At 73.6% G+C, this 56,457-nt stretch carries 49 protein-coding genes, 2 tRNA genes and 1 pseudogene (1 of these 52 cut by a window edge); 23 read left to right on the top strand and 29 right to left on the bottom strand.

Going from position 1 to position 56,457, the window contains the following annotated elements:
- The 7 genes from AB0D10_RS24965 to pyrE form a co-directional block, all read left to right on the top strand.
- On the top strand, window positions 1-777 hold the 3' portion of the coding sequence (locus AB0D10_RS24965; protein ID WP_360260146.1) for an alpha/beta hydrolase. Its footprint begins 984 nt before the window's first position; the window shows 777 of its 1,761 coding nt (coding positions 985-1,761); its start codon lies beyond the left edge, outside the window; the stop codon is at window positions 775-777.
- A 17-nt stretch (window positions 778-794) separates the two neighbouring features.
- Window positions 795-1,340 carry a hypothetical protein gene (locus AB0D10_RS24960; protein ID WP_280673771.1) on the top strand — a complete coding sequence of 182 codons (546 nt, stop codon included), beginning with the start codon at window positions 795-797 and terminating at the stop codon, window positions 1,338-1,340.
- A gap of 683 nt (window positions 1,341-2,023) precedes the next feature.
- Window positions 2,024-3,184 (top strand): pyridoxal phosphate-dependent aminotransferase, encoded by a 1,161-nt coding sequence (locus tag AB0D10_RS24955; protein WP_360260143.1) that lies wholly within the window; start codon window positions 2,024-2,026, stop codon window positions 3,182-3,184.
- Window positions 3,185-3,685: 501 nt separating this feature from the next.
- A complete protein-coding gene (locus AB0D10_RS24950) occupies window positions 3,686-4,216 on the top strand; it encodes a DUF2617 family protein (protein ID WP_360260141.1) in 531 nt (176 codons plus the stop codon).
- A 307-nt stretch (window positions 4,217-4,523) separates the two neighbouring features.
- Window positions 4,524-6,056 (top strand): polyamine aminopropyltransferase, encoded by a 1,533-nt coding sequence (locus AB0D10_RS24945; protein WP_360260200.1) that lies wholly within the window; start codon window positions 4,524-4,526, stop codon window positions 6,054-6,056.
- 99 nt (window positions 6,057-6,155) lie between these two features.
- Window positions 6,156-7,265 carry a hypothetical protein gene (locus tag AB0D10_RS24940; RefSeq protein ID WP_360260139.1) on the top strand — a complete coding sequence of 370 codons (1,110 nt, stop codon included), beginning with the start codon at window positions 6,156-6,158 and terminating at the stop codon, window positions 7,263-7,265.
- A gap of 43 nt (window positions 7,266-7,308) precedes the next feature.
- A complete protein-coding gene (gene pyrE, locus AB0D10_RS24935; protein WP_360260136.1) occupies window positions 7,309-7,845 on the top strand; it encodes an orotate phosphoribosyltransferase in 537 nt (178 codons plus the stop codon).
- A gap of 172 nt (window positions 7,846-8,017) precedes the next feature.
- Here the strand turns inward: pyrE and AB0D10_RS24930 are convergent, their stop codons facing one another.
- Window positions 8,018-8,749, bottom strand: coding sequence for a VTT domain-containing protein (locus AB0D10_RS24930; protein ID WP_360260134.1), 732 nt, complete (start codon window positions 8,747-8,749; stop codon window positions 8,018-8,020).
- A gap of 363 nt (window positions 8,750-9,112) precedes the next feature.
- Between AB0D10_RS24930 and fbaA the strand changes: the two genes are divergently transcribed.
- Complete coding sequence (fbaA, locus tag AB0D10_RS24925) at window positions 9,113-10,135, top strand: class II fructose-bisphosphate aldolase (protein ID WP_360260132.1); 1,023 nt, start codon at window positions 9,113-9,115, stop codon at window positions 10,133-10,135.
- 91 nt (window positions 10,136-10,226) lie between these two features.
- Here the strand turns inward: fbaA and AB0D10_RS24920 are convergent, their stop codons facing one another.
- The gene (locus AB0D10_RS24920; protein WP_360260130.1) at window positions 10,227-10,646 is read right to left on the bottom strand and encodes a DUF3151 domain-containing protein; all 420 of its coding nucleotides are present in this window, start codon (window positions 10,644-10,646) and stop codon (window positions 10,227-10,229) included.
- Window positions 10,647-10,938: 292 nt separating this feature from the next.
- On the opposite strand from AB0D10_RS24920, the gene AB0D10_RS24915 reads away from it, so the two are divergent.
- Complete coding sequence (locus tag AB0D10_RS24915; protein WP_360260128.1) at window positions 10,939-11,739, top strand: DUF3152 domain-containing protein; 801 nt, start codon at window positions 10,939-10,941, stop codon at window positions 11,737-11,739.
- 263 nt (window positions 11,740-12,002) lie between these two features.
- Here AB0D10_RS24915 and AB0D10_RS24910 read toward each other — a convergent pair whose 3' ends face one another.
- The 4 genes from AB0D10_RS24910 to purS form a co-directional block, all read right to left on the bottom strand.
- Window positions 12,003-12,818: a sterol carrier family protein gene (locus AB0D10_RS24910; RefSeq protein WP_360260126.1), complete on the bottom strand. Its 816-nt coding sequence runs from the start codon at window positions 12,816-12,818 to the stop codon at window positions 12,003-12,005.
- A 66-nt stretch (window positions 12,819-12,884) separates the two neighbouring features.
- Window positions 12,885-15,140: a phosphoribosylformylglycinamidine synthase subunit PurL gene (gene purL, locus AB0D10_RS24905; RefSeq protein ID WP_360260124.1), complete on the bottom strand. Its 2,256-nt coding sequence runs from the start codon at window positions 15,138-15,140 to the stop codon at window positions 12,885-12,887.
- The gene (purQ, locus tag AB0D10_RS24900; RefSeq protein WP_360260121.1) at window positions 15,140-15,817 is read right to left on the bottom strand and encodes a phosphoribosylformylglycinamidine synthase subunit PurQ; all 678 of its coding nucleotides are present in this window, start codon (window positions 15,815-15,817) and stop codon (window positions 15,140-15,142) included. The genes purL and purQ overlap by 1 nt, the downstream gene beginning before the upstream one ends.
- Complete coding sequence (gene purS, locus AB0D10_RS24895; protein WP_049654013.1) at window positions 15,814-16,068, bottom strand: phosphoribosylformylglycinamidine synthase subunit PurS; 255 nt, start codon at window positions 16,066-16,068, stop codon at window positions 15,814-15,816. The genes purQ and purS overlap by 4 nt, the downstream gene beginning before the upstream one ends.
- A 467-nt stretch (window positions 16,069-16,535) precedes the next feature.
- On the opposite strand from purS, the gene AB0D10_RS24890 reads away from it, so the two are divergent.
- From AB0D10_RS24890 to AB0D10_RS24860, 7 genes are all read left to right on the top strand, one after another.
- Window positions 16,536-16,853, top strand: a complete 318-nt coding sequence (locus tag AB0D10_RS24890; protein ID WP_030056585.1) for an Lsr2 family protein — start codon at window positions 16,536-16,538, stop codon at window positions 16,851-16,853.
- Between the two features lie 153 nt (window positions 16,854-17,006).
- A tRNA-Gly gene (locus AB0D10_RS24885) sits at window positions 17,007-17,079 on the top strand.
- A 39-nt stretch (window positions 17,080-17,118) separates the two neighbouring features.
- A tRNA-Gly gene (locus tag AB0D10_RS24880) sits at window positions 17,119-17,191 on the top strand.
- Between the two features lie 154 nt (window positions 17,192-17,345).
- Window positions 17,346-18,356, top strand: a complete 1,011-nt coding sequence (locus tag AB0D10_RS24875) for an ABC transporter ATP-binding protein (protein ID WP_360260119.1) — start codon at window positions 17,346-17,348, stop codon at window positions 18,354-18,356.
- Window positions 18,353-19,180: an ABC transporter permease gene (locus AB0D10_RS24870; RefSeq protein WP_360260117.1), complete on the top strand. Its 828-nt coding sequence runs from the start codon at window positions 18,353-18,355 to the stop codon at window positions 19,178-19,180. Before AB0D10_RS24875 ends, AB0D10_RS24870 begins: the two co-directional genes overlap by 4 nt.
- A gap of 96 nt (window positions 19,181-19,276) precedes the next feature.
- Entirely contained in the window at window positions 19,277-20,494 is a 1,218-nt protein-coding gene (locus tag AB0D10_RS24865) for a histidine kinase (RefSeq protein ID WP_360260197.1), read from the top strand.
- 12 nt (window positions 20,495-20,506) lie between these two features.
- Window positions 20,507-21,130, top strand: a complete 624-nt coding sequence (locus AB0D10_RS24860; protein WP_360260115.1) for a response regulator transcription factor — start codon at window positions 20,507-20,509, stop codon at window positions 21,128-21,130.
- 73 nt (window positions 21,131-21,203) lie between these two features.
- Here AB0D10_RS24860 and AB0D10_RS24855 read toward each other — a convergent pair whose 3' ends face one another.
- The 4 genes from AB0D10_RS24855 to purD all read right to left on the bottom strand — a co-directional run bounded on the left by AB0D10_RS24855 (window position 21,204) and on the right by purD (window position 27,500).
- Window positions 21,204-22,103: a phosphoribosylaminoimidazolesuccinocarboxamide synthase gene (locus AB0D10_RS24855; RefSeq protein ID WP_360260113.1), complete on the bottom strand. Its 900-nt coding sequence runs from the start codon at window positions 22,101-22,103 to the stop codon at window positions 21,204-21,206.
- A 90-nt stretch (window positions 22,104-22,193) separates the two neighbouring features.
- Entirely contained in the window at window positions 22,194-23,732 is a 1,539-nt protein-coding gene (locus tag AB0D10_RS24850) for a N,N-dimethylformamidase beta subunit family domain-containing protein (protein WP_360260111.1), read from the bottom strand.
- A 367-nt stretch (window positions 23,733-24,099) separates the two neighbouring features.
- Complete coding sequence (locus AB0D10_RS24845; RefSeq protein WP_360260109.1) at window positions 24,100-25,683, bottom strand: hypothetical protein; 1,584 nt, start codon at window positions 25,681-25,683, stop codon at window positions 24,100-24,102.
- Window positions 25,684-26,252: 569 nt separating this feature from the next.
- Window positions 26,253-27,500: a phosphoribosylamine--glycine ligase gene (gene purD, locus AB0D10_RS24840; RefSeq protein WP_360260108.1), complete on the bottom strand. Its 1,248-nt coding sequence runs from the start codon at window positions 27,498-27,500 to the stop codon at window positions 26,253-26,255.
- Window positions 27,501-27,868: 368 nt separating this feature from the next.
- Here purD and AB0D10_RS24835 point away from each other — a divergent pair, with 368 nt between their 5' ends.
- A complete protein-coding gene (locus tag AB0D10_RS24835) occupies window positions 27,869-28,654 on the top strand; it encodes an SLATT domain-containing protein (protein ID WP_360260107.1) in 786 nt (261 codons plus the stop codon).
- A gap of 60 nt (window positions 28,655-28,714) precedes the next feature.
- Here AB0D10_RS24835 and AB0D10_RS24830 read toward each other — a convergent pair whose 3' ends face one another.
- The 3 genes from AB0D10_RS24830 to AB0D10_RS24820 form a co-directional block, all read right to left on the bottom strand.
- Window positions 28,715-29,362, bottom strand: coding sequence for a hypothetical protein (locus AB0D10_RS24830; protein WP_360260105.1), 648 nt, complete (start codon window positions 29,360-29,362; stop codon window positions 28,715-28,717).
- A gap of 113 nt (window positions 29,363-29,475) precedes the next feature.
- Window positions 29,476-30,498 (bottom strand): GntR family transcriptional regulator, encoded by a 1,023-nt coding sequence (locus tag AB0D10_RS24825; RefSeq protein WP_360260103.1) that lies wholly within the window; start codon window positions 30,496-30,498, stop codon window positions 29,476-29,478.
- A gap of 135 nt (window positions 30,499-30,633) precedes the next feature.
- Entirely contained in the window at window positions 30,634-31,431 is a 798-nt protein-coding gene (locus AB0D10_RS24820; RefSeq protein ID WP_360260101.1) for a carbon-nitrogen family hydrolase, read from the bottom strand.
- Window positions 31,432-31,604: 173 nt separating this feature from the next.
- On the opposite strand from AB0D10_RS24820, the gene AB0D10_RS24815 reads away from it, so the two are divergent.
- Together AB0D10_RS24815 and AB0D10_RS24810 are read left to right on the top strand one after the other, a co-directional pair.
- A complete protein-coding gene (locus tag AB0D10_RS24815; protein WP_360260098.1) occupies window positions 31,605-32,426 on the top strand; it encodes a maleylpyruvate isomerase family mycothiol-dependent enzyme in 822 nt (273 codons plus the stop codon).
- A gap of 177 nt (window positions 32,427-32,603) precedes the next feature.
- Entirely contained in the window at window positions 32,604-33,032 is a 429-nt protein-coding gene (locus AB0D10_RS24810; RefSeq protein ID WP_360260096.1) for a BRO family protein, read from the top strand.
- Window positions 33,033-33,092: 60 nt separating this feature from the next.
- Here AB0D10_RS24810 and AB0D10_RS24805 read toward each other — a convergent pair whose 3' ends face one another.
- The 3 genes from AB0D10_RS24805 to AB0D10_RS24795 all read right to left on the bottom strand — a co-directional run bounded on the left by AB0D10_RS24805 (window position 33,093) and on the right by AB0D10_RS24795 (window position 37,413).
- Window positions 33,093-34,478 (bottom strand): MFS transporter, encoded by a 1,386-nt coding sequence (locus tag AB0D10_RS24805; RefSeq protein WP_360260094.1) that lies wholly within the window; start codon window positions 34,476-34,478, stop codon window positions 33,093-33,095.
- 212 nt (window positions 34,479-34,690) lie between these two features.
- Entirely contained in the window at window positions 34,691-35,923 is a 1,233-nt protein-coding gene (locus tag AB0D10_RS24800; RefSeq protein ID WP_360260092.1) for a M64 family metallopeptidase, read from the bottom strand.
- Between the two features lie 266 nt (window positions 35,924-36,189).
- Window positions 36,190-37,413, bottom strand: a complete 1,224-nt coding sequence (locus tag AB0D10_RS24795) for a benzoate/H(+) symporter BenE family transporter (RefSeq protein WP_360260090.1) — start codon at window positions 37,411-37,413, stop codon at window positions 36,190-36,192.
- 207 nt (window positions 37,414-37,620) lie between these two features.
- Here AB0D10_RS24795 and AB0D10_RS24790 point away from each other — a divergent pair, with 207 nt between their 5' ends.
- Window positions 37,621-38,559, top strand: a complete 939-nt coding sequence (locus AB0D10_RS24790; RefSeq protein WP_360260088.1) for an LAETG motif-containing sortase-dependent surface protein — start codon at window positions 37,621-37,623, stop codon at window positions 38,557-38,559.
- 86 nt (window positions 38,560-38,645) lie between these two features.
- Here the strand turns inward: AB0D10_RS24790 and AB0D10_RS24785 are convergent, their stop codons facing one another.
- Genes AB0D10_RS24785 through pdhA form a run of 3 tightly spaced genes read right to left on the bottom strand, consistent with a single transcriptional unit; the run spans window position 38,646 to window position 42,232 of the window.
- The gene (locus AB0D10_RS24785) at window positions 38,646-40,082 is read right to left on the bottom strand and encodes a dihydrolipoamide acetyltransferase family protein (RefSeq protein ID WP_360260086.1); all 1,437 of its coding nucleotides are present in this window, start codon (window positions 40,080-40,082) and stop codon (window positions 38,646-38,648) included.
- A gap of 15 nt (window positions 40,083-40,097) precedes the next feature.
- Window positions 40,098-41,075 carry an alpha-ketoacid dehydrogenase subunit beta gene (locus AB0D10_RS24780; protein WP_360260194.1) on the bottom strand — a complete coding sequence of 326 codons (978 nt, stop codon included), beginning with the start codon at window positions 41,073-41,075 and terminating at the stop codon, window positions 40,098-40,100.
- Entirely contained in the window at window positions 41,072-42,232 is a 1,161-nt protein-coding gene (gene pdhA, locus AB0D10_RS24775) for a pyruvate dehydrogenase (acetyl-transferring) E1 component subunit alpha (protein ID WP_360260084.1), read from the bottom strand. Before pdhA ends, AB0D10_RS24780 begins: the two co-directional genes overlap by 4 nt.
- Before the next feature lie 420 nt (window positions 42,233-42,652).
- Between pdhA and AB0D10_RS24770 the strand changes: the two genes are divergently transcribed.
- Together AB0D10_RS24770 and AB0D10_RS24765 are read left to right on the top strand one after the other, a co-directional pair.
- Entirely contained in the window at window positions 42,653-43,312 is a 660-nt protein-coding gene (locus AB0D10_RS24770; RefSeq protein ID WP_360260082.1) for a response regulator transcription factor, read from the top strand.
- Window positions 43,313-43,376: 64 nt separating this feature from the next.
- Complete coding sequence (locus AB0D10_RS24765; protein WP_360260080.1) at window positions 43,377-44,477, top strand: phosphotransferase; 1,101 nt, start codon at window positions 43,377-43,379, stop codon at window positions 44,475-44,477.
- A gap of 5 nt (window positions 44,478-44,482) precedes the next feature.
- Here the strand turns inward: AB0D10_RS24765 and AB0D10_RS24760 are convergent, their stop codons facing one another.
- From AB0D10_RS24760 to AB0D10_RS24715, 10 genes and pseudogenes are all read right to left on the bottom strand, one after another.
- Entirely contained in the window at window positions 44,483-46,000 is a 1,518-nt protein-coding gene (locus tag AB0D10_RS24760) for a protein kinase (RefSeq protein WP_360260191.1), read from the bottom strand.
- Window positions 46,001-46,311: 311 nt separating this feature from the next.
- Window positions 46,312-47,760, bottom strand: a complete 1,449-nt coding sequence (locus AB0D10_RS24755; protein WP_360260078.1) for a protein kinase — start codon at window positions 47,758-47,760, stop codon at window positions 46,312-46,314.
- Window positions 47,761-48,039: 279 nt separating this feature from the next.
- Window positions 48,040-48,648 carry a bacterial proteasome activator family protein gene (locus tag AB0D10_RS24750; protein WP_360260077.1) on the bottom strand — a complete coding sequence of 203 codons (609 nt, stop codon included), beginning with the start codon at window positions 48,646-48,648 and terminating at the stop codon, window positions 48,040-48,042.
- Window positions 48,649-48,891: 243 nt separating this feature from the next.
- Window positions 48,892-49,734 (bottom strand): hypothetical protein, encoded by an 843-nt coding sequence (locus AB0D10_RS24745; RefSeq protein ID WP_360260075.1) that lies wholly within the window; start codon window positions 49,732-49,734, stop codon window positions 48,892-48,894.
- 191 nt (window positions 49,735-49,925) lie between these two features.
- Window positions 49,926-50,903: an NAD(P)H-quinone oxidoreductase gene (locus AB0D10_RS24740; protein WP_360260073.1), complete on the bottom strand. Its 978-nt coding sequence runs from the start codon at window positions 50,901-50,903 to the stop codon at window positions 49,926-49,928.
- 67 nt (window positions 50,904-50,970) lie between these two features.
- Window positions 50,971-52,017 (bottom strand): NAD-binding protein, encoded by a 1,047-nt coding sequence (locus AB0D10_RS24735; RefSeq protein WP_360260071.1) that lies wholly within the window; start codon window positions 52,015-52,017, stop codon window positions 50,971-50,973.
- A gap of 22 nt (window positions 52,018-52,039) precedes the next feature.
- On the bottom strand, window positions 52,040-53,152 hold the full coding sequence (locus AB0D10_RS24730) for a molybdopterin molybdotransferase MoeA (protein WP_360260188.1): 1,113 nt from the start codon (window positions 53,150-53,152) through the stop codon (window positions 52,040-52,042).
- A 110-nt stretch (window positions 53,153-53,262) separates the two neighbouring features.
- Window positions 53,263-54,205, bottom strand: a pseudogene (locus AB0D10_RS24725) (NTP transferase domain-containing protein).
- Window positions 54,206-54,236: 31 nt separating this feature from the next.
- On the bottom strand, window positions 54,237-55,151 hold the full coding sequence (locus AB0D10_RS24720; protein WP_360260068.1) for an MBL fold metallo-hydrolase: 915 nt from the start codon (window positions 55,149-55,151) through the stop codon (window positions 54,237-54,239).
- 109 nt (window positions 55,152-55,260) lie between these two features.
- Window positions 55,261-55,908, bottom strand: coding sequence for an NAD(P)H-dependent oxidoreductase (locus AB0D10_RS24715; RefSeq protein WP_360260066.1), 648 nt, complete (start codon window positions 55,906-55,908; stop codon window positions 55,261-55,263).
- A gap of 106 nt (window positions 55,909-56,014) precedes the next feature.
- On the opposite strand from AB0D10_RS24715, the gene AB0D10_RS24710 reads away from it, so the two are divergent.
- Complete coding sequence (locus tag AB0D10_RS24710) at window positions 56,015-56,428, top strand: helix-turn-helix domain-containing protein (RefSeq protein WP_360260064.1); 414 nt, start codon at window positions 56,015-56,017, stop codon at window positions 56,426-56,428.
- Window positions 56,429-56,457: the final 29 nt, after the last annotated feature.

The raw sequence follows: 56,457 nt of genomic DNA, 5'->3' as shown, positions 1-56,457 counted from the left end.
GGGCAGGGCCGCGCGATCCTGTCCTGGGGCGACCCGGACAAGGCCAAGAACGTCTCGTCGTTGGTGCCCGGGCTGAACAGCACTCTGGCAGGCGTCGGAGCGGGCGACGCCTCCACGGCGAAGCGCGTCTACCAGTCAGCCACGACCGCTGCGACGGCCAACGGTGACGTGCCCCCGAGCGTCGCGTCCGTGTTCTGGCTGGGGTACGACGCCCCGCAGCTGGAGGGCTCCGGCTCCTCGGTGCTCATGCAGGACCGGGCGGAGGAGGGCGGGGCCGCGTACCAGAAGTTCCTGACCGGACTCCGGGCCACTCACGAGGGGGTGCCGGCGCACATGACCGCACAGGGGCACAGCTACGGCTCCCTGGTGGTCGGGAAAGCGACCCAGCAGCCCGGTGGCCTGCCCGTCGACGACATCGTCCTGGTCGGCAGCCCGGGTGTCGGGGTGGACAAGGCGTCACAGCTCGGGGTCGGCGCGGATCACGTGTACGTCGGCACGGCCAAGTACGATCCCGTCGCGGCCGCACCGGCCCCCGGGATGTTCGTTCCCGGTTGGGCTGCGTACGAGGCGATCACGAATCCCGACGGGTTGTGGCACGGCACGGACCCGGCAAGCCAGAGCTTCGGCGCGCAGCGCTTCTCAGTGGCGGACGGGACCGTGACCGACTCCCACGACAACTACTTCGGGAAGCACGACAAGGGCGGCGACTCGCTCCCCAACATCGGGAAGATCGTGAGCGGCCACGGGAACACGATCACCCGGGAGGATCCGAGGTGAGGGCCACGGTATGGCGCATGACCGTGCCAGGGGTACTGCTGGCGCTCCTGGTCGGCTGGTACGCCTGGCCGGAGCCCGAGGAACCCACCGTGCCGGTCGAGCAGGCGCAGCACCGGATCGAGGCCGAGCTCGCCGACGTCGCGGGGGCCTTCCACCCGGGGCTCCAGTGGACCGAAGCGAGGTACTACAGCCTGGCCGACACCACTGGGTTCTGCGGTACCCAGGGATGCAAGAAGACCGGCCGCGCGGAACTGCTGGCCGAGCAATGGGGCCGGGTCCGGATCGGGCCGGGGAAGCAGAATGAGCGGCTCGACGAGGTACAGAAGCTCTGGACCGCGAAGGGGTACGCGGTTCGACGTGAGCAGCGGCTGCTGGAGGTGAAGGATTCGCAGCAGCACCTCCAGTTCCTGATGGGCGCGGACGGCTGTGCCGAGCTGCATGTCTCCGTGGTCGATGTCGCCGACTCCACCGAGCCCGACGGCTCAGGCGGATTCGCGCAGGGGCCACCGGAGTCCGTCAAGGCGGAGTGCGCGACGGTCGACGACTCCTACTGGTCACACTGATACCGCCGAGCCCGCCCAGGTCGGCTGGGAGTCGGCGCTCCGTGGGCCCAACCGGCGGGCCATACGCGCGGCTGTCTCCGGTGCCACCAGCTCCGCTCGGCGGCGGAACAGCCCCTTGACCACGAAGAATCACGAGAACTTCCCGTACGGGCCGATCTCGCGACACCCGTAGAGGCCGAAGCGGCCAGCCATACGGCTGGCCGCTTCGGCTGAGAAACGTACGCGCGTACACGTACCACTCGTTCGTGCCGCGGATCTTGGCGACCCATCCAACCGAGACGGAGCAGATGAGGCGCTGGGGCGTGATGGACACGTCTGGAAACGGGGCGGCGGGATCCGCGCTGGCAACGTCAAGGGGCACATCGAGCGCCGCTGTCGATGCGGCGGTCTGTTCGGCGGTGGCGTGCCGTGCGCACACCCCTGGGTGCTCGCCAATGCCGTACCAGGGCATCAGCTCGTTGCGGCAGCGAGTTCCTGCCTTCGTCGTGGTCGTGCACTGGTTCACACGCCTCTCCCCCAACCAGCCGTTCGACCTTGGCGGCGGTGATCCCATCTGCCCGGACCGCCGTCGGTCCGGCTGCGACACCAACTGGACTACTGCTTCAGGCGGGTTGCAGATGCTTGTCCATCACTCGCCAGTCATCAGAGGATGGCCCTGACTACGAGCCGTGAGGAGCCTTCGCATGGGAACCAGGCCGCTGCTGAACCGCCGACTGGCCGGGATGGGCACGACGATCTTCGCCGAGATGTCCGCCCTGGCCACGGCCACCGGCTCGATCAACCTCGGCCAGGGCTTCCCCGACACCGACGGGCCCGAGGAGATCCGCGAGGCCGCCGTACGGGCCCTGCGCGAGGGCCGCGGCAACCAGTACCCGCCCGGCCCCGGCATCCCCGAGCTGCGGCAGGCCATCGCCGAGCACCAGCAGCGCTTCCACGGCCTCGCGTACGACCCGGACACCGAGGTACTGGTCACCGCCGGCGCCACCGAGGCCATCGCCGCTGCCCTGCTCGCCCTGCTGGAGCCCGGCGACGAGGTGATCGCCCTCGAACCCTTCTACGACTCCTACGCCGCCTGCATCGCGATGGCCGGCGCCGTGCGCGTCCCGCTCACCCTCCGGGCCCCGCACTTCCGCCCCGACCCGGACGAGCTGCGCGCGCTGATCACCCCGCGCACCCGGCTGCTGCTGATCAACACCCCGCACAACCCCACCGGCACCGTCCTCACCGCCGACGAGCTGGCCGCCATCGCCGCCATCGCCGTCGAACACGACCTCCTGGTCGTCACCGACGAGGTCTACGAGCACCTCGTCTTCGGCGCCACCCACCACCCCATCGCCGCCCTGCCCGGCATGCGCGAACGCACCGTCGCCATTTCCTCCGCCGGCAAGACCTTCTCCTTCACCGGCTGGAAGGTCGGCTGGGTCACCGCGACCCCGGCCCTGGTCGCGGCCGTGCGCACGGCCAAGCAGTACCTCACCTACGTGAGCGCCGGCCCCTTCCAGTACGCCGTGGCCGAGGCGCTGCGGCTGCCCGACGCGTACTTCGACACCCTGCGCGCCGACCTCTCGCGCAAGCGCGACCTGCTGGTCGACGGCCTGGCGGCGGCCGGCTTCCGGGTCTTCGCCCCGGAGGGCACGTACTTCGTCACCACCGACATCACTCCGCTCGGCGAGAAGGACGGCATCGAGTTCTGCCGCGCCCTGCCCGAGCGCTGCGGCGTCGTCGCCATCCCGAACGCGGTGTTCTACGACGACGCCGACGCCGGCCGTAGCCTGATCCGCTTCACTTTCTGCAAAAGGGATGACGTCCTCCAGGAGGCCGTGTCCCGTCTGCGGCGCCTCTGAGGGCTCGCGCGCCCCCTTTCACGCCCTTCATCCGGCAGCGACCCCACCTCGAAGGCGATTCTGAGGCATCATCAACTGACCTGCCCGGCCTGATCGTTTGCCGTCACAGCCGCACTCCCGGCAGCCCGTCCGGCACTTCTCCGCTGCCCTCCCCGCCCCGTGCGCGGAGGGCGGCGGCGTGTGATGCGCGTGGAGGGCGCACAACCGGCGCGCACGGCGCGTGACCCGGTGACAGGGGCGCGCGCTGTGCAGAGTCGCACACCGGGTCGATCAGAGTCGGGGAGCAGGTGTGCTCGAAACGGTGAATGCTTGACAAAGTTGGGTAAATCACCGGCGGGCCCGGCGTATTCATGCTTCTCTGCTGCTGAATCTCCAGCCGGAATCCTTCCTTCCACGGTCGGCCGCGCCCAGGGCCGCACAGCCACGAACAGCCTCGCCATCGCCTAGGCCTACTCGGTGCTGCTCGGCGGGCGCGCACGGAGCTGAAACGCGGAGCCGAGCATGCTCACCACACTGCAGACCTCCTACACGGACACCCGCGCCGGTGACCTGGCCTGGTGCCTCGGCGGCGACCCGCTGCCCGCTCTCGCGGTCCGCGACCTGAGACTCGACGGGGGCGGTGACCCGGGCCCGACCGGCACCCTCCAGCTGCGGCTGCTGGGCGCCTCGCACCAGGTGGTGATCGACGCCGGCCCCGGCCGGTGCCTGGAGACCGTCGCCTGCCTGCCCGGCCGCCGCACCCCCCTGCCGGCCCGGGTGGCCAAGCAGGTCGGCGGCTGGGAGTACGAGTTCGCCGCCCGGATCGAGGCGCTGCCGCCGCACGACTTCGCGGCCCGCGCCCAGGAACTGCTGGCCCTGGTCGAGGGCCACCCCCGCGGCCTCGCCGGGGTCTTCCCCGGCGACCCGAGCGCCTTCACCGCACTCGTCACCCAGGGCGGCACCGACCGCCTGCTCTGGCGGACCTGGCACGCCTACCCGCAGGAGGGGCAGCTGGTGTGCACCCGCTCCTCGCTCGTGGTGTCGGGTCCGTGACCGCCGCGAGCCCGGGCGGAAGCACCGATCCGGACATACGCCACAAAGCGCAGACCTGCGAATCGTACGCAGGAACGGTTCGTCAATCCGACGTCGTCCACTGTCCGTCGGATGGGCGCAGCTATCCGTCCCGTACGTCCCCTAGCGTTTGTTCGTGATCAACCATCCGGCCAGTCCGCCCGCACGCCCGCGAGTGGACCTCGACGACGGCACCCCACCCCGGCCCGGGCACCGCCTCGCCCCACTGCCCGCCCGCCGTCGGTCCCGGCTGCGCTCCCGCCCCCGGCTCGCCCGGCTGACCGTCCTGATGGCCGCGTTCGTCTGCGCGGCCTGCGGACTGGTCTACGAGCTCGAACTGGTCGCGCTCGGCGACTACCTGCTCGGGGACACCGTCACCCAGACCTCCGTCGTGCTCTCCGTCATGGTGTTCGCGATGGGCCTCGGCTCGCTGCTCGCCAAGCGGCTCACCGGTCGGCCCGCCACCGCCTTCGCACTCGTCGAGTGCGCACTCGCCCTCACCGGCGGGCTCTCCGTCCTCGCCCTCTACTCCAGCTGGGCCTGGCTCGGCCGCTACCAGGCCGCCATGGTCGGCCTCACCTGCGTGATCGGCATCCTGATCGGCGCCGAGATCCCACTGCTGATGACCCTCGTCCAGCGGATCCGCCGCGAGGACGCCGGCCGCGCCGCGGCCGACCTGTTCGCCGCCGACTACGTGGGCGCGCTGATCGGCGGCCTCGCCTTCCCCTTCCTGATCCTGCCCGCGCTCGGCCCCGGCGACGGCGCGCTGCTCACCGGCGCCGTGAACGCCGTGGCCGGCTCCGCCGTCGTCCTCTGGCTGTTCCGGGAGGAACCCGCACCGCGGGTACGACGGCTGCTCTGGGCCGGCTGCCTGCTCGTCCTCGCCCTGCTCGCCGCCGCCGCGGCCGGCTCCGACGCGGTCGAACGCGCCGCCCGGCACGCCCTCTACGGCGACCAGGTCCGCCACGCCACCCGTAGCCGGTACCAGGAGATCGTGCTCACCGGCCCCACCGGCGGCCCGGTCCGGCTCTACCTCGACGGACGGCTCGCGGTCTGCGGGCCCGACGAGTACCGGGCCAGCGAGGGCCTGGTCCACCCGGCCATGGGCGCCGGCCCGGACACCCGCGTCCTGCTGCTCGGCGGCGGCGACGGGCTGGCCCTGCGGGAGGTGCTGCGGCACCCCGGTGTCCGCTCCGTCCGGCTGGTCGACGCCGACCCCGCGCTCCCCCGGCTCGCCCGCACCGACCCCGGGCTCGCCGCCCTCGGCGGCCACTCCCTGGACGACCGCCGGGTCCGCACCACCGCCGCCGACCCGATGGCCTGGCTGCGCGGCGTCGGCCCGGACGGGCGCACCGGTGCGGCCGCGGACGCGAGCGCCGGTGCCCCCGGCGGCGACGGACCGTACGACGTCGTGCTCGCCGACCTGCCCGCACCGGCCGACGGCGGCCCGGTCAAGTTCCACTCCCAGGAGTTCTACGGCCTCGCCGCCCGGCTGCTCTCCCCCGGCGGCCGGATCGCCGTCCGGGCCGGGAGCGACCCGGACGGCCTCTGGCGGATCGACTCCGGCCTGCGGGCGGTCGGACTGCAGACCGCGCCGTACGCCGTCCCCGGCAGCCCCGACGCCACCTGCCGCCCCGGCCCGCCGGACACCGCGCAGAACTACCTCCTGGCCGCCGCCACCCGCCCCCCGCTCACCCTCGCGCCCGACACCCCGCCGCCCCGCGCGCTCACCCCCGACACCCTCCGCGGCTCCGCCGACCGCCTCGACTCCCACCGCCCGAGCCGTCCCCCGGCCGCCCTCACCCTCCTCAGCCCCCGCTGACCCGGGACCGTCCGGCCGCGGGGCGGGGCGGGTGGGGCGGGGAAAGTCCGGTGGTGGTGGGTAGGGACCGGGCGGGCTCGGGTCGGTAGGCTCCGTGGCATGGAGCATGAGGTTGTCGTCCCGATGCCCGCCGAGCCGGTGCGGCAGGCCCTGCAGGATCCGGCGCTGCTGGCGCGGAGTGTGCCGGGGCTGAGCACCGAACCGGCGGCGGTCGGGGGCGGCCCGGCCGCGGAGATCGGCGGGCGGCTGAAGCTGCGGATCGGCGGCTCCACGATTACGTACAAGGGCGTGCTGTCGCTGATCGAGGGCCGCGAGGGCGTGCTGACCGTGCTCGCCGAGGGCGAGGAGGCCCGGGGCAGCGGCGAGGCGACCGCCACCGTCCGGGTCAGTGTCGCGGACGGCGCCGAGGACGGCACCGCGGTGATCCGCTTCACCGGCGACCTGAGCGCCACCGGCCGGCTGACCGAGTTCGACGAGGAGACCCTCGACGCCACCGGCCGCCGGCTGCTGGACCGCTTCGCGGCCGCCCTGGTCGCCCCGGAGGACGTACGGGACCGGGACGCCGAGCAGGACGACGCGCAGGACGACGACCGGGAGCAGGACCGGGAGCAGGACCGGGACGAGGACTCCGCGGCCGGCACCGCCGGGGTGGTCTTCATCGAGGACCGCCAGGACCAGCCCGGCGACGACCTCGACGACGACCTCTCCGATCTGATCGCCTTCTCCGACGCCGACGCCGAGCGCTTCGGTCTCCCCACCGGCTCCGCCGACGACGAGAACGACGCCGAGGACGCCGAGGACGAGGACGAGGACGAGGACGCGGGCCACCGGGACGACGACGGCGACGGCGCCGAGGCGGTGGACGACGTCGAGGACGGCTCCGGGGAGCACGACGCCGTCGCCGAGGAGATCCCGGTCGAGCCGCTCTTCGCGTACGAGGAGGAGCCGGTGCTCTCCGGTCCGGTGCGCCGCAGCATCGTCGGCCGGTCCGCCGAGGAGGTGGACCACGCCCCGCCGCGCGGCCCGTACGCCCCGGCGCTGCCGGCCCGCAGCGCGCGGGCCCGGGCGGCGTCCCGCTGGGGCGGCGAGGCGGGCGGGATCGTGGTGCCGGGCGCCGGCGGCCGCAACGCGGTGCCGTGGGTGATCGGCGGCTCGGTGGCGCTGCTGGGCGGTGCCGTGGTGCTGGTGAGGGCCCTGCGCCGCCGCTAGCCGGGAGCGCCGGGGACGTCGTCAGGCCCTAGACTGAACGCTCATGAGCAACGACCGCGACGCCCTGCTGGCACAGATCAAGGACAAGGCCGTCGTGCACGGCAAGGTCACCCTCTCCTCCGGCAAGGAGGCCGACTACTACGTCGACCTGCGCCGGATCACGCTGGACGGCGAGGCCGCCCCGCTGGTCGGCCGGGTGATGCTGGACGCGACCTCGCACCTGGAGTACGACGCCGTCGGCGGTCTCACCCTGGGCGCCGACCCGGTGGCCACCGCGATGCTGCACGCCGCCGCCGCGCGCGGGCAGAAGCTGGACGCCTTCGTGGTCCGCAAGGCCGGCAAGGCGCACGGTCTGCAGCGCCGGATCGAGGGCCCCGAGGTGAAGGGCCGCCGGGTGCTGGCGGTCGAGGACACCTCCACCACCGGCGGCTCGGTGCTGACCGCCGTCGAGGCGCTGCGCGAGGCGGGCGCCGAGGTGGTCGGCGTCGCGGTGATCGTGGAGCGCGGTGGCGCGGGTGCCGTCGAGGAGCAGGGCCTGGCCTACGTGACCGCGTACGACCTGGACGACCTGGGTCTCTGACCCACGGGGCCCGCACGGGGACGATCCCCGCGACGGAAGCCGCACGAACACACCCCGCAGCGAACCGGCCGGCCCAGCCCGCGCCCGGCGGCGGACGACAGAGGGCCGGGTCCGTTTCACGTGAAACACGTGGAACGGACCCGGCCCTTCGCCGTGTGCGGGAGGCGGGCGCTCAGCCCCGCCGGTGCCGACCGCCGCCGGCCTGCGCCGCGGTGTCGTCGGAGTCGTCGGCGCCGCCCGCCTTCTTCTTCTTCTTCTTCTTCTTGCGCTCGCGCATGACCTCGAACAGGATCGGCGAGATCGACAGCAGCACGATCAGCAGCACCGCCGGGATCAGGTACTTGTCGATCACCGGGGCGAGCGCGTCGCCGAAGAAGTAGCCGATCAGCAGCATGGACTCGGTCCAGAGCACACCGCCGATGACGTTCCACAGGAAGAACGTCCGGGCGGGCATCTCCAGGGTGCCGGCGACCGGGTTCAGGAAGGTGCGGATGATCGGCATGAAGCGCGCCAGCACCACGGCTTTGCCGGAGCCGAACTTGTTGAAGTACTCCTCCGCCTTCACCACGTACTCGCGGCGGAAGATCTTGGAGTCGGGCTTGTCGAACATCTTCGGCCCGATCTTGGCACCGATCAGGTGCCCCAGCTGGGCGCCGGCGATCGCCGCGATCGGGCAGCCGACGAGCAGCACCGCGATCGGCAGCTTGGCACCGTCGCCGAGCACCGACGAGGCGGCGTTCGAGGCGGCGACGCCCGCGAGGATCAGCAGCGAGTCACCCGGGAAGAAGAAGCCGACCAGCAGGCCGGTCTCCGCGAAGATGATCGCTATCAGCCCGATGGCGCCGAGGGACGAGATCAGGGATTTGGCGTCGAGCAGGTTGACGGCCAGCTGGTTGTAGTCCACGGGCGCAGGATAGCGGGCGTACCTTGCGGGCGAGCGGGCGTACCGGACCGGGGGGCTCCCGACCGGGCCATGCGTGGGGCTCGGCCCCACCCGCCCCAACGGCCGCACCCGCTGCGCCGGACCGGATTCCGACAGGCGGGCTACTGCTGACCTGCGGGCACGAGTCTGGGAAGATGGCCGAGGCGTCCGGTCCGCGGCGGCCCACCACCCTCATGGCCGTACCGCGGAGGTCGTCTCGAAGCCTGGTGCCGGAGAGCCACACCGCAACGCCGCGCGTCGGCGGGCCGGCACGAGTCGTCACGAAGGCGTACACAGCGTCGGACAGCACCGTCCGTACGCCGCAACCCGACAGGAGCGGATCGCATGCCCATCGCAACTCCCGAGGTCTACAACGAGATGCTGGACCGGGCCAAGGCGGGCAAGTTCGCCTACCCGGCCATCAACGTCACGTCGTCGCAGACCCTGCACGCCGCGCTGCGTGGCTTCGCCGAGGCCGAGAGCGACGGCATCATCCAGATCTCGACCGGTGGCGCGGAGTTCCTGGGCGGCCAGCACAACAAGGACATGGTGACCGGCGCGGTCGCGCTCGCCGAGTTCGCCCACATCGTCGCCGCCAAGTACGACGTCACCGTCGCGCTGCACACCGACCACTGCCCGAAGGACAAGCTGGACGGCTACGTCCGCCCGCTGCTGGCGGTCTCCGCCGAGCGCGTCGCCAAGGGCGAGAACCCGCTGTTCCAGTCGCACATGTGGGACGGCTCCGCCGAGACCCTCGCCGACAACCTGGCCATCGCCCAGGAGCTGCTGGCCCAGGCCGCCGCCGCCAAGATCATCCTTGAGGTCGAGATCACCCCGACCGGTGGCGAGGAGGACGGCGTCACCCACGAGATCAACGACGAGCTGTACACCACCGTCAACGACGCCGTGCGCACCGCCGAGGCCCTGGGCCTGGGCGAGCAGGGCCGCTACCTGCTGGCCGCCTCGTTCGGTAACGTGCACGGCGTGTACAAGCCGGGCAACGTCGTGCTGAAGCCGGAGCTGCTGCGCGAGCTGCAGGACGCGATCGGCAAGCAGTACGGCAAGACCGACCCGTTCGACTTCGTCTTCCACGGCGGCTCGGGCTCCTCCGCCGAGGAGATCGCCACCGCGCTGGAGAACGGCGTCGTGAAGATGAACCTGGACACCGACACCCAGTACGCCTTCACCCGCCCGGTGGCCGGCCACATGTTCGCCAACTACGACGGCGTGCTGAAGGTCGACGGCGAGGTCGGCAAGAAGAACACCTACGACCCGCGCACCTGGGGCAAGCTCGCCGAGGCCGGCATGGCCGCCCGCGTGGTCGAGGCCGCCGAGCAGCTGCGTTCGGCCGACAAGCGCCTGAAGTGAGCCCCGCGGCCGCGTGAACGGACGCGGCACGCACACGGGTGCCCCCGGCGGTCCTCCGCCGGGGGCACCCGTGCATCGGGGTCCGGGTGTCCTACTGCTTGAGCTCCGCGTACGCCTCCGCGCTGCTGTCCTTCAGGAACTGCCAGCAGCGGGCCTCCTCCTCGGTCTCCTTGATCGCGCCGGCCGCGCGCGCGAGCGCCGCCAGGCAGCGCAGGAAGCCGCGGTTGCCGCGGTGCTCCCACGGCACCGGGCCGTGGCCCTTCCAGCCGTTGCGCCGCAGCGCGTCCAGGCCGCGGTGGTAGCCGGTGCGGGCGTAGGCGTACGACTCGACGTACCGGCCGGCCGCGTTGGCGTCGTCGGCGAGCATCGCCCAGGCCAGGCAGAAGGTCGGGAACTCGGCCGCCACCTGGGTCGGTGAGGCCGACTCCTCCGCCAGCATCTTGTAGGGACGCTCCTCCTCGGGCAGGAGGGTCGGTTCGGGACCGTCGAGAAGATTCCTGTGGATCGCCATGCCCTGAAGTCTGCCACCCGAGGCGCAGGGGTCAACCGCCGCACCGTGCTCGGCGGGCCCACCGGTCCGCCGGCCGCGGCCCGTGATCCCGTCCTGCGGTCCCGCCGCGGTCCCGCCGCGGTCCGGCCGGTGGTCCGCTCCGTGATCTGCATACCGGGTACATGGACATTCACCCGTTCGCCATGCCAAGGTGACGATCGTGTCCGCAGTCCGACCCGCCGGTAGGCGAGCAGCCCCGAACCGAAACGGCGGCCGCAGACGTCGCCGGCCGCGCCGAAGAGTGGGCCCTGGCATGCTCACGGCATTGGTGGTGACCGCACTGCTCCTGGGCGCCACCGCGCTGGTGCTGAACCGGTCCTCCGGCACGCCGGCCGCCACGCCCACCACCCAGGCGCGGGCCGTCCCACCGGGCGAGGAGACCGCCTCGGTGGAAACGCCCCCGCCGGCCCCGGTCACCACCCCGACGCCCACGCCGCCACCGGCCCCGGCACCCACGGCCACGGCCACGCCCACCGGGCCGGACCCCGGCCCCACCAAGGGCGCGGGCACCTTCACCGTCGCCCCCGCCACCGCCAAGGCGGTCGGCCGCGGCAACGTGCGCCGCTACCGGGTCGAGGTCGAGGACGGCATCGGGATCGAGGCCGCGGCCGCCGCCGCCCAGATCCACGGCATCCTCGGCGACCCCCGCGGCTGGACCAACGACCGCAAGAACGGCTTCCAGCTGGTCGCCGGCGGCTCGTACGACTTCACCGTGAAGATCGCCTCGCCCGGCACCGTGGACCGGATCTGCGGCGCCTCCGGCCTGGACACCCACGGCGAGGTCAACTGCAACGTCGGCAACCAGGTGCTCGTCAACTCCAAGCGCTGGAACACCGGTTCACCGCAGTTCACCGGACCGATCGACGAGTACCGGGCACTGATCGTCAACCACGAGGTGGGCCACCGGATCGGCCACGGACACGAGGGCTGCCCCGCCCCCGGCAAGCCCGCGCCCGCGATGATGCAGCAGATATACGGCCTCAAGGGCTGCACGCCCAACGCCTGGCCGTACTCGGCGGACGGCACCTACCTGAGCGGGCCCGCCGTTCCGTAACGCCTCCACCGGTCCGCCCGGCCCCGTTCCGCAGCGGCTCCACCGGTCCGCCCGGCCCCGGGCGGACCGAGCTCCTCCCCGGCACGGGCACGGCGGCGCTCACCCGGATCACGCCCAGGGGCGAGGGGGACATCGTGCTGCTGCGGTCGCAGAAGACCGGGCCGAGCCCGCCCCCGCCTCCACCGGCGAACCGCTGCGCAGGACCGCCGAGGCGCCGACGGGTCAGCTGCGCCGAAGCCCGTAGCAGCGGTCCGGCGCCCCGGTCAGCCGAGCACCGGCAGGTGGGCCCGCAGGTCGCTGCGCTCCCCGGAGGCGGACACCACGGCCGCGTCCACCGCCGCCGCCCAGCCGGTCCGCCCGGTGGCCAGCCGGATCCAGGTCAGCGGGTCGGTCTCGACCACGTTGGGCGGGGTGCCCCGGGTGTGCCGGGGGCCCTCGACGGCCTGCACCACCGCGTACGGCGGGATCCGCAGCTCGACCGCGCCACCGGGGGCGCGGTCCGCGAAGGCGTCGGCCAGCATCCGGGTGACGGCGGCGACGGCCTGGCGGTCGTGCGGGAAGGCGTCCCGGCCGAGCGCCTCGGCCAGGTCGTCGGCGTGCACCACGGCCTCGACCAGCCGGGTCACCAGGTAGTCGGTCAGCAGCATCGGCCGACCGACGACCTGGGCGGTCCGTTGCCCGGGTGCCGCCGTCGCGGGCCGGTCGAGCACGGCCCGGACGGCGTCGAGCGCCCGGTCGAACGCGGCGGCCACCTTCTCCGGCGGGCCCGCGAAGCCGGTCGCCGCGTGCTCGGTCACCGCGGTGTCGACCGCCTCGGCCATGGTCCGGCTCAGCGCCGCGTAGCCGGCCAGCGAGAGCACCGGCCCGTCCGGCACCGGACCGTCCACCGCGCCGGGCAGCCGGCCCAGCGCCAGGCCCAGGTGAGCCAGCAACTCCCGGACCCGCCAGGAGCCGAGCCTGGTCGGCCGGTCCAGGTCCTCCTCCGTCAGCCCGTGCACGACGGCACGCAGCTCCTCGTTCTGCGCCGCCAGCGCGGCGCTCACCTTCTGCGGCTGGTACGTCCTGGGCTTGGCGGGCACGGGCCTCAAGATACGCCGAGGGGCGGGCGGTTCACCAGGAACCACCCGCCCCTCGGGAGCCGTGCATCAGCCCAGCAGGGCCTCGATGACGCCGGTGTGGGCGTCCTTCAGCTCGGCCAGCGAGACGCTGAACTGGCCCTGGACGTCCAGGTCCTGGCCGTCCACGACACCGATCCGGGTGGCCGGCAGGCCACGCGCGGTGCACATGTCGTTGAACCGGAGTTCCTCGCTGCGCGGCACCGCCACGACGGCGCGGCCGGCCGACTCCGAGAACAGGAGGACGAACGGGTCGGTGCCCTCGGGCACGACGATCCGCGCGCCGTGGCCGCCCTTGAGGCAGCTCTCCACGAGCGCCTGGCCGAGACCGCCGTCGGAGAGGTCGTGCGCGGCGTCGATCATGCCGTCGCGCGAGGCGGCGATCAGGATGTCGCCGAGCAGCCGCTCGCGCTCCAGGTCCACCGTGGGCGGCAGGCCGCCGAGGTGCTCGTGGACCGCCTGGGACCAGGCCGAGCCGCCGAGCTCGTCCGCCGTGTCGCCGAGCAGGTAGAGCAGCTGCCCCTCCTCGGCGAAGCCGGTCGGGGTGCGCCGGGTGACGTCGTCGATGACCCCGAGCACCGCGACCACGGGGGTCGGGTGGATGGCGACCTCGCCGGTCTGGTTGTACAGCGAGACGTTGCCGCCGGTGACGGGGGTGCCGAGCACCAGGCAGGCGTCGGCCAGGCCGCGGGTGGCCTCGGCGAACTGCCACATCACATCCGGGTCCTCGGGGGAGCCGAAGTTGAGGCAGTCGGAGACGGCGAGCGGCTTGGCACCGCCGGCCGCGACGTTGCGGTACGCCTCGGCCAGGGCCAGCTGGGCGCCGGTGTACGGGTCCAGCTTGGCGAAGCGGCCGTTGCCGTCGGTGGCGACCGAGACGCCGAGGTTGGTCTCCTCGTCAATCCGGATCATGCCCGAGTCCTCGCCGACCGAGAGCACGGTGTTGCCGAGCACGTAGCGGTCGTACTGGTCGGTGATCCAGGACTTGGAGGCCTGGTTCGGGTGGCTCGCAACCTTCAGCAGGTCGGCCTTGAGGCCCTCGCCGGTGGTCGGGCGGGCCAGCCGCTCGGCCGTCGGGGCGTCCGCCTGCAGCGCGTCCTGCCAGCTCGGGCGGGCGTAGGGGCGCTCGTAGGTCGGGCCCTCGTGGGCGACGGTGCGCGGCGGGACGTCCACCACGAGCTCGCCGTGCCAGAAGATCTCCAGGCGCTCGCCGTCGGTCACCTCACCGATGACGTTGGCGATGACGTCCCACTTCTCGCAGATCTCCAGGAAGCGGTCGACCTTGTCCGGCTCCACGATCGCGCACATGCGCTCCTGCGACTCGCTCATGAGGATCTCCTCCGGCGAGAGCGTGTGGTCGCGCAGGTGCACGGTGTCGAGCTCGATCCGCATGCCGCCGGAACCGGCCGAGGCCAGCTCGCTGGTGGCGCAGGACAGACCGGCGCCGCCGAGGTCCTGGATGCCCTTGACGAGCTTCTCGCGGAAGATCTCCAGGGTGCACTCGATGAGGAGCTTCTCCTGGAACGGGTCGCCGACCTGGACTGCCGGGCGCTTGGCCGGCTTGGTGTCGTCGAAGGTCTCGGAGGCCAGCACCGAGACGCCGCCGATGCCGTCGCCACCGGTGCGGGCCCCGTACAGGATGACCTTGTTGCCGGCGCCGGAGGCCTGCGCGAGGTGGATGTCCTCGTGCTTCATGACGCCCACGCACAGCGCGTTGACCAGCGGGTTGCCCTGGTAGCAGGAGTCGAAGACGACCTCGCCGCCGATGTTCGGCAGGCCCAGGCAGTTGCCGTAGCCGCCGATGCCCGCGACGATCCCGGGCAGCACGCGCCGGGTGTCCGGGTGGTCGGCCGCACCGAAGCGCAGCGGGTCCATCACGGCGACCGGGCGGGCGCCCATCGCCAGGATGTCGCGCACGATGCCGCCGATGCCGGTGGCCGCACCCTGGTAGGGCTCGATGTACGACGGGTGGTTGTGCGACTCGACCTTGAAGGTGACCGCGTAGCCCTGACCGACGTCGACCACACCGGCGTTCTCGCCGATGCCGACGAGCATCGCGTCCGAGTCGGGCTTCTTCTCGCCGAACTGCTTCAGGTGGACCTTGCTGCTCTTGTACGAACAGTGCTCCGACCACATGACCGAGTACATCGCGAGTTCGGCGCCGGTCGGGCGGCGGCCGAGGATCTCCCGGATGCGCGCGTACTCGTCCTCCTTGAGGCCGAGCTCGGCCCAGGGCTGGGCGGCGTCCGGGGTCTGCTCGGCGTTCTTGACGGTGTCGAGGCTCATCAGGCGTTCACCAGCTGCTTCAGGACGGAAGTGAAGAAGCCCAGGCCCTCGGTGGTCGGACCGGTGAGCGGCTCCACGGCGTGCTCCGGGTGCGGCATCAGGCCGACGACATTGCCGGCGGCGTTGGTGATGCCGGCGATGTCGCGGTACGAACCGTTCGGGTTGACGTCCAGGTAACGGGCCACCACCCGGCCCTCCGCCTCCAGTTCGTCCAGGACGTGCGCGTCCGCGACGAAGCGGCCCTCGCCGTTCTTCAGCGGGACGACGATTTCCTGGCCCGCCGAGTAATCCCGGGTCCAGGCGGTGCCGGCGTTCTCGATGCGCAGCTTCTGGTCGCGGCAGATGAAGTGCAGCGAGTCGTTGCGGGTGAGCGCGCCGGGCAGCAGGTGGGATTCGCAGAGCACCTGGAAGCCGTTGCAGATACCGAGCACCGGCATTCCGAGCTTCGCCTGCTCGATGACGGTCTCCATCACCGGGGAGAACCGCGAGATCGCGCCGCAGCGCAGATAGTCGCCGTAACTGAATCCGCCGGGCAGGACGACGGCGTCGACCTGGTGGAGATCCTTGTCACGGTGCCAGAGGGCGACCGGCTCCGCGCCGGCGAGGCGGACCGCCCGCTGGGCGTCGCGGTCGTCGAGGGAGCCGGGGAAAGTGACGACGCCTACGCGGGTGGTCACTTGCCCTCCTCCTCGACCCGGACGGTGAAGTCCTCGATCACGGTGTTGGCGAGAAAGGTCTCGGCGGCTTCGCGGATACGGGCGAGCGCCGCGTCGTCGACCGGGCCCTCCACATCCAGCTCGAAACGCTTGCCCTGGCGGACGTCGGCGATCCCGGTGAATCCGAGACGGGGCAGTGCACGCTGCACCGCCTGTCCCTGGGGGTCGAGGATCTCCGGCTTGAGCATGACGTCGACTACGACGCGTGCCACTGGCACTCCCGGTGGTGTCTTCGGTGAGGCGGGGGAACTCCAGACTACCGGTGGTTTCGGGCAGGATTGCTGGCCGGGGATAGCGACGCGCGTAGACCCGGGCCCCTTACGCCACAAGGGATCCGGACCCCCGACCCCTCGTCCGGGGCTGCCGGTTTCCGCGGATTCGGCTCCCGGAACGAGCGCCTCCGAAGAACACCCGAAAACGGCACTTGGGGACAGATCCGCCCGTCCCGCACACCGTATCCGGCAGTCCCGCGAAGACACGTGAATATCCGGAAAAGAATGCCGGACTCTTCGATTTCGACCCCCTTCGGGTGCAGAATAGGGCCACCTGTCGCGGCAAGTGCTGCGTATCAGGCGGGCCGTCCGGCCTGCCCGTATGCGCTTGCGCGAGTTGGTGCACATCAGGCCCCGGGCGTACCCCCGCGGACCGGTGGCCGAATTGCCCGAGAGGATTGACACCCATGGCTCAGCGTGTAGTTGTCACGCTCTCCGACGACCTGGACGGCGGCGCTGCCGCGGAAACCGTCCACTTCGGCGTCGACGGGAAGTCGTACGAGATCGACCTGTCCGTGGACAACGCGGAAAAGCTGCGGGAGGCCCTCGCTCCGTTCGTCGCCGCCGGCCGCCGCCAGAGCCGCACCGGAAAGTCGTTCCGCCGCACCGCCCTCACCCCGGACCCGGCCGCCGTCCGCGCCTGGGCCCTGTCCCGCGGCATGGAACTGCCGGCCCGCGGCCGCATCCCCAAGCACGTGTACGAGGCGTTCGCCGAGGCGAACTGACCCTCGCGGCTCGGGGGGCACCCGCCCCCTCCGGTCGCCCCGCCCGCCCGGACCGAAAGGGTGGGGCGACCACCCCGAACGATGCTGTAGAGTATTCCTCGTCGCCGCAACGGAGAGATCCGAAGAGGCGGCGGGTGCCCCACCAGGCACCGTGCGGACGTGGCTCAGTTGGTAGAGCATCACCTTGCCAAGGTGAGGGTCGCGAGTTCGAATCTCGTCGTCCGCTCGCAGTGCGCGAGCACAGCACAACTCAATAGTTTGACCTGCGGACGTGGCTCAGTTGGTAGAGCATCACCTTGCCAAGGTGAGGGTCGCGAGTTCGAATCTCGTCGTCCGCTCCGAAACGAAGGGCCCCCTCGATCGAGGGGGCCCTTCGGCATTCCCGCCCCGAAATCCCCCATGACATTTGTCATCGCCGACCCGTGGATCCCCACCGCGATGTCATGACGGCGCGCACTGCCCGCGCGTCCGGGGCGGCGGAAGGCTTGGGGCATGGAAACGAGCAGCCCCTCCCGCCCCACCGACAGCGTGATCGAGGTCACCGGCCTGCACCGCCACTACGGCAGCGGCGCCACCGGCTACCACGCCGTCCGGGGCGTCGACCTGACCGTCGGCCGCGGCGAACTGTTCGCCCTGCTCGGCACCAACGGTGCGGGCAAGACCTCCACCATGGAGCTCATCGAGGGCCTGGCCGCCCCCAGCGACGGAACCGTCCGGGTGCTCGGCCACGACCCCCACCGGGAGCGCGCCGCCGTCCGCCCGCGGATCGGCATCATGCTCCAGGAGGGCGGCTTCCCCGGCGACCTCACCGCCGCCGAGACCGGCCGCGCCTGGGCCGGGATGACCAGCGGCGCCCGCCCGGTCGAGGAGGCGCTGGAGCTGGTCGGCCTCGGCCACCGCCGCGACGTCCGGGTCAAGCAGCTGTCCGGCGGCGAACGACGTCGGCTCGACCTCGCGATGGCCCTGCTCGGCCGCCCGGAAGTGCTGTTCCTGGACGAGCCCAGCACCGGCCTCGACCCCGAGGCGCGCGCCTCCGTCTGGCGGCTGGTCCGCGACCTGCGCGCCCAGGGCACCACCGTGCTGCTCACCACGCACTACCTGGAGGAGGCCGAGGAACTGGCCGACCGGCTGGCCGTCATGCACGGCGGCCGGGTCGTCACCGCGGGCACCGTCGCCGAGGTGATCGCCGGGCGGCCGTCCCGGATCTCCTTCGAGCTGCCCGAGTTCGCCGGCGCCGCGCTCCCCCTGCTGGCCCCGGCCGAGGTCACCGTCGACGGCCGCAAGGTCACCGTGCAGACCACCGCCCTCCAGCAGACCCTCCACGACCTGCTCGGCTGGGCCCACCACCACGGCGTCGTGCTCGGCGCCCTGGACGCCCGCAGCGCCTCGCTGGAGGAGGCCTTCCTCGCCATCGCCTCCGAGGCCGCCCACCAGGCCCCGCCGCAGGCACCCGCCGCCCCCGCCCGTCCCGCCCGCCGCCGCCTGATCGGATCCGCCCGATGACCACCGCCGCCAACGCTGCCACCGGTGCCCCGAGCACCACCGCCGGCCGTCTGCTCTCCCTCGGCCGCGCCGAGGCCACCCTGCTGCTGCGCAACCGCACCGCCCTGTTCACCGCCGTGGTGCTGCCGGTGGTGCTGATCAGCTCGCTGCGCGGAATCCTCAAGAAGCAGGCCGAGAACAACCCCGGTCTGGACGTCGACTCGATGCTGGTCTACGGCTCGGTCGGGATGGTCCTGGCCTTCGTCGTGTACTACAACCTGACCGCCGCGTACGTCGGGCGGCGCGGTGAACTGGTACTCAAGCGGCTGCGCACCGGCGAGGCCCGGGACATCGAGATCATGCTCGGCACGGCCGTCCCCTCGCTCGTCCTCGGCCTGCTGATGGCCGCCCTGATCGGGGTCGGCGGCGGCCTCGGCCTGCACCTGACCGTGCCGGTCAACCCGCTGCTGATGCTGGTCGGCCTGGCACTGATCCTGGGCACCATGATCGCCCTGGCCGCGCTGTCCAGCGCGTTCACCAAGACCGTGGAGAGCGCGGGCATCACCACCCTGCCGGTCATGCTGGTCATGCAGTTCGGCTCCGGCCTGTTCGTCCCGCTGGAGGTCATGCCCTCGCAGCTGGCCGACGCCTGCCGGCTGCTGCCGACCACCCCGGCCTTCCAGCTGATCCGGGTCGGCTGGTTCGGCACCGACGGCTCGGCCGCCGCGACCGGCTTCGCCGGCAGCTGGGGCACCGCCGCCCCGCACCTCGTCACCGGCACGGTCTGGCTGGGCCTCGCCGTCTGGGGCGCGGTGCGCTACTTCCGCTGGGAGCCCCGCCGCTGAGCGATCGTCGGCAATCCGAAGGACCGCCCCCCGATCGACCTCTGATATGAAGGCAGCAGCAGGATCATGGTCGGACCGGGGGGACAGCACGTGGACATGCGCTCACCGCTGCGCAGGTGGCGCGGCTTCGGCAAACCCCAGCGCGCCGAGATCTACTTCCGCTGGTCGATCTACCTGATGCCGCTGGCCGCGGTGCCGATGGCGCTGCTCAACCTCGGCGCCCACCTCGACCAGTACTCGGCCGGCTCCGCCCGGGTCTCCCTGGCCGTCTCGCTGGCCACCACGCTGGTCGGCATCCGGGCCTGCCGGACCTCGCTCGACCACTACCTCGGACGGCCCGCCGACCACCGCCGCTGGCTCGTGACCAACGGCGCGGTCACCGTCGCCGGCACCTGGGCCCTGCTGCTGACCGGCCCGAAGGCGGACGGGACCGGCGCTCCGCCGTCCATCGTCCTGGTCGCCACCGTCCTGCTGATCGTCGCCTGCGGCCCGATCTCCATCGGCCTGCGGCTGTGGTGGTCCGCCCCGGCCGCCGTCCTCCTCGCCCTGCTGGTCGCCCCAGCGATGGTCCTGGCCGGGCTGAGCGCCGCCACCACCGCCGGACAGCTGATCGGCACCCTGCTCGGGATGCCCTTCATCGCGGCGAGCTGCCGCAGCTTCGCCTGGCTGACGGCCGTGGTCTGGGAACTGGACGGCGCCCGCGAGACCCAGTCCCGGCTCGCCGTCGCCGAGGAGCGGCTGCGCTTCTCCCGCGACCTGCACGACGTGATGGGCCGCAACCTCACCACCATCGCGCTGAAGAGCGAGCTCGCCGTCCAGCTCGCCAAGCGCGGGCGCCCGGAGGCCGCCGACCAGATGGTCGAGGTGCAGCGGATCGCCCAGGAGTCGCAGCGCGAGGTCCGGGACGTCATCCGCGGCTACCGCACCGCCGACCTGCACGCCGAGGCGATCGGCGCCCGCGCGGTGCTCCGCTCCGCCGACGTCACCTGCGAGATCGACCTCGGCGAGGACGCCGACCGGCTCCCGTCCCCGGTGCAGTCGGTGCTCGGCTGGGTGATCCGCGAGGCCACCACCAACGTGCTGCGGCACAGCGAGGCCGTCCGCTGCCGGATCCGGCTGCGGCAGGAGGACGGCCGGGCGGTGCTGGAGCTGGAGAACGACGGGGTTCCCGCCGTACCGTTGCCCTCCCCCGGCGGCGGCACCGGGCTGCGCGGCCTGCGCGAACGGCTGGCCGCCCACGACGGCGAACTGACCGTCCCGGACTCCGCACCCGGTACCTTCCGGATGCTCGCCACCGTCCCGCTGCCAGGCTGAGGAGGACCCCCGATGACCGAGAACGCCACGCCCGTCCGCGTCCTGCTCGCCGACGACGAGCACCTGATCCGCGGCGCGCTGGCCGCGCTGCTCTCGCTGGAGGACGACATCGAGGTGATCGCGCAGGCCGGCTCCGGCCCGGAGGCGCTGGCGATGGCGCAGTCGCACCGGCCCGACGTCGCGGTGCTGGACCTGCAGATGCCCGGCAGGGACGGCATCGAGGTGGCCGCCGAACTGCGCCGACTGCTGCCGGACTGCCGCTGCATGATCGTCACCGGCCACGGCCGTCCCGGCCACCTGAAGCGGGCGCTGGAGGTCGGGGTGCGCGGCTTCCTGCCCAAGACCGTCTCGGCCGCGGACCTGGCCGGCATCATCCGCACCGTGCGCTCCGGCGGCCGGTACGTCGACCCGGAGCTGGCGGCGGACGCGATCAGCGCGGGCGAGACCCCGCTGACGCCCCGCGAGACGGACGTCCTGGAACTGGCCGCCGACGGCACCCCGATCGCCGAGATCGCCACCCGGGCCGCGCTCTCCCAGGGCACCGTCCGCAACTACCTGTCCTCGGCGGCCACCAAGCTGGGCGCGGAGAACCGGCACGCGGCGGTGCGGATCGCCCGCGAGCACGGCTGGATCTGAGCAGCCGCGCCCGCGGGCGCTGAGCAGCCGCGCCCGCGGGCGCTGAGCAGCCGCGCCCGCGGGCGTCATGGGGTCACTGCCAGGTGGTGCCGGTCAGCCGCTCGTACACCTCGATGTACTTGGACCGGGTCTTCTCCACGACCTCGGCGGGCAGCGCCGGCGGCGGCTGCTCGCTGTAGCGGTCCCAGCCGGAGGCCGGGGAGACCAGCCAGTCGCGGATCAGCTGCTTGTCGAAGGACGACTGCGAGCGGCCCGGCCGGTACTCGTCGGCCGGCCAGTAGCGCGAGGAGTCCGGGGTGAGCACCTCGTCGCCGATCACCAGCTCGCCGTCCAGCAGGCCGAACTCGAACTTGGTGTCGGCCAGGATGATGCCGCGGTCGCGGGCGACGTCGCGGGCGCGGGCGTAGACGTCCAGGGTGGTGCGGCGCAGCTGGTTGGCCAGCTCGGCGCCGATCCGGCGGGCGGTCTCCTCGTAGGGGACGTTCTCGTCGTGCTCGCCGACCTCGGCCTTGAGCGCCGGGGTGTAGATCGGGGCGGGCAGCTCGGAGCTGTTCTCCAGGCCCTCGGGGAGCGCGATGCCGCAGACCGTGCGGCTCTCCTCGTACTCGGTCAGGCCGGAGCCGGCCAGGTAGCCGCGGGCGACCGCCTCGACCGGGATCATCTCCAGGCTCCGGCAGACCAGCGTGCGGCCCTTCCAGTCGGCGGGGGCGCCGGCCGGGACCTCGGTGGAGATCACGTGGTTGGGGACGATGTCCTCGATCCGCCCGAACCACCACAGCGAGAGCTGGGTGAGGATGCGGCCCTTGTCGGGGATCTCGTTCGGCAGCACCCAGTCGTGGGCGGACGTCCGGTCGCTGGCGACCATGACGAGCTCACCCGACTCGGTGCGGTAGAGGTCGCGCACCTTGCCGGTGTGCAGGTGGACCAGGCCGGGCACCTGGACCGGCTCGGGCTTGGTGACAAATCCGCTCAAGGTGTCTCAGTCCTCAGGGGTCGTTCGCGGGCGTGGGGCACTGCGAAAGGGGAGGTCACTGCCCCCGCAGTCTTTCACGCCCGGCGGACCTCAGTTCTTGCAGAGCCGGTCCAGCAGGTTGGCGGTGGCCCGCTGGATCCGCTCGTCGGTCAGTCCGGGGCGGCCGAGCGCGGGCGACCAGGCGAAGGTGCCGGCCGCGAAGACGTACGCGCCGCTGGGCGCCCGGTACAGCGAGGTCTCCTGGTAGCGGGTGCGGCCGGCCGGGTCCTGGTAGGGCGAGTGCGCCAGCAGGACCCGCTCGGTGTGCTCGGGCAGCGCCACCTTGGGGTAGTAGCGGTCGGCCTCGCCGGCGACCAGGCCGGGCAGCTCGTCGCCCTCCTGCAGGCCGGTGCCGTCCCAGAGCCAGTGCGCGGTGTGCCGGGCGACCAGCGGGACGGGCGCGGCGACCCGGCCCGAGTACTGCACGCCGAGCAGGTGCTGCTCGGGCTCCCCCGCGTCCCGCCACAGCGCGCTGGAGGCGCCGGTCGCGCCCGCCGCCGGACTGCCGGGCCCGACCTTCTGGCGCTTGCGGCAGTTGAGCAGCCGGTTGGGCTCGCCGGAGGCGGCGGCGGTCAGCTCGACCCGCCAGTACATGGTGTTGGCGGAGAGGAACACCAGCGAGGTGCCGCCGTCCCGGGCCCGCTCGGCGGCCCGGCGCATCGGCGCGGACCAGTACTCGTCGTGGCCGGGGAAGACCAGCGCCCGGTGCCGGGACGGGTCGACCAGGCCGGCGTGCAGGTCGGTGGCGGTGGCGTAGGAGAGGTCGTAGCCGTAGCGCTCGGCCCAGCGGATGAAGTCGTACGCGTGGCCGACGTGCAGCGGCAGTCCGGCGGTCGCGTGCGGGCGGTCGAAGGAGACGGTGACGGCCGCCTCCGGCTCGCCGACCAGGCCGCCCAGGCCGTCCCAGGCGTGGTACAGGCTGGCCCCGGTGCGACCGTCCTCGGGGAAGAGGTTGTAGGCCTGCCAGGTCACGTCGGGGAGCACCAGCAGCAGCTCGGCGGCGTGCCCCTGGTCGTCGAAGTCCCGCACGGTGAACGGGATGTGGCTGCGGTGCAGCATGTCCGCGGTGGTCAGCACGGCGACGTACGAGCCGGGCTTCCAGTGCACTGGGACCTGCAGCCGCCAGGAGTGCCACCAGTGGTGGCAGGAGACCGTCCGGTCGACCACCAGCGGGGCGGGCTGGGCGAGGCCGGCGATCAGCGGGCTGGAGGTGACGTGGCGAGCGCCGTCGCCGCCGTAGTGGCCGATCCGGTAGACGTCCACGGTGAACTCGCGGGGCGGGTTGACGGTGACCCGGAAGTCGACCGAGCCGCCGGGCCGGATCACCCCGGCCGAGGCGAAGCCCTTGATCTGCTGGTCCACGTCGTTGGCACCCTGCGGGGTGCCGACCGGCGGCTTGGGGCGCACACCGGCGGTCAGCGGCTGCTGGCCGGGCGCGTCCACCGAGACGTACCAGGGGACGGCGCCCTCCGCCCCGGCCAGGTACTGGTCCGGGCTGCGCAGCCAGGGCAGCGGTCCCTGCCCGAAGGGGTCGGAGACGCTGTAGGCGTGCGTTCCGGACTCCCAGCGGGGGTTGAGTTCGGTGCCCACGCGCCCCTCCCAGGTGCACTTCCGTGACTCCTCGCCCGCCTCCGGGCGCTCCCGATCCGGTGTCGACGCTCCTCGCTCCGGCGCTCTCCCCCCGGCCTTCCGGCCGGGGGTGCCCCCATCGCTCACGTGTTGCTCGTCGCTTTCGGCACCGGCGCGCCCTTCGGCTCCCGAGGCCCGGTTGGCACGTGCCCCCCGGGTGTGCGTGCGGTCCAATACACCACAGAGTGCTGGTGCTCCGTCACCCTCCGGTGCCAATTGGTGCCGGGAATCTCGCGGGCCGCCCGGAGGGGGCCCCCGGCCTGCGAGGACGACCGGCGGCCGGGCCGTCCGGGGGCGCGTACGGGAGCGTCGAGCGCCGTCCCACCCGTCACAGCCGGACCGGCTTCTCCAGGCGGACGTCGGCCGCGTCCAGCCAGGCGCGCAGCGGGCCGTCCTGGCCCTGCTCGACGGCCTGGGCGACCGGGCCGGCCAGGTCGGTGCGGCGGACCCCTCCGAGCAGCAGCACCGGGCCGTCCAGCCAGTCCAGTCCGGGGGCGCCGCCGGCGGTGTCCACGGCCGCGCAGCAGACCATCGCGGTGACGTGGTCGACCAGCAGGTCGCGGCCGGAGCGGTCGGGTTCGAGCAGCGGCGCCGGGGCCGTGGTCCGGGCCAGCTGGGCGGCGAGGGCGGCGGCCAGCTGCTCGCCGTCGCCCTCGGCGAGCCGGACCAGCAGCCGGGTGAGGGTCGGAGCGCCCGGGCGGGACTGCGGGGCGAGGCGGTCCAGGGCCGCCTGCAGGGCGGCGGCGCCCGCCCGCCAGCCGGCGTCCACCGCCTCGGCCGGGTAGTCGGTCCACTCCAGCTCGTGCCAGGCGCCGGCCGCCGGGCGGCCGAAGAACAGCTCGGCGGCGAGCCGGGACACCGCCCGGTCGACGCTGCCGGGCTGCTCCAGCAGGTCGCAGGCGGGGCGGTCGCCGAGCCGGCTGCCGTAGCCGTCGGCCAGCCGGTCCCGACGGGAGAGCTCGGTCAGCGCGGAGACCACGCCGGCGTTGAGGTGGGCCGGGTGGCGGCCGAGCCGCCAGGCGGGCAGCGCGACCCGGGTGAGCAGCCGGTCCCAGCCGGCGTAGGCGAGGCCGACCTGTTCCTGGGCGGCGATCCGCAGCCCGTAGTCGACCGTCCTGGCCTGCTCGGAGGCCCACGCCGCGACGGAGCGCTCCAGCTCGGCGGAGTGGCCGCGGCAGGCCCCGAGCAGTCGGCGGGTGATCCGGCGGGTGATCCGGTCGGCGAGGGCGGCCGGGCCGCGCCGCGGCGGCCGGGGCGGGGCCGCCAGGGTGCCGCCGCCGAGACCGGGGGCGGCGCCCCGGCCGGAGTCCAGGCAGGCGTCCAGGCTGCGCAGGAAGCGGCGGGCGGCGGCGATCTCCGGGTCGGCGGAGGCGGCGCTGCCGGCCACCACGGGGGCGAGCAGGGCGCGCAGCTCGCCGGCCCGCATCCACCAGAGGAAGGGAGAGCCGATCACCAGCACCGGCGCGGGCGCACCGGGGTGCGGCCGCAGCGGGCCGGGGCGTCGCGGCGGCGGGACGTCCTCCAGCCAGCTGTCGCAGTCCGGGGTGAGGGCGACGGTGGAGGGCGCGGGGACGTCCAGCCGGCCGGCGAGTTCGTCGATCAGCCGGTACAGCTCGGGGGCCTCGGCGCGGTCCAGCGGGACGGCGGGGGTCCGGGGCGGCTCGGCCCGGCGCAGGGCGCGGGCGGTCAGCCCGGCGACCAGCAGGGTCAGCGCGGCGACGGCGCAGACCGCCCAGCGGGCGGCGTCCCAGCCGGCGGCGTCGGCCGCGCCGGGCGCGCCGATCCGGCCGGTGAACCGGCCCGCGAGCAGGACCACCGCCACGGCGGCGGGCAGGACGGCGGCGGCCCGGGCGAGGCCTCGGACCCGCAGGACCGCCTGGGCGTGAGCGCGCGCGGTGTCGACAGCGGCCATACGGTGCGGCACCCCCTTCGGAGTCCTCGGGTGCCCGGCTAGGGGCCCTGAGCCGACTCGAAACGATCGGTTCCGACCGGGAAGCGGAGGCGTCCGATCCCGGTAGTGCATGCTGCGTGGCGCTACTGACATTTTCGACGCCCCGGTGCGGGTGGTCGTTCCGGATCGCCCCGGTTTCCACTCGTCCCGGTGACATCGCCCGGATTCCGGACGCCGACGACCGGTCCGGTGCGAAGCACCCGGCGACCGCCCGGCCGGACGCCGTCCAGCATCCCCCCGTGGCAGCGTCGCTACCCGGCGGCGCCCCCCGCGCGCGAGCCCCGCACGCTGCGATCCAGCGCACCATAAGGCCGTGCGCGTGGTTACGTCAGCCGGATGCGGGTGCTGTCACTCGATGGGCTGGAATCCGTCCGCCGAACGGTACGGCTGCCCCCGGAGCCGCTCCGGCCCCGAAACGCCGGGGGCGCTGCGGCCATGGGAGTTGGTTCCCACGGTCCGCAGCGCCCTCGGAGCGGTCCCGACGCAGTCCCGGAGCGATCCCGGATCCGCCTCGGCTCGGCCTGACCTCCCTACGCGGTGGCCGCCTTCAGCGCGATGTCGGTGCGGTGCTGGCCGCCCTTGAGGGAGATCCGGTCCACCGCGGCGTACGCGTGCCCGCGCGCCTCGGCCAGGTCCGCGCCGGTCGCGGTGACCGACAGCACGCGGCCGCCGGCGCTCAGCACCTGCCCGTCCTCGCCCGTCCTCGTGCCGGCGTGCAGCACGAACGCGGTACCGTCCGCCTCGGCCTCGGCCAGGCCCTCGATCGGGTCGCCGGTGCGCGGCGCGGCCGGGTAGCCCTCGGAGGCGACGACCACGGTGACGGCCGCGCCCTCGTCCCAGCGCAGCGGCTCCAGCTGGTCCAGGGTGCCGGTGGCGGAGGCCAGCAGCACCGCGGCCAGCGGGGTGCGCAGCCGGGCCAGCACGACCTGGGTCTCCGGGTCGCCGAAGCGGGCATTGAACTCGATCACCCGGGTGCCGCGCGAGGTGAGCGCCAGGCCCGCGTACAGCAGGCCGGAGAACTCCGTGCCGCGGCGGCGCAGCTCGTCCACGGTCGGCTGCAGGACGGTCTCCAGGACCTCCTCGACCAGCCCGTCGGGCGCCCACGGCAGCGGCGAGTAGGCGCCCATGCCGCCGGTGTTGGGGCCCTCGTCGCCGTCCAGCGCGCGCTTGAAGTCCTGCGCGGGCTGCAGCGGGACGACGGTGGTGCCATCGGTGATCGCGAACAGCGAGACCTCGGGGCCGTCGAGGTACTCCTCGATGACCACGCGCTCGCAGGACGCGGCGTGCGCCAGCGCGGCCTCGCGGTCGGAGGTGACCACGACGCCCTTGCCGGCGGCGAGGCCGTCGTCCTTGACCACGTACGGGGCGCCGAAGGCGTCCAGCGCCTCGGCGGCCTCCGCGGCGGTCGTGCAGACGTAGGAGCGGGCGGTGGGGACGCCGGCGCCGGCCATCACGTCCTTGGCGAAGGCCTTGGAGCCTTCGAGCTGGGCGGCCGCGCCGGACGGGCCGAACACCGGGATGCCGGCCGCGCGCACGGCGTCGGCGACGCCGGCGACCAGCGGGGCCTCCGGGCCGACCACGACCAGGGTGGCGCCGAGCCGCTCGGCCAGCGCGGTGACCTGGGCACCGTCGAGCTGGTCGACCGGGTGGACCGTCGCCACCTGTGCGATCCCGGCGTTGCCCGGGGCACAGTGCAGCTCGGTCACGGCGGGATCTTGGGACAGAGAGCGGCACAGGGCGTGTTCGCGGGCGCCGCCGCCGATGACGAGGACCTTCACGCCTCGCAAGCGTAGTCGGTGGCCTGTTCAGGCCGCTCTCCGGTCCCGTCGGATCGTCCAGGAGAAGAGCTCCGTACGCCGACGATCCAGGAGGATCCTCCAAGCCCGGAGGGGTCCGGAGCGCGCTGGGTGTCCGGGTCACGACCACGGGTCACCGGCCCCTCGCTCGGACGGGTGAAATCCCGCCGACCCCCGCAACCCGCTCACCTCGGGTTCCGATGGCCGAAACCGGTAACGATCAACCGGGAAGCTTCCCCACGGTCAGCCATTTGGCGGTAAGAAGTGCTGTTGGACAACCACCGGCAGACACCACGTCAGCCGATGCGCCGACAGACCCAGTCGCCCGCCCGCCACAGGGAGCCCCACAGGTGAGCCAGCCGGAAATGCAGCCCGAGGAGAGTGCCTGGGGCAAGGAGATCGGCGAGGAGGACCCGCCCGCCGCCGCCGCGGTCCGCCGGGCCCCGACCCGCCACCACACCGACCTGAGCACCCGCCAGTTCCCGCTCGGGGACTGGGGTGAGCCGGCCGAGCGGCTGGAGGAGCTCTACCGGTGGTCCGAGGAGCGGGCGGTGGAGGCCATCGAGTGGTACCGCCGGGACCGGGTCTGGAAGCGCCGGTGGGCGCGCCTGCTGCGGTTCGGCACGGCCGGCTTCGCGGTGGGCGGGGTGACCGCCCCGCTGGTCGACCTGGCCGGCGGCTTCGCGCACGGCACCAGCTGGGGCTACGTCGGCCTGGCGCTCTCCGCCGCCTGCTACGGCGCCGACCGGGCCTTCGGCCTCACCTCCGGCTGGATGCGGGACGTCTCCACCGGACAGGCCCTGCAACGCCGCCTGGAGGCCTTCCAGTTCGACTGGGCGTCGGAGTGCGTGCGCGAGGTGCTCGGCCCCACCGAGGGCACCGCGGGCGAGGCCGCCGAGCGCTGCCTGGGCGTGCTGCGCCGGTTCTGCGAGGACATCTCCGACATGGTCCGCACCGAGACCTCGGAGTGGATGCTGGAGTTCCGCGCGTCGATGACCCAGCTGCCCACCCAGACCCCGGGGAGCTGGGGCGGACGCTCCGAGCCGGGGGTGGGCGCCCAGGTACGGGTGCTGCCGCCGCCGGGCACCCGGCCCACCATGCCGCGCCAGCGGCCGCCGGAGGGACCGCTGAGGTAGGGCGCCGCGGGCGGGCAGCCACTGCGGGCGGCTCCGGCGGGCGGGCGGGCCGGCCGGGCGCTACGCGAAGACGATCATCGAGCCCTGGGTGACGCTCCTGGTCGCCGCCGCGTACAGGCCCGACCAGGCGTGCCGCTCCCGGGCGAAGGGATGCACGTCGTCGATCGGCGGCCCGAAGGGCTGTTCCAGACCGGTCGGGCCGAGCGGCCGGGTCGGGTCCGGCGGGTTGAGCGGGTCGATGCCCAGCGCCGGTGCCACGGCCTGCAGTTCGCGCAGCAGTCCGTGGCTGGAGCCGAGCGGGCCGCCGGAGGCCAGCAGCGCGTCGTCCACCAGCGGCACCGCGAACTCGACCGGCACGTACGCGCCCGCGTGGTCGAAGTGCCAGACCAGGTGCGACTGTTCGGCGCTGCTCTCGAACATCTCCAGCAGCTGCTCGTAGTCGCCGCCGAGCGCGTCGACCGGGGTGATGTCCAGACCGGTGAGGCCCAGCAGGAAGGCGCGGCGCAGGAAGTGCAGCGAGTCGTAGTCGAAGGCGGCTATCGGCTCGACCGCGCCGCTGATGCCCGGGACGTACTCGTAGACCGGCACCTCGGGCAGCCCGCGCGAGGCCAACACCGCGTTGTAGAGGGCTAGATCGTCCCGGAAGGGGTTGTCGGGGCTGTGGCTCAGCACGTCCACCAACGGGACGAGCCAGAGGTCGCAGGCCATGGCCGGCAGTTCCTCTCCGGGCGGCGGGGGATCGCCCTCGGGGCGGGGCGACGACGGGGGGTCGGTACCCGGACGGCCCTTTCGCGGGGCCCCCGGTCCGATGCCCGACCACCCTACCGGCCCGGGGCGGCGTGCGGGCCTGGCCGTCCCTGCGGGGCCTCGGGGGGCGGAGCGGACAGCCGACGGCCGAACCGGCCGTACGGCACCGAGCGCGGCTGCGGCACCAGGCCGAGGCCCAGTCCCAGCTCACGGCCCAGTTCGCGGCCGACCTCGTCGCCGCGCGGGGGCCGCTCGGCGCGGGCCGCACCGGGCTCGGCGGCCGGTCCCGGCGGGGGCCCGGGCAGGGGCTCCGGGGCCGACGGCCCGCCGGGGCCCGGCGGCACCGGCGGCGTCTGCGGTCCGGTGGTCTCGGCGAGCAGCCCGAGCACCGTCACGGACTCCAGCGGCTGCCCGGCCAGCTCGGCCAGCAGCCGGGCGGTGTACAGGTTGTACTCGCAGATGATCCGGTGCGCGCCGGCCAGGTCGTGCGCCTCGATCGCCCCGACCAGCTCCGGATGGCGGTCCCAGCAGACCCCGGCCAGGCTGGGCATCTCCCGCAGGTAGGGGGCGGCGAACATCCAGGACTGCACCCTCAGCCAGTCCAGGTACTCGGCGATCCGGCGGTTGCCGAGCAGTCCGGCGACCTCCTGCCAGAACCTGCGGTCGCAGCCCACCATCACGTCCAGGTTCCCGGCCCGGGCGGCCCGGACGGCCGCGTCGGCCCGGCGGTGCAGCGAGGGCAGCCGGCTGAGGTCGGGCAGGGCCCGGCGGGTGACGAACTGACGGTGGAAGCTGTCGGTGAGCAGCACCCGGGACTCGAAGATCTCCAGGAAGTCGTCCCAGCACAGCTCGGGCACCGTGAAGCCGCGGTGGTGCTCGGCCCGCAGCAGCCCCTGCGCGCCGAGGTCGACCAGCGCCTCCCGGGCCGGGGTCGCGGAGACGCCGTACAGCTCGGCGATCTCCTTGACGGTGAAGTTGCGGCCGGCCGCCAGTCGGCCGGCCATCATCTCCTCGCGCAGCGCACCGGCGATCTGCTCGCGCAGGCTGTTGCGCTGGATGACGGGGCGGGGGGCGTCGCCTGCGCCGTTGACGGGCATGGGCGCGACCTCCTCGGGCGGTCCTACCGTGCCGGCCCTCCTGGGCCGACGGGAACACGACGAGTGCTCATCTTCTCAAACCCGCCCGGGCCGGGTCCGAACCAACCCTCCCGAACGCCGCCCACCCGGCCCGGATCAGCGCTGGACCGGCGCCGGGATCCCCAGCAGGCGGTCCCGCAGCACCGGGAAGTCCGCACGCGCCGCGGCCACCTCGGCCGGGTCGAACTCGACCGTCAGCACCTCCTCCTCCGTCCCCGCCTCGGCCAGTACCCGGCCCCACGGGTCCACCACGATGCTGTGCCCGGCCTGCTCCACCCCCGCGTGCGTCCCGGCGGTGTTGCACGCCAGCACGAAGGCCTGCTCCTCCACCGCCCGGGCCCGGGCCAGCAGCGTCCAGTGCTCGCGCCGCCGGGCCGGCCAGGCCGCCGGGACCACCAGCAGCTGCGCACCGGCGTCCAGCAGCGCCCGGAACAGCTCCGGAAAGCGCAGGTCGTAGCAGGTGGCCAGGCCCAGCGTGGCGAAGTCGGTGGGCGCGGTGACGATCTCCTGACCGGCGCCCATCACCACCGCCTCGCCACTGTCGAAGCCGAAGCGGTGGATCTTGCGGTAGGTGTGCACCAGCTCGCCGTCCGGGGCGAACAGCATCGAGGTGTTGTAGATCGGCCCGTCCGGGTCGCGCTCGACGATCGAACCGGCGTGCAGCCAGACCCCGGCAGCCCGGGCGGCGGCCGCCATCGCGTCCGAGGTGGGCCCGTCCAGGCCCTCCGCGCCGTCCGACCAGAGGTCGTACGCGAAGCCGCCGAGCGGCCACAGCTCCGGCAGCACCACCAGGTCGGCGCCCTGCTGCGCCCGGACGAGCGCCGCCGCCCTGGCCCGCCGCTCGGCGGGCGGCTCGGCGTCGGAGACCGCGAGTTGGATCAATGAAGCGCGCACAGTACCACCGTCCACGGCAATAGACCTACGATCGTCACCCGAAAGCGCTGCCCAGCTGTCCCCCGGCAGCGTAACGTGCGGTTAGCGTGCGCGCCCGGAAGCCGGACCATCCCGGTCGGCGGTGACGGCGGGGCGCGGACGGCAAGGAAGCTGACGGAGGGCCGGAGATTCCCGTGACGGACAACCAGACCGTGCAGGCTTACACGGAGGCGTGGGCCCAGAGCATCGAGTCCATATCGGAGCTGGTCGCCCCCCTCCCCGAGGGCTCCTGGAACCGGGCCACCGAGTGCCCCGGCTGGTCCGTCCGGGACGTCGTCTCACACGTCATCGCGGTCGAGTCCGAGCTGCTCGGCGACCCGCGCCCGATCCATTCGCTGCCGCGTGACCTCCGTCACGTGACCACCGAGTTCGCCCGCTACGTCGAGCTGCCGGTCGACAAGCGCCGCTGCCACACCGCGCTGGAGATGACCGGCGAGCTGGAGTACACGATCATCCGCCGCTCCCGGGCGCTGCGGAACGCCAAGCAGACGCCCTCCGAGCCGGTGCGCTGGCCGGCCGGGCCGCTCGCCCGGGACGTCCCGTACCACGAGCTGCTGCGGATGCGGGCCTTCGACGTCTGGGTGCACGAGCAGGACCTGCGCCGGGCCCTGGATGCCCCCGGCAACCTGGACGCCCCGGCCGCGCTGATCGCCCGGGACCTCCTGCTGGAGCTGCTGCCCAAGGCCGTCGCCAACAAGGCCGGCGCCCCGGCCGGGACGGCCCTGGTGCTGGACGTCACCGGCCCGGTGGAGTTCCTGCGCACCGTCCGGGTCGACGCCACCGGCCACTGCACCGTGGACGAGTCGATCAGCCTGGCCCCCGACGTCCAGCTCACCATGGGCTGGGAGACGTACGTCCGGCTCGCCTGCGGCCGCGGTCGGCCGGGACCGGTCTCCGTCGAGGGCGACAAGGAGCTGGCCGAGCGGGTGCTGGCGAACTTCTCGGTCACCATCTGAGCTCCGGCCCCCACCACCCGGCGTGCACGCACCACCGCACGCCGGGTCGGCACCACTCGTGCGTCCATGCGTCAACCCGGCACCAGCCACCTCACCTGTTCGGCCTCGTTGTTCCCGGCAGTCCTGCCATCACCCGGAAGAACGAGGAGCATTCCCGGGGACGGCGAACAGAGGACGATGGTGCTGGTGCGGTCGAGCTTCCCGGTCACCGGGCAGCCGATCAGAGTCGTGATGATCGACGGGGAGCCGTGGTTCGTCACGACGGACGTGTGCCGGATCCTGGGCCGCGGCAACGCGGCGCAGGCTGTGACGGGCCTGGAGGACCACCGGCACCGCACCGTCGACATGCGGTCCGTAACTGTCACCAAGAGTGATAGTCACGACGTTTCCCAGGTCGGAAACTGTGTCGAGCGGGTCGGCATCAGGGGTGGCACGGCCGTCCCGCGGTGCTCGAAGGTCAAGATCGTGGATCTGGTCCGCATGCTCGTCGTGGCACCTGCACCGGTCCCTGTCGGTGACGGACCACTGACCGTGGAGCTGCACGGCGCGCGGATCCTCGGGACAGCCCGGCAGATTTCGGACCTGATGCGCGAGTACGGCCGCTGAGCCGCATGCGCATGCTCTCGGAAATTCCGAGGGCCTGCGCATGTCCGCAGGTCGGAAACCCTACGCCCCGGCCGCCGCGACCTTCCGGCGCAGCCGCAGGATCATCGCCGCGCCCACCGCCAGCGGGACGTACTGCCAGCAGAACGCCCAGCGGAAGGCGGTCGCCGAGTACGACCCGGCGCCGTCCGGGGAGAGCGCGTCCAGCAGCACGCCGATGCCGAACAGCGTGATCATCGTGCCGATGAAGCCGCCCATGTTGACGATGCCGGAGGCGGTGCCGAGCCGCTCCGGGGGGTTCCCCGAGCGCGCGTAGTCCAGGCCGACCAGCGAGGCCGGGCCGTTGCTGCCCATCACCAGGATGATCCCGACCAGCAGCCAGGTCGGCGGGTGCCCACCGGGCCAGGACAGCACCAGCGCCCAGCCGAGCGCGGTGGTCACGATGACGGTCAGCACGATCGGCATCCGGGCGCGCGCCGTGGCGGAGAGCAGCCGCCCGAAGACGAAGCCGAAGGTCATGTTGCTGAGCACCAGCAGGGTCAGCAGCCCGCCAGCGCCGGCCCGGGACATCCCCTGCGCCTCGACCAGGTAGGGCAGGCCCCAGAGCAGGCCGAAGGCGTTGCCGGGGAACTGGGTGGTGAAGTGCACCCACAGGCCCAGCCGGGTGCCCGGCTCCCGCCAGCAGGCCGCGACCTGTCGGCCGAGGCCCGGCCGGTCGCGCCGCTCCACCGGCCGCACCGGGGCTGCCGACGCGGCCGACGCCTGCGGCGCTTCCGGGGCTCCGTGGTCCGGTGACTCCCGGAGGAACAGCGCGACCAGTGCGAACACCGCGACGCCGAGCAGCGCGATCGCGGCGAAGGTGGGGGTCCAGCCCTCGCTGTGCAGCGCCTGCGCCAGCACCACGGTGGTGACCAGGTTGCCGCCCATCCCGGCCAGACCGGTCAGCTGGGCCACGAACGGGTTCCGGGCCGCCGGGAACCAGCGGGCGGCGATCCGCAGCACGCTGATGAAGGTCATCGCATCGCCGCAGCCGAGCACCGCCCGGGAGGCCAGCGCGGGGGCGAAGGAGGAGCTGAACGCGAAGGCCAGCTGTCCGGTGCTCAGCAGTACGACCCCGAGCAGCAGCACCCGGCGCGGGCCGAAGCGGTCCACCAGCAGACCGACCGGGATCTGCATGGCCGCGTAGACCAGCACCTGGAGGATCGAGAAGGTGGAGAGCGCCGAGGCGCCGATGCCGAAGCGGTCGGCGGCGTCCAGGCCGGCCACGCCGAGGCTGGTGCGGTGGATGACGGCCAGGACGTAGACGCTGACGCCGACGGACCAGGCCAGCCAGGCCGCGCGACCGCCGGGCGGTGCGGGGGCGGGTTCGTGGACGGCCGGGGGCTCTGCGCCGGGCCGGGGAGCGGAGGCGGACAGGGGTGCTGCTGGACTGGCGGGCTCCACGGTCATAGTGCGACCAGGTTAGTCATCCCATGATGGGAGGCCCAGGGCGGGGTTCGGTCGCCCCGGGGCGCACCCGCGACCCCCCGGGCCCGCAGATCCGCCGGTGCGCTCCCCCGGCTCCCCGGCCCCGGCCCGATTGCGGAACGCGAACGCCCCGGCCCGGTCGCGGCCCGGCTCGATTGCGGAACGCGAACGCCCCGGCCCGGTCGCGGCCTGCTTCAGCCCGTCAGCGTCCAGGACACCGAGCGGGTCATGAAGCGGTCCCGGAAAGCCTCGTCCCGCACCCAGTCGGTGGTGTCCCGGACGGTCGCCGTCACGGTGGCCGTCCGGCCCGGAGCCACGTCCAGCTGCGCGGTGTCCAGCCAGGAGCCGTCGGCGGACTGCGGCGTCACCGGGACGCCGTCCACCTTCCACTCCACCTTCAGCTGCCGTGGCCCGGTCAGCGGCAGCGGCCGGACGTCGAGCCGGGGCCGCCCGGTCACCTCGCCGGGCGCCGGGTGCGGGGCGTCGGTCGGGCGGATCTTGCGGTACAGCTCCTCGATGATCGCCTCGCGCGAGGGCAGGTTGTAGGCACTGCCCAGGGTCCGCATGACCGAGTCCTGGGTCGGCCGGTAGAGGCCGTTGGCGCTGCGGTACGCCCCGACGACGCCGGCGCCGTCCGGGGACACCGCACCCAGCCAGCGCCACCACTTGGTCTGCTTCCTGCGCATGTCGTCGGCGTTGAGGGCGGAGAGGTTCGGGTAGTCGGCGTCGTCGGGGGCGCTGTCGTACTCGTCGCCGAGGTCCCCCACGGTGTGCCCGATCTCGTGCTGGATGATCCGCCCGGCGTCCTGGCTGCCGCCCGCCAGGGTGGTCACCCCGGTGCCGCCGGCGCCGCCGTACTCGGTGGAGTTGGCCAGCGCTATCAGGTACTGCGGCCCGGCGCCGTCCCCCGCGTACCGGGCGGTGGCGGCCTCGTCGGCGCAGAGCAGCCGGGCGGTGCCCTCGCACCAGAAGTGCATGCCGAGCGGGGTGGCCGGGTTGCGGCCGCGGCTCTCGCTCTCGGCTATCCCGGAGGACGGGGAGACCACCTCGACCCGCCTTATGTTGAAGAAGCCCTGGTAGGTGCGGAAGGGCTCGATGTCCATCAGCGCGTGCCAGGCCCTGTCGGCCTGCTGGTGGAACAGGTCCTGCTCGCCGGTCGTGTAGCCGTCGCCAAGCAGGACCAGGGTGATCCGGTTGGCCGGGTCCCCGGTGCGGCGTATGTCGACGGTCGGGGCGGCCGCGGGTATCCGCTGGTCGGTGCGGAGCGCGGTGTGCGGCGGCACCGCCCGGTCGGCGGGGGCCCCCGGCCCGATCACGCCGAACGGCGAGGGGCCGGCCAGTTCCAGGGCGGCGGGGAGCAGGGCGGTGGACACCAGCACGAGCGCGGCCAGACTCCGAACGAGACGGCCAGGGTTGCCAGACGGCATACGGGTGCGTCCTCGGGGTTCCGGTCACCCGGCGTCGCCCGGGTGGTGGAGCGGAGACGTACCCGGACCGGCGTGTCGCCCCCACCGGTGGACGCAAATGTCACCGACCTGGCCGAACGATCCGTATCCTCCCAGCCGTGCGGGTCATACCAATCATCAACCCTCGCGGCTCCGGCACCGGTTCCGCCCGCGACCCCGGCACCGTTCCCCGTACGGATCCCGCCGCGCTCCCGTTACCGCGCCCTCAGCGATCCCCCGCCGCTGCCTCAGCGCTTCCGGAAGCCGAGCACCAGGTGGGTGCCCAGCCCGAAGAGCAGTCCCCAGAAGGCCGAGCCGATCCCGAACAGGCTCATCCCCGAGGCACTCGCCAGGAAGGTCACCACCGCCGCGTCCCGTCCGCGCTCCTCCGCGACCGCCGCGGCCAGGCTGCCCTGCAGCGAGGCCAGCAGCGCGACCCCGGCGATCACCGCGATCAGCTCCTTCGGCAGCCCGGTGAACAGGCTCACCAGCACCCCGCCGAAGCTGCCCACCAGCACGTACAGCACGCCCGAGGACATCCCCGCGACGTACCGGCGGCGCGGGTCCGGGTGGGCCTCCGGGCCCGAGCAGATCGCCGCCGTGATCGCCGCCAGGTTCACCCCCGGCGAGCCGAACGGCGCCATCAGCACCGACACCGCACCGGTCGAACCGATCAGCAGCCGGTCGTCCGCCCGGTAGCCGAACGCGCGCATCACCCCGAGGCCCGGCGCGTTCTGCGAGGCCAGCGCCACGATCGTGAGCGGCAGCGCCAGCCCCACCAGCGCCGACCAGGAGAACGCCGGCACGGTCAGTACCGGCACGGTCGGCCCGCCCTGCCCCAGGTGCGGTGACAGCCCGACGGTGAGCGCCGCCAGCACGCCGCCGACCAGCAGCGCGACCGGCACGGCGTACCGCGGCGCGAACCGCTTGGCCAGCAGGAAGGCCGCGAAGCTGCCCAGCACCAGGGCCGGAGCACTGTGCACGGCGCCGAAGATCCCGGCGCCGAAGGAGAACAGGATGCCGGCGAGCATCGCGTTCACGATCCCCACCGGCACCGCCGCGATCAGCCGGCCGAACCAGCCGGTCACCCCGAACAGCGCCACCACCACCGCGCTCACCAGGAACGCCCCGACCGCCTCCCGGTACGGGTAGTCGCCCAGGCTGGTCACCAGGAGCGCGGCCCCGGGGGTGGACCAGGCGGTGATCACCGGCGTCCTGGTCCACCAGCTCAGCGCGAAGCCGCTCACCCCGCTGCCGATCGCCACCGCCCAGATCCAGGACGCGGTGTGCGCCGTGTCCAGCCGGCCGGCGGACGCCGCCGCGAGCACCACCACCAGCGGTCCCGAGAAGGACACCGCGACGCACACCAGTCCGGCCAGCAGCGCCGGCCCCGACACGTCCCGCCGCAGCGACCGACGTTCCCCGCTCTCGACCGGCGTCGTCTCCGGTCGGATCGTCAGCTCATCCGTCATCCCGGCAGTATCCCGAAGCGCCCCTGCGAAGGCTCCCGAAAAAGTTTTTGAACCCACCTGCAACCCCCGCCGGGGATGCGCGTCCATACAGATGAAGGCACGGAGAGCGAGACCGGCAGAGCCGGGGGGCGCTTCCGCTCGACAGGAGCGGGGCCGGTCACCTTCACACCACACACCGTCAGTCACATGACCCTGGGGAGTCACGTCATGCGCACGCCCGTTATCACCCATTTTGCGAAGAACGACCGCGCGCTCTCCGGCCGCCGACGCATCGCCGTCCTCGCCGCCACCACCGTCCTCGCCGGCGGCATCCAGTTCCTCGCCACCGACAGCGCCTGGGCCTGCGGCGACGAGCGCATCGGGGGGCCCGTCTCGGTCGCGCCCGGTACGGCCACCGCCTCGCCCGACGCCGCCCTCGTCTCGGCCCCGTCCTCGGTGGTGGCGGACGGCCGCTGGAACGAGGTCACCCTCAAGGTCACCGACCGGACCGGCGTGGACGCCCACGGCATGGAGCCCTTCCTGGGCCTGTACACCCCCGGCTCGGGTTCCGCGGCCCGCGTGGGCGACGTCCGGATGCAGCTGCTGGACTACACCGGCACCTGGAAGGACCTGACGCTGATCCAGGGCTGCTACCGGGTCGTCGACGCCGCCTCGACCCAGCGCTCGCGGCTCGACAACGGCAGCTCGGCGACCTTCAAGTTCCGGTTCTCGCTGTCGCCGAACACTCCCGAGGGCGTGACCACGGTCGACCTGCTGGCCTCGGCGAACAGCGCCGGCGCCACCACCACGGGCGGGTCCGACCTCAAGCCGGTCAAGGTGACCCGCACCCGGGGCGCCGCCCCCGCCGCGCCGACCACCCCGGCCAAGCCGACGAAGCCCGCGCCCACCAAGACCGCCAAGCCCGCCCCGGCCGAGCCCGCCTCCGACCGCACCCCGGCCAAGGCCGCCGCACCCGCCAAGGCACCCGCCGCCCCCGCCGCGACCCCGACCGCCGCGCCGGCCACCACCGCCCCCGCCGGCACCCCCGAGCTGGCCCAGACCGGATCCTCCTCCGCCAACTCCCTCCTGGCCCTGTCCTCCGCCGTGCTCCTCGCCCTCGGGGCCGGCGTTCTGGTCGCCGTCCGTCGACTCCGTCCCCAGCGCTAGTCGACGGGCGGGCATGACGAAGGGCCCCCTCCCCGCACGGCGGTGCGGAAGAGGGGGCCCTTCGTCGTTCTCGGACCCCGGGGCTGTCAGCCCCAGGTGATCAGGCGCTTCGGGTACTCCAGCAGGGCGGCCACGTCGGCCAGCACCTTGGAGCCCAGCTCCCCGTCCACCAGGCGGTGGTCGAAGGAGAGCGCCAGCGTCGTCACCTGACGCGGGACGACCTTGCCCTTGTGCACCCACGGCAGTTCCCGGACCGCACCGAAGGCGAGGATGGCGGCCTCACCGGGGTTGAGGATCGGGGTGCCGGTGTCGACGCCGAAGACGCCGACGTTGGTGATGGTGATCGTCCCGCCCTGCATGTCGGCCGGCGAGGTCTTGCCCTGGCGGGCGGTCTCGACCAGCTCGCCGAGCGACACGGCCAGCCCCGAGAGGGTCTTGGCGCCGGCGTCCTTGATGTTGGGGACGATCAGGCCGCGCGGGGTGGCCGCGGCGATGCCGAGGTTCACCTGGCCCCTGATGACGATCTCCTGAGCCGCCTCGTCCCACTGGGCGTTGACCTCGGGGTGCCGCTTCACCGCGGTGAGCAGCGCCTTGGCGACCAGCAGCAGCGGGCTGACCCGGACATCCCGGCCCAGCTCGCCGCTCTCCTTGAGCCGGCGGACGAACTTCATCGTGCGGGTCACGTCGACCTGGACGAACTCGGTGACGTGCGGGGCGGTGAAGGCCGAGGCCACCATCGCCTGCGCGGTCGCCTTGCGGACGCCCTTGATGGGCACCCGGACATCGCCTGTGCCGGACACCGGCAGCGGCGCCACGACCGGCTCGGCCACGACGGCCGCGGCGGTCTCGGCCACGGGGGCGGCCGGCGCCGCCGGAGCGGCCTGGGCCGCGGCGTGCGCGTGCACGTCCTCGCGGGTGATCACGCCGTCCCGACCGGTGGGGGTCACCGCGCGCAGGTCGACACCCAGGTCCTTGGCCAGCTTGCGGACCGGCGGCTTCGCCAACGGCCGCTCCCCGGCGGGCAGGTCGGCCGGCAGCGCCGGAGCAGCCGGAGCGACCGGGGCCGCCGGAGCGGGCACGGCCGGGGCCGGCTTGGCCGCGGTGACCTTGGTGGTGGTCGTCCGCCGGGCCCGGCGCTGGCTGCCGCCGGTGCGCGGGCCGTACCCGACCAGCACCTCGCGGCGCTCGGGCTCGGCCTCCTCGGCGGGGGCCGGGGCGGCCGGAGCGACCGCTGCGGGGGCAGCCGGAGCCGCGGCGCCCGCCTCCCCGGCGACCGCGATCGAGATGATCACGGTGCCCACGTCGACGGTCGCGCCCTCGGGGAAGTGCAGCGCCTCGACCACCCCGTTGAACGGGATGGGCAGCTCCACCGCGGCCTTGGCGGTCTCCACCTCGCAGACGACCTGCCCGTCGGTGACGGTGTCACCGGGCTTGACGTACCAGCTGAGGATCTCGGCCTCGGTGAGGCCCTCGCCCACGTCGGGCATCTTGAACTCGCGGAGCGAGCGAACTTCGGTGGTCATCTTCGCTCCCCGGTATCAGTACGCGAGCGCGCGGTCGACGGCGTCGAGCACGCGGTCCAGGTCGGGGAGGAAGGCCTCCTCGACGCGGGACGGCGGGTACGGCGCGTAGTAGCCGCCGACCCGCAGAACCGGTGCCTCCAGGTGGTAGAAGCACTTCTCCGTGAGCCGGGCGGCCAGTTCGGCGCCCATGCCCAGGAAGACCGGTGCCTCGTGCACCACGACGGCCCGACCGGTGCGCTTGACCGACTCCTCCAGGGTGGTGAAGTCCACCGGGGAGAGCGAGCGCAGGTCGACGACCTCCAGCCGACGGCCGTCCTCCTCGGCGGCCGCGGCGGCCTCCAGGCAGACCTTGACCATCGGGCCGTACGCGATCAGCGTCGCGTCGGTGCCGGGCCGGACGATCCGGGCGTCGTGCATGCCCAGGTCGGCGGCGTCACCGACCTCGCCCTTGTCCCAGTAGCGGCGCTTCGGCTCCAGGAAGATGACCGGGTCGTCGGACTCGATGGCCTGCCGCAGCATCCAGTGCGCGTCGTGCGCGTTGGAGGGGGTGACCACGCGCAGACCGGCGGTGTGCGCGAAGTACGCCTCGTGCGACTCGCTGTGGTGCTCGACCGCGCCGATGCCACCCGCATAGGGGATGCGGATGGTGACCGGCATCTTGACGTGACCGAGCGCGCGGGCGTGCATCTTCGCCAGCTGGGAGACGATCTGGTCGAAGGCCGGGTAGACGAAGCCGTCGAACTGGATCTCCACCACCGGGCGGTAGCCGCGCAGTGCCAGGCCGATCGCGGTGCCGACGATGCCGGACTCGGCGAGCGGGGAGTCGATCACCCGGTCCTCGCCGAAGTCCTTCTGCAGGCCGTCGGTGATCCGGAAGACGCCACCGAGCTTGCCGATGTCCTCGCCCATGAGGAGGGTCTTCGGGTCGTTCTCCAGCGACTTGCGCAGCGCCCCGTTCAGCGCCTTCGCGATGCTCAGCTGACCGGCCATCAGAGGTTCTCCCCCGCCTCGAAGGACGCCGCGTACTCGACGTACTCGGCCCGTTCCTCATCGACCAGTGCGTGCGGCTCGCTGTACACGTGGTCGAAGATCAGGGTCGGGTCCGGGTCCGGCATGCCGCGCACGCCCTCGCGCACCCGCAGCCCCAGCTTCTCGCTCTCGGCGTCGACGGCGGCGAAGAACTCCTCGTCGGCCAGGCCCTCCTTCTCCAGGTGGGCGCGGAGCCGGGTGATCGGGTCCTTGGCCTTCCAGGCCTCGGTCTCCTCGGCGTGCCGGTATCGCGTGGGGTCGTCGGAGGTGGTGTGGGCACCCATCCGGTAGGTGAAGGCCTCGATCAGCACCGGGCCGTTGCCGTTGCGGGCGTGGTCGAGCGCCCAGCGGGTGACCGCGAGGCAGGCCAGCACGTCGTTGCCGTCGACCCGGACGCCGGGGAAGCCGAAGCCGGAGGCGCGGCGGTACAGCGGGATCTTGGTCTGGGTGGTGGTGGGCTCGGAGATCGCCCACTGGTTGTTCTGGCAGAAGAACACGACCGGCGCGTTGTAGACCGAGGCGAAGGTGAAGGCCTCGTTGACGTCGCCCTGGCTGGAGGCGCCGTCGCCGAAGTACGCGATGACCGCGTCGTCGGTGCCGTCCTTGGTGATGCCCATCGCGTAACCGGTGGCGTGCAGCGTCTGCGAGCCGATCACGATGGTGTACAGGTGGAAGTTCTTCTCGTTCGGGTCCCAGCCGCCGTGGTTCACGCCGCGGAACATGCCGAGCAGGTTCAGCGGGTCGACGTCGCGGCACCAGGCCACGCCGTGCTCGCGGTAGGTGGGGAAGGCGTAGTCGCCGGTGCGCATGGCACGGCCGGAGCCGACCTGGGCGGCCTCCTGGCCGAGCAGCGAGGCCCACAGGCCCAGCTCGCCCTGGCGCTGCAGTGCGGTGGCCTCGCCGTCGAACCGGCGCACCAGCACCAGGTCGCGGTAGAGGGCGCGCAGCTCCTCGGGAGTGGTGGTGAGGGGGTAGTCCGGGTGCTCGACACGCTCGCCTTCCGGCGTGAGCAGCTGGACGAGTTCCGGCTGGGCGTCCTTACCCGTGGCGCGGAGGGTGTCAGGAACAGCGGGGGCCGCCTTCTTGCGAGCCCTCGCCGTGCTTTTGACGGTCACGTTCACTCCTCGGTCTGTCCGGCCGCCCGGGGTCGCCGGTGACCGGTCCGGTCACCGCCTCGCGGGGCGCGCGTGGGTGTGCGCACCTACTGCGGGGCAGGTGGTGATCCTGTTCCGACGGCGTCCCTCACGAGAACGTTACCCAGCGTCCGCCCCTGGCGCGCTTGCGCTAGGACGTCCTACTTGTTCAGGGCCTACAACCCCGAGGGTGCCGCGCTCGGACCGCCGTCGGAAGGGTGGGGGTGACGGACGACGTGACGCAGCTCTCAATCCGAGCGCCTTCAGGACACCAGCGCACGTTATCCGGGCGGACGCCCGTACGTAAGGGGGTTCTCGGTATCGGTTTCGGATGGGTCTGGCCGGATCACGTCTTTACGCCGGTGCGAGCGATAGGTCTTTCCTACGGTGATATGGGAGGCTTTGGACGTGGCTGATAGCGGACGAATCAGGGTATTCCTGCTCGATGATCACGAGGTCGTCCGGCGGGGCGTGCACGACCTGCTCTCGGTCGAGGACGACATCGAGGTGGTCGGCGAGGCCGGGACGGCCGCCGAGGCGATCACCCGGATCACCGCGGTGCACCCCGACGTCGCGGTGCTCGACGTCCGGCTGCCGGACGGCAACGGGGTCGAGGTCTGCCGCGAGGTCCGCTCCAGGCTGCCGGAGATCAAGTGCCTGATGCTGACCTCGTTCTCGGACGACGAGGCGCTGTTCGACTCGATCATGGCCGGCGCCTCCGGCTACGTCCTGAAGGCGATCCGCGGCACCGACCTGATCACCGCCGTCCGGGACGTCGCGGCCGGCCGCTCGCTGCTCGACCCGGTCGCCACCAGCCGGGTGCTCGCCCGACTGCGCGACGGCGGCGAGAAGGAGGACGAGCGACTGTCCCAACTCACCAAGCAGGAGCGGCGGATCCTCGACCTGATCGGCGAGGGGATGACGAATCGTCAGATCGGCAACGAGTTGCACCTGGCCGAGAAGACGGTGAAGAACTACGTCTCCAGTCTGCTCGCCAAGATGGGCATGGAGCGACGCACCCAAGCGGCCGCCTTCGTGGCGCGGCACCAGGCCGACCACCAGTACTGACCCAGGGCTGCACAGTCCTGACGGTTTGTCAAGGGCCCCCGCCGAGGGGCCATACCCTCTGGCTGTGACTTTCAGCCAGACCCTCGCCTGCGCCCCGGCCCGTCCCGACCTCTCCGCACCGCCGATGGGGACCCTCAGTCCGCCCGTCCCGCACACCGCGCTCGCCGAGGTCCTGGCCCGTTACCGGGTGGGGCGCCTATCGACCGCCGAACCGGTCGCCGAAGGCCTGCTGAACCGGGGGTACCGGGTCACCACCGAGGCCGGTGCGTACTTCCTGAAGTGCTACGTCGACACCGCCACCGCCAGCCGTCCGAAGATCCTCGCCCACCACCGCGCGATGGCCGCGCTGAACACCCTCGGACTGCCCGTCGCACCCCCGCTGGCCTGCGCCGAACGGTCCGGCACGGTGGCCGGCTGGGGAGGGCGGCTGTTCGCGCTGTTCCCGTGGACGGACGGCCGGCACCGGCACGGCAGCGAGCTCGACCTCCCGCAGTGCGAGGCGCTCGGCGCGCTGCTCGGCCGGCTGCACGGCGCACTCGACGACATCTGCGCCCCCCTGGATCCGCCCGCCGGCTACCGCAGCGCCGACCCCGCGGACAGCGCCGACCTCGCCCGCGACCTGCGCGGCCGCGCCCGTGCGCACCGCCCGCACGGGGAACTGGACGCGCTGGTCGAGCAACGGCTCACGGAACGGCTGGAACTGCTCGCCGAGCACGCCCACCGCCGCCCGGTCCCGCTGGCCGCCCCGCCCACCGGCTGGACCCACGGCGACTTCCACGGCCTCAACCTGCTGTACGACGACGGCCCGGCGGGCCGGCAGGTGAGCGCCGTCCTGGACTGGGACAAGCTCGGGCCGCAGCCGCGCGCCGAGGAGGCCGTCCGGGCCGCCACCCTGCTCTTCAACGACCGGGCGTCCGGCGTCCTGGACCTGGTCCGGGTCCGGCGCTACTCACAGGCCTACCGGGCCTCCGGCGCCGCCACCGCCGAGCACCTGGCCGCAGCCGCCCACCGGGTGTGGTGGGAGCGGCTGAACGACTTCTGGATGCTGCAGTGGCGCTACCAGCGGGCCGACCACCGGGCCGACCCGCTCTACCCCGGCTCGGCCGGGCAGCTGGCGTGGTGGTGCCAGGAGTACGAGCAGGTCCTGGACGCCTTCGCCAACTGACCGGGTCAGGGGGTCTGCGTCCCCGTCGGCTTCGGGTCCGGCTTCGGCGGCGGGTTGCTGGGCGTGCCGCCACCGCCGCCCGAGGTCGGCGTCGTCCCCCCGGTCGGCCCGCCGGTCGAGCTCGCCGACGCCGACATCGACGACGTATGACTGGGCGTCATCGTCGGCGACGGCGTCATGGTGTGCTTGCCCGAACCCGGCGACGGCGACATGTTGGTGCCGTTGTTCCCGGTGTTGTTGCCGCTGTTGTTGTTGCCGGGCTCGCTCGGCTGCTGCGGCTTCTTGCTGTTGGACAGCGAGGGCTGCGGGCTCGGCAGCCCGCTCTGGGCCGGCGTGCTGGGCTCGGGCGTGCTGACCACCGGCGCGGGGGTCGGGGGCAGCACGTGGTCCTTGGTGACGTCGTTGCCGACGCCGTTGAGCGCGATCGCGATGCCGGCACCGGCCGCGACCAGCACGGCGACGCCGCCGGCCAGCCAGGCCCACGGCCCGCGCCGCCGGCGGTACCCGTCGTCGTGGCCGTCGTCCCCGTCGCCGGCCGCCGGGTAGGACGAGGCGGGGGTGTGCGGGCCGTTCCCGCCCGGGTAGGGCAGCGCGGAGGTCTGGTCGCCCGGGCGGACCACGCCGAAGGCCGCGGTGGCCGCCGCCTGGTCCGGCCGGAGCACCTGGGTCGCACCGGTGTCGCCGGCCGCGCCGACCCAGCCGGCCCCGGCGGCGCCGTGCATCTCGCGCAGCGCGTGCTGCAGGTGGGCGCGGAACTCGTCGGCGTCCTGGAAGCGGTCGTCCGGGTTCTTCGCGAGCGAGCGCAGCACCAGCGGGTCGAGGCCGACCGGCACCCGGCCGTTGGCCTGCGAGGGCGGCACCGGCGGGTCCTGGACGTGCTGGTAGACCACCGAGAGCGGGGTGTCGCCGGTGAACGGCGGGCGCAGCGTGAGCAGTTCGTACAGCATGCAGCCGGCCGCGTACAGGTCGGAGCGGTGGTCGACCGGCTTGCCGAGCGCCTGCTCGGGCGAGAGGTACTGCGGGGTGCCCATGACCATGCCGGTCTGGGTCATCGTGGTGGCGCCCCCGGTCAGCGCCCGGGCGATGCCGAAGTCCATCACCTTGACCGCGCCGGTGGTCGTGATGATCACGTTGGCGGGCTTGATGTCGCGGTGGACGATGCCGTGCCGGTGGCTGTAGGCGAGCGCCTCCAGCACCCCGGCGATGATGATCAGCGCCTGGTCGACCGGCGGCGCGTCCTCGTCCGCCAGCAGCTCGCGGACGGTCCGGCCCTCGACCAGCTCCATCACGATGTACGGCGTGGACTCGTCCCCGACGTACTCCTCGCCGGTGTCGTAGACCGAGACGATGGAGTGGTGGTTGAGCGCCGCGACGGCGTGCGCCTCGCGGGTGAAGCGCAGCCGGGCGACGTCGTCCTGGGCCAGCTCGCCGCGCAGCAGCTTGACCGCGACGGTGCGGCCCAGCCGCACGTCCTCGGCGGCGAAGACCTCGGCCATGCCGCCGCGGCCCAGCCGGTGGGTCATCCGGTAGCGGCCGTCACCGACGGTGCCCAGCGGTGCGGCACTGCCGCGACCGGGGGTGTGCGGGCCTCCGGAGCCGAAGGCGGGCGGCAGCGCCGAGGTCGCGGCCTCGCTGCCGGGCTCCGGGATCCTCGGCGTCCCGCCGGTCCGGCCGGCCGCTCGGGCACCCGCGTCGTCGTCCGGCTGCTGCGTCTGTGCCATCGCTCCTCGCCCCGGGCGTTCGCTCGGATCGCGGTGCCCTGTCGCTTACGTATTCCCCGAACGCTACCGCCTCCGGGAAGCGCACGTGGCATGCCCGAACCGGCCGGAAACCGTCAGAGCAGGCCATTCCGGTCGGCCGGGAGGTCGACCACCAGCACGTTCGCCGGGCGGTCGGCGTGGCTGAACTTGCCGCCGGTCTTCTTGTCGGCGTTGTCGACCACGATCGCGATGATGATGCCCGCGAGCACCAGCACGCCGATGATGATCCCGACCACGACCACGACCGTCGAACAGCCTCCGCCACCGGGCGCCTTCGGCTGCTGGTACGGCGGCATCTGCTGCGGCGGCGGGGTGTGCGCCTGCGGCGGCTGCCCCTGCTGGAGGTACTGCGGGTGCGGCGTGTGCGGGGCCTGCGGACGCGGCGTCTGGAAGGCGGGCGGCGGGGTCTGGTACTGCGGCGGCTGCCCCTGCTGGAGGTACTGCGGCTGCGGCGTGTGCGGGGCCTGCGGACGCGGGGTCTGGTAGGCCGGCGGCGGGGTCTGGTACTGCGGCGGCTGCCCCTGCTGGAGGTACTGCGGCTGCGGCGTGTGCGGGGCCTGCGGGGCCGCGTGCACCGAGCGCGGGCCCTCGTTGATCACCAGCGGGGTGCTGGCCTGCAGCTTGTGCCCGCTGCCGCCGCCCTTGGCGGCCTCGATCAGCCGCTCCGCCTCGTCCCGCATCGCCGCCGCGCTCTGGAACCGGTGCGCCGGGTCCTTGCGCAGCGCCTGGGCGACGAAGGCGTCCACCTCGGGGGGCAGCGAGCGGTTGAGCGTGGAGGGCGCCGGCGGCTCCTCCTGGACGTGCTTGTAGGCGATCGAGAACGCCGAGTCGCCGTCGAAGACCAGCTGGCCGGTGATCATCTCGAAGAGCATCACGCCGACCGAGTACAGGTCGGAGCGGGCGTCCACCGGCTTGCCGAGCGCCTGCTCGGGCGAGAGGTACTGCGGGGTGCCGACCACCATGCCGGTCTGGGTCATCGACGTCACGCCGGACTCCAGCGCCCGGGCGATGCCGAAGTCCATGACCTTGACGTTGCCCTTGCGGTCGAACATGACGTTGCCGGGCTTGATGTCGCGGTGCACCAGGCCCATGTCGTGCGAGGCCTCCAGCGCGTTCAGCACGCCGACGGTGACCCGCAGGGCCGCCTCGGTCGGCATCGCGCCGTACTGGCCGATCGCCTCGTTGATCGCCTCGCGCAGGCCCTGGCCGTCGATCAGCTGCATGACGATGTACGGCGTGCTGGAGCCGTCCGGGGCGATGTCCTCGCCGCTGTCGTACACCGTGACGATGTTCGGGTGTTCCAGCCGGGCCACCGCCTGGGCCTCGCGGCGGAACCGCTCCTTGAACGAGTCGTCCCGGCCCAGCTCGCTGTGCATGCTCTTCAGCGCGACCTGCCGGTCCAGCACGCTGTCGTAGGCGAGGTGCACGGAAGCCATGCCGCCCTCGCCCAACAGCCGCTGCAGCACATAGCGGCCGTTGCCCAGGGAGAAGCCCTCGACCGCCGCGTTGCCGTGCTCGCTCATGGTCCTCTGCTCCCCCTCGGCGCGGGCGTGCTGCCGCATCCGTGACGTTCGGTCTCGGCCGTGCGTGGTGGGCCCGGCCCGCTGGCCTGGCGGACCCCTGTCGCGGCGGCTCGACCGGCCTGCGACAGGGGTCAGGGTATCGGCTCGCGCCGACGGTGATCGGCCCAGGGCCGTTCCGGGGCCCGGGCCGTCGGCTCCGGATCCCGGTGGCACGGCCCGGGACGGATCGTCGTGATACGTCCGGTCCGGCGGACCGCCCGGCCGCACCGGCGGGTACCGCTACAGGTACGGACCGGAGCGGATGCCGCGGCCATGGCCCGGCTCGTCCTCGTCCTGGTCCCCTCCGTGCAGGCCCGGCGGCAGCGCCCGGCGCATCTGCTCCAGCTGGGCCCGCGCCGCCATCTGCTGGGCGAACAGCGCGGTCTGGATGCCGTGGAACAGGCCCTCCAGCCAGCCGACCAGCTGGGCCTGGGCGATCCGCAGCTCGGCCTCGGTCGGGATGCTGTCCTCGGTGAACGGCAGCGACAGCCGTTCCAGCTCGGCGACCAGCTCCGGGGCCAGACCGAGTTCGAGCTCCTTGATCGAGCTCGCGTGGATGTCCTTCAGCCGGGCCCGGCTCGCCTCGTCGAGGGGAGCCGCCCGGACCTCCTCCAGCAACTGCTTGATCATGCTGCCGATGCGCATGACCTTGGCGGGCTGCTCGACCATCTCGGTCACCGGGAGCTCACGCGGCACGTCGCCGTCGTCGTCCCCCACCGGGGCGGTGAACCCCGGGCCCACCGGCATCCCGTCCGGTCCGACGATCAGCACCTTCTGGCCGTCCTGCGGCTGCCCGCCGGCCGCCTGGTAGGGCTCCTGCGACGAGCGCTCGTTCATCGGATTCGTCATGAACAACATTCTCTCTCACTGGGGTTGGTCGGGCGGAAGCCCCCGTTCGTCCCGCCGTCCTGCGCCACCCGTGACGAAGGTACGCCTCCGCGCGCCGCGCGGGAATCCGTACGGGTACTCAGATCACGCGGCCCGCGCACCGACCGCCCGTCCCCGCCCACGGAACCCGCACCGAACCTCCACCCCCTCCGGCGCGCCGCGGCCCGCGGCGGCTCCCCGTCCGCAGGCCGGCCCTCCCGCGGGTCAGTCCTTCCGCAGCCTCAGGCCGATCAGCCCCAGGCCGCAGCCGATCAGGCCCAGGCCGACGCCCAGCGGGAGCTGGGTCGTGGAGGCGTCCTGCCAGCGCGCGGGCAGGACGAGCGGGATGCCGACGGCCGCGACGGCCTGCCCGGAGGCGGCCGTGACGGCGTCCGGCGCCGCGGCGTCGCCGGGGGCCGCCGGGTCCGGGGTGCCCGGGTCGGCGTCCGACCGGTCGGCCTCGGCGCCCTGGTCCGGGGCCTGCTCGGGAGCCCGGTCCGGGGCCTGCTCCGGGGCCTGGTCGGGAGCTCGACCGGGGGCCTGGTCGGCCGTCTGGTCCGGCGCCTGTTCCACGGTGGCGCCGGAGCGTTCCGGGAGCGACGCCGGGCGGTGCCGGAGCGACCGCGGGAAGTCGTCGACCTGGTGCGGACGGGGCGCCCGGTGCTGCGGCGGCGCTGCCGCCGGCCTGGGCACGGACGCCGTTGCCGACGCATCGCCGCCCGGTGTGGCCGCGTCGCCCGCCGTCGCCTCGCCGTCCGGCGTCGCCTCGTCGTCCGGCTCCTCACTCGCCGCGGTCGACCCGGCACCCGGCGTCGAAGCGGAGGAGGAAGAAGGGGAGGAGGAAGGAGAGGGAACGGAAGAAGGGGACGGGAAAGGGGACGGGGACATCCCCGCCGAGGGCGACGGCATGGCCACCGCCGCCGACGCGGCGGCCAGCGGGAGCGTGAGCCCCAGGACGGCCGCCGCCAGCAGCCGCTGGGCGCGGCCCGAGCCCGGGCGGCGACGGGTGCGACGGTGGTGCGGCGCTACGGGCAGCGGCCCGAGGCGGGCGTGCGGGGATGCGGCCACGGTCGGAGTCCTTCCGACGGCCGGCCCCGCCCGGGGGCGGGGTCGGCGGCGGGACAGCTCCGGACCAGCGTCGCACGGCCCGACAGTCCGGGCATTTCGGACACGGCCCGCGGGTCCCGCCCGCAGGCCCGGCGACCGGCGCCCGCTCAGCCGCAGGCCCGCAGCCCCATGGACCTCAGGCCCTCACGCCCTCAGGCCCGCAGCACGACCTTCCCGACCTGCTCCCCGGCCTCCAGCACCCGGTGCCCCTCGCCCGCGTCGGTCAGCGGCAGCACCCGGTCCACCACCGGCTTCACCACCCCGGACTCGACCAGCGGCCACACGTGCTCCCGCACCGCCGCCACGATCGCCGCCTTCTCCGCCAGCGGCCGCCCGCGCAGGTTGGTGGCGATCACCGCCGCCCGCTTGCGCAGCAGCGCGTTGAGGTCGAGTTCGCCCTTCACCCCGCCCTGCAGCCCGATGATCACCAGCCGCCCGTTGACCGCCAGCGCCTCGACGTTCCGCTGCAGGTACTTGGCGCCCATGATGTCCAGGATGACGTCCGCCCCGGCCCCGCCGGTGGCCTCCCGGAGCACCTCGACGAAGTCCTGCTGCCGGTAGTCGATCACGATGTCCGCGCCCAGCTCGGTGCACCGGGCCAGCTTCCCGGCGCTGCCCGCGGTGACCGCGACCCGCGCGCCGACCGCCTTGGCCAGCTGGATCGCCATGGTCCCGATGCCGCTCGCGCCGCCGTGCAGCAGCACCGTCTCGCCGGGCCGCAGGTGCGCGGTGAGGAAGACGTTGGACCACACCGTGCAGGCGACCTCGGGCAGCGCCGCGGCCTGCTCGGGGGTGAGCCCCGCGGGCATCGGCAGCAGCTGCCCGCTCGGCACCGCGACCCGCTGCGCGTAGCCGCCGCCGGACAGCAGCGCGCACACCTCGTCGCCGACCGCCCAGCCGGCCACCCCGGGCCCGAGCGCGACGATCCGCCCGGCGCACTCCAGCCCCGGGTAGGGCGAGGCGCCGGGCGGCGGGTTGTAGAAGCCCTGCCGCTGGAGCAGGTCGGCACGGTTGACGGCGGTGGCCGTCACCTCCACCAGGACCTCGCCCTCGGCGGGCACCGGATCGGGCACCTCGGCCCACACCAGTGCCTCGGGGCCGCCGGGTACGGGAATCGTCATCGCATGCATGTCCCGAACCTACTGCGCGTCAGGCCGGTCGGCGGGGCAGGGACCGCACCGTGCGGCCGACGTCGTGTCAGCCGGACGACCTGATGACGATCACCCGGTCGGTGAGCTGCAGCACGGCAGCCTCCGGCGCGTTGTAGTTGAGCACCCGCCGGCCGCGGACCACCGCGACCACGAGGTCCTCGCACTCGCGCGGGCCGTGCCCGGCCTCGGCCCGGGTGACCGGGCGTTCCACCACGTCCAGCCCGTTGCCGTACGTCAGCAGGTCCTCCATCACCGCCCCGGCGTGCGGGCTGAGCATCGACAGCCCGAGCAGCCGCCCGGCCGAACTGGAGCTGGTGACCACGACGTCGGCGCCGCTCTGCCGCAGCAGCGGGGCGTTCTCGTCCTCCCGCACGGCGGCGACCACGGTGGCGCCCTTGTTCAACTGCCGTGCCGTCAGCGTGATCAGGACCGCGGTGTCGTCCCGCTCCGGGGCGATCACCACCCGGGCCGCCGAGGGCAGGGCGGCCCGCACCAGCGTGTCGGTGCGGGTGGCGTCGCCGACCACCCCGACCAGGCCCTGCTGCGCGGCCTGGTCGATCACCTTGCGCTGCGGGTCGACGACGACGATCTCCTCCTTCTTCACCCCCTGCCCGAGCAGGGTGTCGACCGCGCTGCGGCCCTTCGTCCCGTACCCGATGACGACGGTGTGCTCGTGCACCGTGGACCTCCAGCGGTTCAACCGCCATTGCAGGCGGGTGCGTTCGGTGAGCACCTCCAGCGTGGTGCCGACCAGGATGATCAGGAACAGCACGCGCAGCGGGGTGACCACGAAGATGTTGGTGAGCCGGGCGCTGTCGCTGTACGGGGTGATGTCGCCGTATCCGGTGGTGGAGAGCGTCACGGTGGCGTAGTACGCCGCGTCGAGGAAGCTGACCCCGCCCCCGGCGTTGTCGTTGTAGCCCGCCCGGTCGACGTAGACGATCAGCGTGGTGGCGATCAGCACGGCGAGCGCCAGCAGCAGCCGCGAACCGACCTGCCGCCCGGCGGGTGCGGCCCGGCGGGCGGGCAGCACGATCCCGGCGTCCGCCCACGGTTCCGTCCCCGGCGCCTGGACGCGTCGGAAGCGGCTCATGCGGCCGCCCCGCTCCGCCCGTTCACGGCACCTCCAGCAGCTCGACCGTCTCCCCCGCCGCCGCCCCGCCGGGCGGGACCACGGCCAGCGCCTCGGCCCGGGCGAGTCCGCGCAGCATCGCGGGCCCGTCGAAGGCGAGCGGGACGACGCCCTCGGCCGTGCGCCGGACGGGCTGCAGCCGGGTGTCCGCCGGGTGCCCGGGCAGCGCGGCCGCGACGGGTGCGAGGGCGGGGGCACCGACGGTCCGTCCGCCGCGGGCGTGCAGCAGCGGCAGGGCGAGCGTGACCATCCCGGCGACGGCGGCCAGCGGGTTGCCCGGCAGGCCGACCAGGTGGCGCCCGCCGGGGAGTTCGGCCAGCAGCATGGGGTGTCCGGGCCGGACGGCGACGCCGTCCACGAGCAGCCGGGCGCCGGACTCGACGAGCGCCCGGTGCAGGAAGTCGACGGGCCCGGCGGCCGTCCCGCCGGTGGTGACCACGATGTCGGCGGTGGAGTGCCGCAGCGCGTCCCGCAGCAGTAGGAAGTCGTCGCGCACGTACCGTACTTCGGCGACCTCGGCACCGGCGGCCCGCAGCCAGGGCGGCAGCAGCGGCCCGAGCGCGTCCCGGACCAGGCCCGGACCGGGGATCCCGGAGGCCAGCAACTCGTCACCGAGGACGAGCAGTTGGACGACCGGACGGCGGCGGACCAGCAGCCGGTCGTGGCCGCAGGCGGCGGCCAGCCCGAGCACGGCGGGCCCGATCTCGGTGCCCTCCGGCAGCAACTCCTCGCCCCGACGGCACTCCTGGCCGCGCGGACGGACGTCCTGGCCGGTGGTCAGCTGCCCGGGGCCGCAGTCGCGCAGCAGCGCGCCGTCCGTCCGTCCGTGCTCCCGGCGCAGCACGGCGGTGGCGCCGACCGGCAGCCGGGCGCCGGTGGCGATCTCCACGGCGGCGCCGTCGGCCAGCGGCGCCGGGTCGGCCGACCCGGCCAGCACCCGGCCGGCGACCCGCCACGGGCCGGGCCCGGCGACCGCCCAGCCGTCCATCGCGGAGGTGTCGAAGGCGGGCAGGTCGGTCAGCGCGCCGAGCGGCTCGGCGAGGGTGCGGCCGAGCCCCTCGGCCAGCGGCAGCGCGACCCCGGGCAGCGGGCGCAGCCCGGCCCGGCGCGCGGTCTCCCGGGCCCGGGACCAGCTCGACCCGGCGGGGGCGGTGGCCGGCGCGGGGCCGGTGGACGGCGCGGTCACGGTGTTCTGCCCGACCGTGCTCACTGCTCGCCCGGGCGGTCGGCGGCGATCCACCCCTCGGCGAGCACCTCGGTCCGCCGGGCGGCCGCGGCGACGGCCTCCGGCCCGCCGCCCTGCCGGGCGGCGGCGTAGCCGATCAGGAAGGCGGTCAGCGGCGCGGCGGGCCGGGCCACTCCGTGCGCGACCACCCGGGCCGTGTCGAGCAGACCTCGGACGTCCACGTCCAGGTCGATGCCCAGGTCGGCCTTGACCTCGGCGATCCAGTCATCCAGCGTGCGCTCCATGCGCCCATGCTGCCTGATCGGCGGTTTCCCCGAGGTGTTCGCCCCGTGTGCGGGGCGCGTCGTTTCCCTCACAGCGCGGTGTCCGGTGCCGTGAGGTTCAGTTCCGGTCGCGTTCCCTGGCCTGCTCCAGGTCCTCCCAGGTGTCGCAGTCGTAGGCGACGCCGTCGGTGTCGGCGACCCGCAGCTGCGCCAGTTCGCCGACCAGGCGGCGCAGCGGCTGACCCTCCGGGTCGCCGAGGGCGGCCAGCGCGGCGCGCAGCGGGGCGGTGCGGTACGCGGCGGCGAGCGGCTGGTCCCGGCCGCCCGCGTCGACCAGCACGGCGGCGGCCACCGCGGGCCCCGCGCCGTCCAGGGCGGCGGCGAGCCGGTGCACGGTCCGCCGGTCCAGGAAGGGCAGGTCGGCGGCGAGCAGCAGCACGGTGTCCGCGGTGACCAGGTCGAGTCCGGCCGCGACGGCGGCGACCGGACCGCCGCCGGGCGGCTGTTCCCTGGTCCAGCGGACGCCGGTGCGCGCGGTCGGCCGGGCCGGGCCGACCACGATGGTGGTGCGGGCCTCCGTGCAGGCGGCGAGCACGCGGTCGAGCAGGGTGGTCTCGCCCACCGTCAGCCCGGGCTTGTCGGCCCCGCCGAGGCGCCGCGCGGCCCCACCGGCCGGAACGATCACGTCGTACGGCGTCATGCGGCCAGTATCCGCCCGGTCGCGGCGGACCCTACTCGTCCGGGTCGTCCTCGACGATCTCCGCGTCGATGATCCCGTCCTCCGCGGCCGACCGGGCGGTGTTGGCCGCGGCGCCAAGGTCCAGGATGACCGGCAGGGTCAGCTCCCCGTACCGCTGGTTCACCGCGGTGACCAGGGCTTCGGGGTCGTGCGGGTGCCGGGCCAGCAGCCGGTCGAAGTCCTGCAGGTACCCGCCGGTGAAGGCGAGCACCCGGGCCGCGTCGTCGCCCTGGTCGGGGGCCCGGTGCCCGGCGATCACCCGGTCCGCGCCGAGGTCGGCGATCCTGCGCAGGTTGTGTCCCCAGGTGGTGCGCTGGGCCGGGGTGGTGTCGGCGGTCCAAACGTGGGTGCCGTTGTAGACGAAGTCCCCGGCGATCACGGTCCGGATGCTCGGCACGTGGACGACGGTGGAGTCCCCGCAGTCGCCCTGGCCGAGCAGCAGGACGGGGATGACCTGGCGGTCCAGCATGAGCGGCTGCGGCAGCAGCGGGGCGGGGACCAGCGGGTGGTCCGGGATGTCGTCGCCGTACACCGGCTTCCACTGGGCGACCTTGGCGGCGGCGGTGCGCCGGATGCCCTCGACCACCGCCGGTGCGGCCAGCAGCTGCGCCTCGGGGAAGAGCTTGAGTACCTCCTCGGCGCCGAAGTAGTGGTCCGGGTGCTGGTGGGTGACCACGATGGCGAGCAGCCGACGGCCCTTGCCCGCGACCCACTCGGCCAGTTCGCGCCCGGCGCTGCGGGTGAGCTGGGCGTCCACCAGGATCGCGGTCCGCTCGCCGAGGATCAGCGTGGAGGTGGCGAAGAAGGCCGACTCGGGGCCGGTGAAGACGGCGGCCTCCAGCGGCGCCGCGGGTGGGGCGTCCGCACGCTCCGCGCCGGCGCTCTCGTCGGGCGGGGACGACGTCACGGGCTGCTCCCTCGGGTGGGCGGTCGGATGTGCTGCGCCCTACAGCATGGGAGAACCGCCGCCCGATTGCGCGGAAGGCGCGCCCGGCGGGCACGCCTTCCGCCTCACGTCACGCCGCGACGCGGGCGGCGAGCTCCTTGCCCCGGCGGGCGGCCTGCTCCAGGGCCTGGGCCTTGGACTCGGCGGCGTTCGGGATGAAGTCGGCCATCGCCGGGACGGCCGGGGCCAGGGTGAACTCCGGGACGATGAAGTCGACCTCCAGGCCGAGCATCCCGGTCAGCACCTTCTCCAGGTAGGTGGTGACGAACTCGAAGGGCTCGCGCGGGGCGCCGGGCGCGTAGGAACCGCCGCGGGTGGCGACGACGGTGACCGGGGTGCCCTTGGCGGAGGGGGTCTCACCGGCGGTGCGGCCCATCATGATCACCTGGTCCAGCCAGGCCTTGAGGGTCGACGGGATCGTGAAGTTGTACATCGGGCTGCCGATCAGCACGGCGTCGGCCCGCTCCAGCTCGGCCATCAGTTCGTCGCGCAGCGCGAAGGCGGCGGCCTGCTCGGCGCTGTGGACCGCGGCGGGCGCGAATCCGGCGGTGATGCCGTGCACGTCCAGGTGCCGGAGCGGCTCGGCGGCGAGGTCCCGGTGGATCACCGTGCCCCCGGGGTGCTCCGCCTGCCAGGCGGCCCGGAAGGCGGCCGTGACCTCGCGGGAGACGGAGCCGTCGGTGACCGCGGAGGAGTCGATGTGCAGGAGCGTGGGCATGGCGGACCTCCAGAGAATAAGTAGCTGCCGATTTCGCTGCAACTGAAAGTACGGTAGCAGCTTACTTTTCTGCAGTCACTAGTGACCTGTCGAGTACGCTGGATCCATGGCCCAGCACGAGGTAGTGACCGACGGAGTCCCGAGCGCCCTCGACACGGGCGGCAACGGCGCCCACGGCGCGTCCTGCCAGAACGTCGACCTGGCCCTCGGCCGGGTCTTCACCCTGCTCGGCAAGCGCTGGACGGGCATGCTGCTGGGCGTGCTCAACAACGGCGGCCAGGCCTACTTCTCCGAGCTGCGCCGCGCCGTCCCGGGCATCAGCGAGCGGATGCTCTCCGACCGGCTGACCGAGCTGGCCGAGGCCGGACTGGTGGTCCGCGAGGTCGACGCCGGCCCGCCGCTGCGGGTCAGCTACCGCCTCACCGAGGGCGGCGTCGCGCTCAAGCCCGCGCTCCACGAACTGGCCGTCTGGGCCGACCGCTACCTGCCGGAGAGCGCCCTCAGGGGCGGCGGCTGCTGACCCCGCCGGGGCGGCCGCCCCCCACCCGG

The organism is Kitasatospora sp. NPDC048545 (assembly GCF_040651155.1).
Classification (GTDB): Bacteria; Actinomycetota; Actinomycetes; order Streptomycetales; family Streptomycetaceae; genus Kitasatospora.
The sequence above is the reverse complement of the archived record's forward strand: the minus strand, read 5'-3'. Positions and strand labels throughout refer to the sequence as shown.

What these genes read in the sequence shown, in the direction of transcription:
- AB0D10_RS24960 (WP_280673771.1), top strand. Translation starts at nt 795, where the DNA reads ATGACCGTGCCAGGGGTACTGCTGGCGCTCCTGGTCGGCTGGTACGCC.
- AB0D10_RS24955 (WP_360260143.1), top strand. Translation starts at nt 2,024, where the DNA reads ATGGGAACCAGGCCGCTGCTGAACCGCCGACTGGCCGGGATGGGCACG.
- AB0D10_RS24950 (WP_360260141.1), top strand. Translation starts at nt 3,686, where the DNA reads ATGCTCACCACACTGCAGACCTCCTACACGGACACCCGCGCCGGTGAC.
- AB0D10_RS24945 (WP_360260200.1), top strand. Translation starts at nt 4,524, where the DNA reads ATGGCCGCGTTCGTCTGCGCGGCCTGCGGACTGGTCTACGAGCTCGAA.
- AB0D10_RS24940 (WP_360260139.1), top strand. Translation starts at nt 6,156, where the DNA reads ATGGAGCATGAGGTTGTCGTCCCGATGCCCGCCGAGCCGGTGCGGCAG.
- pyrE (WP_360260136.1), top strand. Translation starts at nt 7,309, where the DNA reads ATGAGCAACGACCGCGACGCCCTGCTGGCACAGATCAAGGACAAGGCC.
- fbaA (WP_360260132.1), top strand. Translation starts at nt 9,113, where the DNA reads ATGCCCATCGCAACTCCCGAGGTCTACAACGAGATGCTGGACCGGGCC.
- AB0D10_RS24920 (WP_360260130.1), bottom strand. Translation starts at nt 10,646, where the DNA reads ATGGCGATCCACAGGAATCTTCTCGACGGTCCCGAACCGACCCTCCTG.
- AB0D10_RS24915 (WP_360260128.1), top strand. Translation starts at nt 10,939, where the DNA reads ATGCTCACGGCATTGGTGGTGACCGCACTGCTCCTGGGCGCCACCGCG.
- purL (WP_360260124.1), bottom strand. Translation starts at nt 15,140, where the DNA reads ATGAGCCTCGACACCGTCAAGAACGCCGAGCAGACCCCGGACGCCGCC.
- AB0D10_RS24890 (WP_030056585.1), top strand. Translation starts at nt 16,536, where the DNA reads ATGGCTCAGCGTGTAGTTGTCACGCTCTCCGACGACCTGGACGGCGGC.
- AB0D10_RS24875 (WP_360260119.1), top strand. Translation starts at nt 17,346, where the DNA reads ATGGAAACGAGCAGCCCCTCCCGCCCCACCGACAGCGTGATCGAGGTC.
- AB0D10_RS24870 (WP_360260117.1), top strand. Translation starts at nt 18,353, where the DNA reads ATGACCACCGCCGCCAACGCTGCCACCGGTGCCCCGAGCACCACCGCC.
- AB0D10_RS24865 (WP_360260197.1), top strand. Translation starts at nt 19,277, where the DNA reads ATGCGCTCACCGCTGCGCAGGTGGCGCGGCTTCGGCAAACCCCAGCGC.
- AB0D10_RS24860 (WP_360260115.1), top strand. Translation starts at nt 20,507, where the DNA reads ATGACCGAGAACGCCACGCCCGTCCGCGTCCTGCTCGCCGACGACGAG.
- AB0D10_RS24845 (WP_360260109.1), bottom strand. Translation starts at nt 25,683, where the DNA reads ATGGCCGCTGTCGACACCGCGCGCGCTCACGCCCAGGCGGTCCTGCGG.
- AB0D10_RS24830 (WP_360260105.1), bottom strand. Translation starts at nt 29,362, where the DNA reads ATGGCCTGCGACCTCTGGCTCGTCCCGTTGGTGGACGTGCTGAGCCAC.
- AB0D10_RS24825 (WP_360260103.1), bottom strand. Translation starts at nt 30,498, where the DNA reads ATGCCCGTCAACGGCGCAGGCGACGCCCCCCGCCCCGTCATCCAGCGC.
- AB0D10_RS24810 (WP_360260096.1), top strand. Translation starts at nt 32,604, where the DNA reads ATGGTGCTGGTGCGGTCGAGCTTCCCGGTCACCGGGCAGCCGATCAGA.
- AB0D10_RS24805 (WP_360260094.1), bottom strand. Translation starts at nt 34,478, where the DNA reads ATGACCGTGGAGCCCGCCAGTCCAGCAGCACCCCTGTCCGCCTCCGCT.
- AB0D10_RS24800 (WP_360260092.1), bottom strand. Translation starts at nt 35,923, where the DNA reads ATGCCGTCTGGCAACCCTGGCCGTCTCGTTCGGAGTCTGGCCGCGCTC.
- AB0D10_RS24795 (WP_360260090.1), bottom strand. Translation starts at nt 37,413, where the DNA reads ATGACGGATGAGCTGACGATCCGACCGGAGACGACGCCGGTCGAGAGC.
- AB0D10_RS24790 (WP_360260088.1), top strand. Translation starts at nt 37,621, where the DNA reads ATGCGCACGCCCGTTATCACCCATTTTGCGAAGAACGACCGCGCGCTC.
- AB0D10_RS24785 (WP_360260086.1), bottom strand. Translation starts at nt 40,082, where the DNA reads ATGACCACCGAAGTTCGCTCGCTCCGCGAGTTCAAGATGCCCGACGTG.
- AB0D10_RS24760 (WP_360260191.1), bottom strand. Translation starts at nt 46,000, where the DNA reads ATGACCCACCGGCTGGGCCGCGGCGGCATGGCCGAGGTCTTCGCCGCC.
- AB0D10_RS24755 (WP_360260078.1), bottom strand. Translation starts at nt 47,760, where the DNA reads ATGAGCGAGCACGGCAACGCGGCGGTCGAGGGCTTCTCCCTGGGCAAC.
- AB0D10_RS24750 (WP_360260077.1), bottom strand. Translation starts at nt 48,648, where the DNA reads ATGACGAATCCGATGAACGAGCGCTCGTCGCAGGAGCCCTACCAGGCG.
- AB0D10_RS24740 (WP_360260073.1), bottom strand. Translation starts at nt 50,903, where the DNA reads ATGCATGCGATGACGATTCCCGTACCCGGCGGCCCCGAGGCACTGGTG.
- AB0D10_RS24735 (WP_360260071.1), bottom strand. Translation starts at nt 52,017, where the DNA reads ATGAGCCGCTTCCGACGCGTCCAGGCGCCGGGGACGGAACCGTGGGCG.
- AB0D10_RS24715 (WP_360260066.1), bottom strand. Translation starts at nt 55,908, where the DNA reads ATGCCCACGCTCCTGCACATCGACTCCTCCGCGGTCACCGACGGCTCC.
- AB0D10_RS24710 (WP_360260064.1), top strand. Translation starts at nt 56,015, where the DNA reads ATGGCCCAGCACGAGGTAGTGACCGACGGAGTCCCGAGCGCCCTCGAC.